Annotated in this window: 34 protein-coding genes (1 of these 34 running past the window's edge); 14 read left to right on the top strand and 20 right to left on the bottom strand. The window is 38.7% G+C overall.

The genetic code is table 11. The annotated features are described in order from the left end of the window. The 4 genes from V6260_RS14100 to V6260_RS14115 all read right to left on the bottom strand — a co-directional run. Positions 1 to 969, bottom strand: partial view of a DASH family cryptochrome gene (locus V6260_RS14100; RefSeq protein WP_341594780.1) — the 5' portion only. The gene continues 339 nt to the left of window position 1, outside the view; the window shows 969 of its 1308 coding nt (coding positions 1–969); it begins with the start codon at positions 967 to 969; the stop codon falls past the left edge of the window. A 115-nt stretch (positions 970 to 1084) separates the two neighbouring features. Further along, positions 1085 to 1423: a transcriptional regulator gene (locus V6260_RS14105; RefSeq protein ID WP_341594782.1), complete on the bottom strand. Its 339-nt coding sequence runs from the start codon at positions 1421 to 1423 to the stop codon at positions 1085 to 1087. A 153-nt stretch (positions 1424 to 1576) separates the two neighbouring features. Continuing rightward, positions 1577 to 2290, bottom strand: a complete 714-nt coding sequence (locus V6260_RS14110; protein WP_341594783.1) for a winged helix-turn-helix domain-containing protein — start codon at positions 2288 to 2290, stop codon at positions 1577 to 1579. Positions 2291 to 2336: 46 nt separating this feature from the next. Further along, positions 2337 to 4064 carry a DUF885 domain-containing protein gene (locus tag V6260_RS14115; protein WP_341594784.1) on the bottom strand — a complete coding sequence of 576 codons (1728 nt, stop codon included), beginning with the start codon at positions 4062 to 4064 and terminating at the stop codon, positions 2337 to 2339. Positions 4065 to 4292: 228 nt separating this feature from the next. Here V6260_RS14115 and V6260_RS14120 point away from each other — a divergent pair, with 228 nt between their 5' ends. The 4 genes from V6260_RS14120 (at position 4293) to V6260_RS14135 (ending at position 7028) form a co-directional block, all read left to right on the top strand. Further along, positions 4293 to 4880 (top strand): DUF4202 domain-containing protein, encoded by a 588-nt coding sequence (locus V6260_RS14120; RefSeq protein ID WP_341594785.1) that lies wholly within the window; start codon positions 4293 to 4295, stop codon positions 4878 to 4880. A 40-nt stretch (positions 4881 to 4920) separates the two neighbouring features. Then, the gene (locus V6260_RS14125; protein WP_341594787.1) at positions 4921 to 5424 is read left to right on the top strand and encodes a zf-TFIIB domain-containing protein; all 504 of its coding nucleotides are present in this window, start codon (positions 4921 to 4923) and stop codon (positions 5422 to 5424) included. Positions 5425 to 5524: 100 nt separating this feature from the next. Further along, complete coding sequence (locus V6260_RS14130; protein WP_341594788.1) at positions 5525 to 6283, top strand: hypothetical protein; 759 nt, start codon at positions 5525 to 5527, stop codon at positions 6281 to 6283. Then, positions 6270 to 7028, top strand: a complete 759-nt coding sequence (locus V6260_RS14135; RefSeq protein ID WP_341594789.1) for a hypothetical protein — start codon at positions 6270 to 6272, stop codon at positions 7026 to 7028. The genes V6260_RS14130 and V6260_RS14135 overlap by 14 nt, the downstream gene beginning before the upstream one ends. Positions 7029 to 7257: 229 nt before the next feature. On the opposite strand, the gene der is transcribed toward V6260_RS14135, so the two are convergent. From der to ndk, 9 genes are all read right to left on the bottom strand, one after another. Then, on the bottom strand, positions 7258 to 8724 hold the full coding sequence (gene der / locus V6260_RS14140; protein ID WP_024597862.1) for a ribosome biogenesis GTPase Der: 1467 nt from the start codon (positions 8722 to 8724) through the stop codon (positions 7258 to 7260). 74 nt (positions 8725 to 8798) lie between these two features. Next, the gene (gene bamB / locus V6260_RS14145; RefSeq protein ID WP_341594790.1) at positions 8799 to 9977 is read right to left on the bottom strand and encodes an outer membrane protein assembly factor BamB; all 1179 of its coding nucleotides are present in this window, start codon (positions 9975 to 9977) and stop codon (positions 8799 to 8801) included. 10 nt (positions 9978 to 9987) lie between these two features. After that, positions 9988 to 10608, bottom strand: coding sequence for a tetratricopeptide repeat protein (locus tag V6260_RS14150; protein WP_341594791.1), 621 nt, complete (start codon positions 10606 to 10608; stop codon positions 9988 to 9990). Between the two features lie 19 nt (positions 10609 to 10627). After that, the gene (hisS, locus tag V6260_RS14155) at positions 10628 to 11908 is read right to left on the bottom strand and encodes a histidine--tRNA ligase (RefSeq protein WP_341594792.1); all 1281 of its coding nucleotides are present in this window, start codon (positions 11906 to 11908) and stop codon (positions 10628 to 10630) included. A 396-nt stretch (positions 11909 to 12304) separates the two neighbouring features. Then, positions 12305 to 13423, bottom strand: coding sequence for a flavodoxin-dependent (E)-4-hydroxy-3-methylbut-2-enyl-diphosphate synthase (gene ispG, locus V6260_RS14160; protein WP_341594793.1), 1119 nt, complete (start codon positions 13421 to 13423; stop codon positions 12305 to 12307). Positions 13424 to 13428: 5 nt separating this feature from the next. Next, positions 13429 to 14298 (bottom strand): RodZ domain-containing protein, encoded by an 870-nt coding sequence (locus V6260_RS14165; protein WP_341594794.1) that lies wholly within the window; start codon positions 14296 to 14298, stop codon positions 13429 to 13431. Next, on the bottom strand, positions 14295 to 16166 hold the full coding sequence (gene pilW / locus V6260_RS14170; RefSeq protein WP_341594795.1) for a type IV pilus biogenesis/stability protein PilW: 1872 nt from the start codon (positions 16164 to 16166) through the stop codon (positions 14295 to 14297). Before pilW ends, V6260_RS14165 begins: the two co-directional genes overlap by 4 nt. A gap of 126 nt (positions 16167 to 16292) precedes the next feature. Beyond that, positions 16293 to 17423 carry a bifunctional tRNA (adenosine(37)-C2)-methyltransferase TrmG/ribosomal RNA large subunit methyltransferase RlmN gene (locus tag V6260_RS14175; RefSeq protein ID WP_058550525.1) on the bottom strand — a complete coding sequence of 377 codons (1131 nt, stop codon included), beginning with the start codon at positions 17421 to 17423 and terminating at the stop codon, positions 16293 to 16295. Positions 17424 to 17593: 170 nt separating this feature from the next. Then, positions 17594 to 18025, bottom strand: coding sequence for a nucleoside-diphosphate kinase (gene ndk, locus V6260_RS14180; protein WP_341594796.1), 432 nt, complete (start codon positions 18023 to 18025; stop codon positions 17594 to 17596). A gap of 217 nt (positions 18026 to 18242) precedes the next feature. On the opposite strand from ndk, the gene yegQ reads away from it, so the two are divergent. Both yegQ and V6260_RS14190 read left to right on the top strand, forming a co-directional pair. Then, complete coding sequence (gene yegQ, locus V6260_RS14185) at positions 18243 to 19628, top strand: tRNA 5-hydroxyuridine modification protein YegQ (protein ID WP_341594797.1); 1386 nt, start codon at positions 18243 to 18245, stop codon at positions 19626 to 19628. Positions 19629 to 19885: 257 nt separating this feature from the next. Next, entirely contained in the window at positions 19886 to 20758 is an 873-nt protein-coding gene (locus tag V6260_RS14190) for a DMT family transporter (RefSeq protein ID WP_341594798.1), read from the top strand. Between the two features lie 44 nt (positions 20759 to 20802). Here V6260_RS14190 and V6260_RS14195 read toward each other — a convergent pair whose 3' ends face one another. The 4 genes from V6260_RS14195 to V6260_RS14210 form a co-directional block, all read right to left on the bottom strand. Continuing rightward, positions 20803 to 21327: a substrate binding domain-containing protein gene (locus V6260_RS14195; protein WP_341594813.1), complete on the bottom strand. Its 525-nt coding sequence runs from the start codon at positions 21325 to 21327 to the stop codon at positions 20803 to 20805. A 9-nt stretch (positions 21328 to 21336) separates the two neighbouring features. Then, the gene (locus tag V6260_RS14200) at positions 21337 to 21696 is read right to left on the bottom strand and encodes a LysR family transcriptional regulator (protein ID WP_341594799.1); all 360 of its coding nucleotides are present in this window, start codon (positions 21694 to 21696) and stop codon (positions 21337 to 21339) included. Between the two features lie 334 nt (positions 21697 to 22030). After that, complete coding sequence (locus V6260_RS14205; RefSeq protein WP_341594800.1) at positions 22031 to 24754, bottom strand: TonB-dependent receptor; 2724 nt, start codon at positions 24752 to 24754, stop codon at positions 22031 to 22033. A gap of 21 nt (positions 24755 to 24775) precedes the next feature. After that, positions 24776 to 25837, bottom strand: coding sequence for a Ca2+-dependent phosphoinositide-specific phospholipase C (locus tag V6260_RS14210; protein ID WP_341594801.1), 1062 nt, complete (start codon positions 25835 to 25837; stop codon positions 24776 to 24778). Between the two features lie 179 nt (positions 25838 to 26016). Here V6260_RS14210 and V6260_RS14215 point away from each other — a divergent pair, with 179 nt between their 5' ends. Beyond that, a complete protein-coding gene (locus V6260_RS14215; RefSeq protein ID WP_341594802.1) occupies positions 26017 to 27804 on the top strand; it encodes a metallophosphoesterase family protein in 1788 nt (595 codons plus the stop codon). Here V6260_RS14215 and V6260_RS14220 read toward each other — a convergent pair. From V6260_RS14220 to V6260_RS14230, 3 genes are all read right to left on the bottom strand, one after another. Then, a complete protein-coding gene (locus V6260_RS14220) occupies positions 27801 to 30656 on the bottom strand; it encodes a TonB-dependent receptor (protein WP_341594803.1) in 2856 nt (951 codons plus the stop codon). The two genes, V6260_RS14215 and V6260_RS14220, sit on opposite strands and share 4 nt — an antisense overlap. A gap of 41 nt (positions 30657 to 30697) precedes the next feature. Further along, a complete protein-coding gene (locus tag V6260_RS14225) occupies positions 30698 to 31675 on the bottom strand; it encodes a FecR family protein (protein ID WP_341594804.1) in 978 nt (325 codons plus the stop codon). Positions 31676 to 31738: 63 nt separating this feature from the next. Continuing rightward, positions 31739 to 32266 (bottom strand): RNA polymerase sigma factor, encoded by a 528-nt coding sequence (locus tag V6260_RS14230; RefSeq protein WP_341594805.1) that lies wholly within the window; start codon positions 32264 to 32266, stop codon positions 31739 to 31741. A 277-nt stretch (positions 32267 to 32543) separates the two neighbouring features. On the opposite strand from V6260_RS14230, the gene V6260_RS14235 reads away from it, so the two are divergent. From V6260_RS14235 to V6260_RS14265, 7 genes are all read left to right on the top strand, one after another. Next, positions 32544 to 33665 (top strand): PD-(D/E)XK nuclease family protein, encoded by a 1122-nt coding sequence (locus tag V6260_RS14235; RefSeq protein ID WP_341594806.1) that lies wholly within the window; start codon positions 32544 to 32546, stop codon positions 33663 to 33665. A 114-nt stretch (positions 33666 to 33779) separates the two neighbouring features. Next, on the top strand, positions 33780 to 34754 hold the full coding sequence (locus tag V6260_RS14240) for a WYL domain-containing protein (protein WP_341594807.1): 975 nt from the start codon (positions 33780 to 33782) through the stop codon (positions 34752 to 34754). 78 nt (positions 34755 to 34832) lie between these two features. Then, positions 34833 to 35924, top strand: a complete 1092-nt coding sequence (locus V6260_RS14245; RefSeq protein ID WP_341594808.1) for a cell division protein FtsZ — start codon at positions 34833 to 34835, stop codon at positions 35922 to 35924. 75 nt (positions 35925 to 35999) lie between these two features. Then, positions 36000 to 36332 (top strand): cyclic-phosphate processing receiver domain-containing protein, encoded by a 333-nt coding sequence (locus tag V6260_RS14250; protein WP_341594809.1) that lies wholly within the window; start codon positions 36000 to 36002, stop codon positions 36330 to 36332. 418 nt (positions 36333 to 36750) lie between these two features. After that, on the top strand, positions 36751 to 36999 hold the full coding sequence (locus tag V6260_RS14255; RefSeq protein WP_341594810.1) for a YfhL family 4Fe-4S dicluster ferredoxin: 249 nt from the start codon (positions 36751 to 36753) through the stop codon (positions 36997 to 36999). 213 nt (positions 37000 to 37212) lie between these two features. Next, positions 37213 to 37923 (top strand): metallophosphoesterase, encoded by a 711-nt coding sequence (locus V6260_RS14260; protein WP_341594811.1) that lies wholly within the window; start codon positions 37213 to 37215, stop codon positions 37921 to 37923. Between the two features lie 148 nt (positions 37924 to 38071). Next, entirely contained in the window at positions 38072 to 40984 is a 2913-nt protein-coding gene (locus tag V6260_RS14265) for a TonB-dependent receptor (protein ID WP_341594812.1), read from the top strand. Positions 40985 to 41431: the final 447 nt, after the last annotated feature.

Below are 41431 nucleotides of genomic sequence, written 5' to 3' on the forward strand. Positions count from 1 at the left end.
AAGTGGGTAAGGCGTTGTGCCATTACACCATGCTGCAAAGCGTGTTGGTATAAAGGTAGTGAGTGGTTTAGTCTGTTTTTGGCCTTTAAAGTTAAACAGGCTGCTACCTGCTTTAAGTGCGTGCCATTTAAAATACTCTCGCCATAGCAATTCAAATTTAATCCAGTAAGTAGACTCGTTTGCCGTGTTGCTTTGCTCGTAATCCTCCACGGCTTTATACACTTGTTTTGCACTTAAACAGCCAAAGGCAAGCCAAGTACTAAATTTGGTCGTGTTGTTAAAGCCATCAAGCTCGTTGCGAGTCGTTTTATAAACGCTAGGCATTGCGCCTGCAAAGTACTGCCTTAAATGTGCTTGCGCACTTTTAAACCCGCCATGCATTACACCATTATTTGTTATACGTTCTAGAGGTTTTTTGGCGCATAACGTTATTGGCTGAGGTAGCAAACCGTTTGGTAAAGTAGAAGGTATAATAGGGCTATTAGCGGCCTCTACCTTTTTACGAAACGGGGTAAAGTGTTTAGGTAATTCGTTTAAATCAAAGGGTAGGTCACTTTGTTTAAAGAGCGTGTCTTGCTGCGTCCCTGTAAATTGTGTATTGGGACAATGTGCTTTGAGTAAGTTTATTTGGCGTTGCTCGTACACGCCAAATTGCTCGCTGTATACCACTTCATCAATATTTTGCTCATTAATACGTGCTTTTAAAAGCGATACGGGTTCGCCTTCAAGTAAATGTAGGGTTTGCCCACGCTCAATAAGTGCTTGTTGAAGCTCGTACAAGCTTTGCATTAAAAACTGTTGTTTATGCACGCCATATGGCTTTTGTTGATAGTTATTATTTTTAAACCAGTGCGGGTTTATAACAAATACAATATCGAGCGCACATTGCTGGGTAGCAAGTTCGCTTAAAATAGTGTTGTCGGTTAGGCGTAAATCGTTTTGTAGCCAATATAAAATGCGTTTGCTCATAGGTTTGCTCAGGTTTTTAAACTCTAAAGCTTTACGAAGCAAAAGCGGGTGAGGATTGATTTTCACTTGTATTTAATTAAGAAAGGATGAGCAAGTGTGACTTGCTCATATAGGTTTACTTAGAAGATTGAGTTGCTTGGCGTATGTTTTCAGATATATAGGCAATTAAATAAACAAAAACAGTTAGTGGTAAACCAAGTATAAATAAGGCAATTTTGTACTTATTAGCAATGGTTGATTTAGGTAATATGATTGCAAAGCAAACGCTCATGGCTAACCAAAAGAAAGCTAAAAGTGGTGATATGTTTGATTGAGAGTTAGATAAATCACAGGTGCCAAATGAAATACTGGCAATAGATGCGTTACCTATTTCTATACACTCGTTGCTGTTGATAAGGCTTAATGTAATTACTGTTATGATTAATACTAGTAATAGAGGTAATAAGTGTTTCATATTTTTTTTCCTTAATTGTTTAATTTTATGGGCTGCTCTACAGCGCCTAAACAAATTAAAACGATTGGCAAAAAATAACGATAACAAAGCCATTAACTAGTTATTATAAAGTTATAATCATGGTATTACCTTGGTTATAACTTTTATAAGTCATTATGATTCAACAAGTTGTGTTTTTACCTCAGCTATAAGCTGATAACCTCGCTTCATTACAGACTTTATATATTTGGGGTTTTTTGTGTCGTTGTCATTGAGGGCCACACGTAGTTTGCTAATAACTCGCCTAACTGCGGTGTCGGTTACTATTTGATTCTCCCATACATTATTGTGTAACTCTTCAAGGCTAACTATTCTTGGTTGTTGCTCTATTAAATAGCTAAGTACCTGCATGCATTTGGGCTCTAATGTGTAGAGGTTATCTTCTTTAATTAAAGACTGCTGCAGACTGTCAAAAGTGTACTCGCCAATTGTTAGTCGATTAACACTCGGCTTTTCAATAACAGGTTCTGTGTAAGCATAGTTAGCTTGGGATTTATCTACTGAGGTATTTGAATATTTTTTATAAATGCGAGATATCATCACTCCGGCTAAATTCATTAAAAGCACTAGCGGGCTGAGTGGGAATGCACAGAGAAAAAGTAAATATTTAAAACCTACGTGTATATTTGGTTTATTAAGAGTCTGTCCGAATAACACGTTTAAAAGCATCCATATAATAAAATAAGGCGTAAGAGAAATTGAATCTGTTTGCTCCCCACAAACGCCATATTTTACGCCCTCTATGTAGTTTGATGCGTCTAAACAAAAAGCATTCGCTTGGCTGCTAAATAAAATGAGTAACATAAAAATAAGTAGTTGTTTCATCATAAAGTCCATTTTTATAAGAGGCGGTAAAGACCGCCTCCTTTAATGTTTAAATAGCTGATTTTTGCTCTGCTATCCAATCGTTTATTACGTCTTCAAGTACTTCCATAGGGAGTGAACCTTGGCCAATAACTGTGTCGTGAAAGCTGCGTATGTCAAATTTAGCGCCTAGTTCTTTTTCGGCTTTTGCACGCAGTTCTCGTATTTTTATTTCGCCCATTTTGTAAGAGAGCGCTTGGCCTGGCCATGAAATATAACGATCTATTTGATCCTCCACCGCGCTTTGTGGCAAAGCGGTGTGGCTTGCTAGGTAATCGATTGCTTTTTGGCGGCTCCAGCCGAACGCATGAATGCCAGTATCAACAACAAGCCTCACGGCACGCCACATTTCGTAACCTAAACGACCAAAGTCGCTGTATGGGCTTTGATAAAATCCGGCTTCTTTACCTAAACGTTCGGTGTAAAGTGCCCAACCTTCGCCAAATGCTGAGTGGCTAAGTGTGCGTCTAAACTGGGGTACATTTAACTCCATTGCAATAGCGTTTTGTAAATGGTGCCCTGGTATTGCCTCGTGCAGGCTTAGCGCTTCTAAATTATACAAAGGCTGTAGCTTAGGTGTTGAGGCTAAAAAATAAGTGCCAGGGGAGCGGTTATCAGCCGGTGGCATATAAAACGCGCCACGACTCGCTGAGCCTTTTATTGTAAAGGTATTACGCGGTAAATGATTAAAGTAGGTTGGTAATTTGCCATACATTTTTTGCGTAATAAAGGCTGTTTTTTCAAGCAGGTCTTGTGCGTCTGTTGCGTAAAATTGCTCATCGGTTGCTAAAAATTCTAAAAAATCGCTGTATGTGCCATCAAAACCTACTTCATCAATAATGTTTTGCATTTGCGCTTTAATACGCGCGACTTCTTTAAGGCCTAGTTCGTGTATTTGTTTAGGTGTGGCGTTTGTTGTGGTGTAGTAATTAACGGTGTATTTGTAGTAATCAAGCCCGCCTTTAACGCTTGCAATACCCGGCTCTGTTCTACAATTAGGCATGTAATCGTTTTCAAAAAAGTCATAAAAATGCTGATAGGCAGGAATTACTTTGTCTTTAATTACTGCTTGTGCTTTTTGTTGTAAGTTTGCTTTTTGCGCTGTATTAAAAGTATTAGGTATACGGGTAAAAGGCTCGTAAAAGGCGCTGTTTTCGGGGTTTTTAACTATATGCGTGCTAATGCTTTGGCTGTAATTTTCAAAGGTTTTGCAGTAATGAGTAAAGCCTGTTTTTACACCTTCTTTCATTAAATCAATATTTTGCTGATTAAAGCGAGGGTAGTCGGCAAGGCTGATTAAAAATGCGTTGTAGTCATCGGGTGTTAAAAATGCCATGTTAGCGGGGGCTTCGGCAAAATAAGTATGCCAGCCACTTAAAAAATTAACCGGAAAATACTTATCTTGATAAAGGTAGCTTTGCTGCTCGGTTTCTCGCTCATATTTAAATAAGCGGTAGTTCATTAGCTGCTCGTTGTTGAGCGTTTTTGGGTCAATGCTGGCTAAGCTTTTTAGCACGCTGTTGTTATAAGCTTGGCGCTTTGCAATGGCTTGCTCGCTCCAATTTGGCAATGTACCGTTCGGCTTCCAGCCGTCTGGGTCGGTACGAAAAAATATTTTTTCAGCTTTGGCGTTTTGCCAGTGGTTATCAATAATGGTTTTTAAATCAGTGTTACTGTCAGCTAGGCTTGGTAGCGATGCAACGGCTAAGCACATAGCTAGAATACTTTTTTTAAACATAATCATCCGTTATTGGCGAGTTAGTTATTATTTATCGCGCTTTTTTTATTTTAATTTGTGCTTAATATAGTACCAAGTTAACTTAATCAATGCGCTTACTTTTATAATCAGTATTAATTGGTTTTATATTTTGATTGAACAAATTTCACTTCATAACTTAGAGCAGCTCTAGTTTATTGTTTTATCAGCGTTTAGAATGATTAAAACTAATTACAATAAAAGACCGTCATGTTTAATAAAGTAATAGCGCTGATTGATGAAGCTAATAACCAAGACCCTAATACTGAGCAGTACAATGGGCAAAGCTTTCCAAAAGAGTATTTATACGCCTCGCGCATGAGCGAAATGTTAACCTGTTTTAAACCTGATGCCGATGAACTCATGCAAATTGCAGTGCGTGGGCAGCATATTCAGCGTTGGAAGTCGCCACGTAGTGATTTTGAAATGAACAAGCAGGGTTATCATCAATGGCGCAGCGCACTTTATATTTTTCATGCGTCACTAGTCGTTGAATTAATGAAACAAGCTGGGTTTAACGATACGGACCAAAACCGTGTTTATAACGCTGTTGCTAAAAAAGATATTAAGCGCAATCCAGATAGCCAATTAGTTGAAGATGTAGCAAGTTTGGTGTTTATTGAACACTACATGCTTGGGTTTGCTAATAGCAAGCCAGATTACAATGAAGAAAAATGGATTGGTATTATTCGCCGCACATGGCAAAAAATGTCAGATGAAGCGCATGAGTTTGTACTTGCAGGTAATATTACGTTACCGGCGCCGCTTGTTGGGCTTATTCACAAAGCACTTGAGTAAAGTAGTGTAATTTAAGTATAAAAATAAAAAGGAATTTTAAATGCATTGCCCACGTACAAATGCCTCTCTTGAGCCGTTATTAATTGGCGGTATTACTGTTTACACTTCAGCGCAAGGCGGCGTATTTTTTGATAACAGCCAAATTTTTAAATTTAGCTCGCCAGAGTTAAAGCATAGTCAGGTATTACTTAAACATTTAAGTAATTATATTCAAGGTGAGGGCGATGTCTCATCGCGAGTAAATTGTCCAAAATGCAAAAGCATTGTAATGATGCGCAGGTATTTTTCGCCAGTTAAGGCCGTCGAAATAGATGAATGCCCCGGCTGTGCAGGAATATGGCTTGATAGCGGTGAACTTGCAAAAATACACGAAAACCATTTATCACCTAAAGAGCGAAAGTTGTTAGCCCATGAAATGGCCACCAATCATGGGTTTATAACTATTAAGCCACCAAAATCAAGATATTACCCCAAAGGGCCTAAAAATGTTCAAGGCACCACAGTTGAACGGCTGGTGCAATTAGCATTACTTAACTTTGAGTAATAAAGTAGTCTTGAACGCTACATTAATTTTAAGCTCGCAAGTGCTGCTAATAAAAGCATGACTTGCCAAGAACAAATTTTAAAACCAAGGGAAGCTGAATATGAAGGATTATAAGCGTAAAACTGCACTGCAATTTTACTGTGTGCTACTGGCGTGTTTTTTGACATCAGGCTGTGATTTTTTATTTGATAAAGCACATGGCTATCGTGGGCCCATCGTTGTGACGATTGAAACAGAAGATGGCTCAGTGCCAGAATTGCCTTTTTTGATAAAGTCGGCCTATTCAGAGTCGTGTGGTCATAGTAGCTGTGGTATTGATTTTGGTTATAAGTATTTTAAAGCTGCCTATGCTAATGAGCCAATTACCTTCCCACGGGAGCGTTTGGATTTATTACAGCCCAACGCCTATGCATCGATTGAGTTTACGGTTACCCATCCTAATTATCACCACCGCGGATTTCCGCGAGGCTTTGCTCCCACCGATGCCGATGACCCCATCCATAGTACATTTACCGTTAAGCCGTTTGCTGAACAAATGAAAAAAGTGGCTGGGTGGGCGACTGGCCCTAAACAAGACATGCAAAACTTTACACCTGAGAGCAGGGAATATAAAAAAGCAGACATCAGGTATCGCCAAGCGCGTTTTAATTTAGGAAAGACGATTAAAAGGCACATTACGGTGATCAAAAATATGTACTTACCTAATTTTTCACCAAGTATGCAACAACGGGTTATTGAAAAATATCAACCGATTTTTAGAGCCTGGTATTACGGCGTACCTGAAACGGATTGTTGGAACAAAATGACTTGCCAAGAACATATTTTAAAGCCAAGGGAAGCTGAATATGAAGGATTATAAGCGTAAAACCGCACTGCAATTTTACTGTGTGCTACTGGCGTGTTTTTTGACAACAAGTTGCACTACGGTATTTGATAAAGCGCATGGTTATCGTGGGCCCATTGTTGTGACAATTGAAACAGAAGATGGCTCAGTGCCAGAATTCCCTTTTTTGATAAAGTCGGCCTATTCAGAGTCGTGTGGTCATAGTAGTTGTGGCATAGACTCCGGTTATAAATATTTTAAAACGGCCTATGCTAATGAGCCAGTCACCTTCCCACGGGAGCGTTTGGATTTATTACAGCCCAACGCCTATGCATCGATTGAGTTTACTGTTACTCATCCTAATTATCACCACCGCGGATTTCCGCGAGGCTTTGGGCCCACTGATGCTGATGACCCCACTCATATCACGTTTACCGTTAAGCCGTTTACTGAACAAATGGAAAAAGTAGCTGGCTGGGCGACTGGCCCTAAGCAAGACATGCAAAACTTTACACCTGATAGCAGGGAATATAAAAAAGCAGACATTCGGTATCGCCAAGCGCGCTTTAATTTAGGGAAGACGATTAAAAGGCACATTACGGTGATCAAAACTTTTTACTTACCTCATTTTTCAAAACGTATGCAACAACGGGTGATTGAAAAGTATCAACCGATTTTTAGAGCCTGGTATTACGGCGTACCTGAAACGGATTGTTGGGATATGGTTGACTGTAGAAAGCAAATTTTAAAACCAAGGGAAGCTGAATATGAAGGATTATAAGCGTACTTATCTGCAATAATACTTAATCATTTTGCGGAGGTAAATGTGTCGCTATCTGCGTTAAAAAATTCTCATTTTGAACCACTAAATAGCGAATTTTTTGCCTAGCTAGCAACACGTTTTTCAAATCTCATAATTGATCACTTAATTAAGCTAATTGGTATAAAGCATAAAAAACGGCGTACTAAAGTACGCCGTTTTTATTGCAATAAACTAATTTTTAACAAATTTATTTATTACGGTTTTCTTTGGCAAACGCACGTATTTTACGTTTTTGCGAAAGCGTTACTTTGTTAGTACGCCCTGCAAATGGGTTATCACCTTCTCTAAATTCAATTTTGATTGGGGTGCCCATAATTTTAAGTGCTTTACGGTAATAGTTCATAAGGTAGCGTTTGTAGCTATCTGGTAAATCGTGAACTTGGTTACCATGAATTACAATACGCGGCGGGTTATAACCACCAGCATGCGCATATTTAAGCTTAACACGACGACCACGAACAAGTGGCGGCTGGTGATCGGCCTGTGCCATGTCCATAATACGGCGAAGCATTGCGGTGCTAATACGCTTAGTTGCTGACTCGTACGCTTCATCAACCGATTCAAATAAGTGGCCAACACCTGTACCATGAAGTGCAGATATAAAGTGTAAGCGTGCAAAGTCAATAAAGCCTAAACGGCGATCAAGCTCTGTTTTAATACGATCTTTAACGTAGTCGTCAAGCCCATCCCATTTGTTTACGGCAATAACCAATGAACGACCTGAGTTAAGCGCAAAACCTAATAAACTTAAGTCTTGATCAGAAATACCATCGCGCGCATCCACAACAAGTAAAACCACGTTACAATCTTCGATTGCTTGTAATGTTTTAATTACTGAGAACTTTTCAACTACGTCACTTACTTTTTTACGCTTACGAACACCTGCGGTGTCAATTAACACATACTCTTTGTCGTTACGCGTCATTGGAATATAAATAGAATCGCGCGTTGTACCTGGCATATCATATACAATTACACGATCTTCACCCAATATACGGTTTGTAAGTGTTGACTTACCAACGTTAGGACGACCAATAATCGCAAGCTTTACAGGTTTGTCTGCAAACGCTTGATGATCGGTATCATCACCTTCGCCTTCTTCGTAAAGGTCGATTAATTCTTCGTCATCACCTGTTACTTCTTCATCTTGAGCAGCTAGTTCAGCAATAAGCGGCTGAAGTGTTTGTTCAAGTAATAGGGTAATACCACGGCCATGTGCAGCTGCAATGTGATGTATTTCACCTAATGATAATTGGTAAAATTCAGCACAGTTTGAATCTGCATCAATGCCGTCGGTTTTGTTGGCAACAACAAAGCACTTTTTCTCTTGTTTACGCAAGTGATTAGCAATGGCTTGGTCAGCTACGGTCATACCTACACGAGCATCTACTAAAAACAGAACAATGTCGGCTTCTTCAATGGCTAGCAGAGATTGATCTGCCATCTCGATTTCGATGCCTTCTTCTGAGCCATCAATACCGCCCGTGTCTACCACGATAAATTCATAGCCATCGTAACTAGCTTGGCCATATTTTCTATCTCGTGTTAAACCTGGAAAATCGGCTACGAGTGCATCACGAGTACGTGTTAAACGGTTAAATAATGTGGACTTGCCCACATTGGGTCGCCCAACTAGAGCGATCACGGGAAGCATAAACTACCTCTTTAAAAAACAACAAAAGGCTTCGCAGTGCGAAGCCTTAAAAAAACCATATGACTATTAGTAACTTAGTTTGGTATTTTTACCATACTAACTTCACCATCACGGGTGTATAAAATTAGCTTATCGTCGGCAACAATTGGCTCAACAAAAAAGCCTGAGCTGTCAAAGTCTTCTCGAGATACTAGCTCGCCAGTTTCTTTATTTAGCCAATGTAGGTTACCTTCTTGGTCGCCTAAAGCTAAGTGGCTACCTGCAACTGCAGGGCCTGTTAGGTACCAACCACGTAGAGCGGGTTGGCTCCAACGTTCAATACCTGAATTTTTATCTAATGCGTAAATAACACCATCGCTATCTACTAAATAAATTGTTTGTGCATCCATCGCAATTTCGCGGTAGCTGCTGTACTCACGTTTCCACACTACGTTGCCAGAGCGAATATCTACAGCAGCTAAGTTGCCGTTGTAAGCTATAGCATAAGCGTATGGACCGCTAATAAGTGGTTGAGTGTCTACGTCAACAAGGCGTTCAAATTCTGATGCGCCTTTAGCAACCGCAATTTCTGCACTCCATGCTGAGTAACCACTGTCTGAAATCAAAACGCTTAGCTTGCCTGTTTCAAGACCTACTAATACACCACCGTTAGCGACAGTTGGAGAGCTTTGCCCGCGTAATGTTAGTGGTGGAACTTCTTGTTCAAAATTCCAGCGCTCTTCGCCCGTATCTGGGTGAAGAGCTAACAATTTACCAGAGCCTAAATTTACAAATATTAAGCCATCGCCTGCCGTTGGTTTAGACAGTGATTCGCCTGGTACATTTTTACGCCAAACTTCTTCACCGGTTTCGCGATCAAGAGCAATAATAAAGCCGTGTTCAGAACCTATATAAATTTTACCATAGGCTTGCAAAATACCACCTGATAATTTTGCAGTGCCGTTATCGGCCCATGGCCAAAACGATAAGTCTTGACGTACATCGGTTTGCCATTTGGTATCGCCGTTAGAAAGCGAAAGCGCTTCTACCTGACCTTCACGGCTGGCAACGTATACTGTGTCTTTATAAACAGCTGGTGATAAGCGAGAAAAATAATGCTCTACACCACTACCAACAGACTCTTGCCAAATTACATCAGTTTCAAACTGGTTTACAATTTCAGGAAGTACTAGTTCATCTTCATCATCACTTGATGAACAACCCATTAGCGTTGCCATACATAGGGCAAGGGCTGCTGTTGTAAATTTTTTCATGCCTAAAACCTTATGCCGCTGGGCTAGTTACTGCTAGGTCATCTAACTTAATTTGTAATAGTGGGTTACTTGTTAATCCACCCGCATCTATTGCTGCTTGGTATGCAGTACGTGCTTGATCTTTGTTACCTTGCTGTGTGTAAATGTCGCCTTTAAGCTCGGCAACGTTTGCATTGAATGCTTCAGGTAATGGTGCATTTAATGTAGTTAATGCATCGTCATATTTAGTTTGTGCAATTTGAATTCGCGCTAAACGTGTAATCGCAATTGCTTTTAATTCTGTATTTTCAGTATTAGACACTATCCAGCTTAGCTTTTCGCTTGCTACGTCTAATTTTTTTGCTTCTACAGCGTCTTTTGCAGCAACAAATGCAGCAAGTGTTGCGTAGTTTGTATCTTTATTTTCGCTAATAAACGTATCAGCTGAAGATAATACATCGTCGCTTTCAACAAGCGTTGTATATGAATCAGACGCCTGCTCAGCGGTAGTAATTTGGTTTTGGTTGTATGCTTTCCAGCCATATAAGCCGCCTAAACCAACAATTACACCTAGCGCAAGTGAAAGGCCGTTTTCACGGAAAAAGCGCTTAATGGCTTCTGCTTGTTGTTCTTCTGTTGAATAAATGTCCATTCTTACCTCTAATGTTCGCTTAGCCGTTAATAAGCTCTGCTAATAGCGCTTTAGCTTGTTCTAATTCTAATGTGACTTGCTCTTTACGCTCGCGTAAATACTTGATGGTCACAACGCCTTTTTCTAATTCATCTTCACCAATAATCACTGCAACAAGTGCATCGCTTTTATCAGCACGTTTTAATTGTTTTTTAAAGTTGCCGCCGCCCGCATGCACCATAACGCGTAAACCTGGTACGTCTTTACGTAGTTGCGCTGCAATTGCAGGAGCTTGAATACTTGCTTTGTCGCCCATTGCTGCTAAATATACATCAGCATTACGACGAATGTCACCTACACACTCAAGCGCTTGTAGTAATAACACTAAGCGCTCTAAGCCCATTGCAAAACCAACTGCTGGCGTTGCTTTGCCGCCAAGCTGTTCAACTAAGCCGTCGTAACGACCACCCGCACATACAGTGCCTTGTGCGCCTAAGCTGTCGGTTACCCATTCAAATACGGTACGGTTGTAGTAGTCTAAACCACGTACTAACTTTTCATTAACCGTATATGAGACGCCAGCAGCGTCTAAACGTTCACATAAATTTTCAAAATGTTCTTTTGATTCAGCGTCTAAGTTTTCAGATAGTTTAGGCGCATCAGTTAAAATTGCTTGTACGTCTGGGTTTTTGCTATCAAGTACGCGTAATGGGTTTGAATACATACGACGTTTTGAATCTTCATCAAGCACATCAATGTGTTGCTCAAGGTAGGCTACTAACGCATCACGGTAATCTGCACGCGCTTCGTTAGACCCTAAAGAATTTAGCTCTAAACGAACGTGATCACTAATACCAAACGCTTCCCATAGTTGCGCTGTTAATAAAATAACTTCTGCGTCTATGTCGGCTGTGGCAATACCAAATGTTTCTAAACCAAATTGGTGAAACTGACGGTAACGACCTTTTTGTGGTCGTTCGTGACGAAACATTGGACCCATGTACCAAAGGCGTTGTTCTTGGTTGTACAGTAAGCCATTTTGGTTGCCAGCACGTACGCATACTGCGGTGCCTTCTGGGCGAAGTGTTAATAAGTCGCCATTGCGATCGGCAAAGGTGTACATTTCTTTTTCTACTATATCGGTAACTTCACCAATAGAGCGTTTAAATAAGTCGGTTGATTCTACAATAGGAAAACGAATTTCTTGATAACCGAACGATGCTACTGTCTCGCGTAAAATGCTTTCTACTTTCTGCCAAACTTGTGTATCGCCCGGCAGACAATCGTTCATACCGCGAACTGCCTGAATTTGTTTTGCCACTGATAAATCCTAATTACTGTTTATGTGTAATAAAAAAATGCTTACACAACAAGAATGCTAAAAATTGACCTGACATTATATACCCAAATGGCCCCATGATGCGAGTTTCAGTTGTAATTAAAAGCGATTTAGGCAAGGCATTGATTGAAAGTAATAGTGGTTCTATTGTTAAAATCAATAACGCAGTATAAATCGCTTTTAAACCAACCCGTTGGGCGGTTCACAGACACTTACTCTCATCGTTGTTACTTTTTAAAAGGGATTGCCATTTTTGCAAAGTAACGCCTTGATATTAAGAGCCTGTGAAACGCTGAATTCTGTATCTTGGGGTCGTTTGGGTACCCATTAGCTATAAAGGTAAACGCCAAACACCGCTGTTTGGCGCTTTATACGGTATTATTCGACTATTTTAACGTCGATAGGTGTTTGCTGCTCTTTTTGAGCAATAAAGTCGCGCACGTAGCCTTCAAGTTGGTCAACAATGTTGTTGTTATCTATACGTGCTTTTTGGCGTTCGCCATTAATATATAAGCCAGAGCGACGATTTGCACCAGCAAGGCCAATATCACTCACAAGGGCTTCGCCTGGGCCGTTTACAACACAGCCAATTACCGAAACCGATACAGGTTCAATTATATCTTCAAGGCGCTCTTCAAGCTGGTTCATGGTGTTCACTACATCAAACTCTTGGCGTGAGCAGCTAGGGCAGGCGATAAAGTTAATCCCGCGTGAGCGTATTCGCAGCGATTTTAGAATATCAAAGCCTACTTTTATTTCTTGTACTGGATCGGCTGCAAGCGATACACGTAGCGTGTCGCCAATGCCTTCAGCAAGTAGCATACCAAGGCCAACAGCTGATTTAACCGAACCTGAGCGCATGCCGCCCGCTTCAGTAATACCTAAATGCAGTGGTTGGTCTATTTCTTTAGCGAGTAAGCGATATGCGCCTACCGCTAAAAATACGTCTGATGCTTTTACCGATATTTTAAACTGGTCAAAATCAAGGCGGCGTAATATATCTACATGGCGCATTGCTGATTCTAATAAGGCTTCAGGTGTAGGTTCACCGTATTTTTCTTGTAAGTCGCGCTCTAATGAGCCGCCATTTACACCAATACGGATAGGAATATTATGCTCGCGAGCAGAATCGACCACAGCTCTAATACGCTCTTCGCTGCCTATATTACCTGGGTTTATACGCAGGCAATCAACGCCGTATTTTGCCACTTTTAAGGCTATACGGTAATCAAAGTGAATATCGGCTACTAGCGGAATAGTCACTTGTTCTTTAATACTTTTAAACGCTTGTGCTGCGTCCATAGTTGGTACTGATACGCGTACTATGTCGGCACCTGCATCTTGTATTGCTTGAATTTGTGCAACGGTGGTATCAACGTCCATAGTGTCGGTGTTGGTCATCGATTGCACGGCAATAGGTGCACCATCCCCAATAGGGACGTTACCTACGTTAATACGGGTTGATTTTCTGCGTTTAATTGGAGATTCTGAAAACATAGCGACTACTCTGCTAATGGTAATTTAAATTTAGCTAAACGATTTTTAGGGAACGCTGAAATATCTACAGGTTTGCCGTTTAGGGTAATACTTACAACGTCATGCTTACCAAGCACAACAGAAAAAGGAGGGGGGCCGCTTACAGTCATTTCGTAGCCTGCTTTTTTAACACCAAATGCTACTTTTTCACCTTCGCCATCGTAAATTTCAACCCAACTTTCATCGTTAAAGTTCATTACAATTGTACTTAGGTTATCTGTACTTTGTTCTTGCTGTGCAGCAGGTATTGCTTCAACAGGCGTTTGTGGCGTGAGTGTTTCGCTAGTTGCAAGTGTACTTTGTGGTGTTAATAACGATTCGTCATCTATTTGGGCTTGCTGCTCTTGCTGTAAAACTGTGGGCTGCGCAGCTTGACGTTCACTCATTTTTGAGTTCTCGACATTTATATTGCTGGTTTGCTCTTCTATTGGGGTCGCGTTTTGCCAAAACCATAAGGCAGATGAGCCAATAACAATCGCCAAAATTAAGTAACTAAATAGCATTAAGCGGCTATCATTTGCTTCTTTTTCTGTGCGACGCGAAAAACTTTGCATGTTTTCTGGTTTAGTTGGTTCTGGCGGCGCAGGCATCATAGCTAATATATTGCTGCTATCTACCTTTAATTCACGGCAATAATTTTTTATGTAACCTTTAACAAAAGTAATAGGTCCTAGTAATGCAAACTCATCATTTTCAAGGCGCTGAACTTGTAATTCAGACAACTTCAATGGTGCTGCAATAGTCGCTATGCTGACGTTTGCTTGTTCACGGTGTTTTTTTAGAATTTGACCAACCGTTGGTTGCTCGCTTTGAGCTTGCGTATTTTCTTCATTCATAATAAGTATGAGTCTGGGTCCACTAGTAAAAGTCTATGTCCTGGTTTTAGTGCTATATCAGGACTTAATTTATTCCATCGCATTAATTCATCAATTAATACATGCCGCTGGGTAGCAATATCGTAAAGGGAATCACCAGCTTTAATTTCGTAATAAATATTAGGATCGTTTAGGTAAATTTTACTTCCGTTCATCACCCGATCCGACTCTTTTAAACCATTCCATTGTAGGAGTTTCTGTAGTTTAACATTGTATCGTACCGAAATGCTAAATAGGTTTTCGCCAGCAGCAATTATATGAAACGGTACTCGCAAAGCGGGCACTTTAGGATTGAGCATTGGTGGCTCTGTTTTTTTCACTGCATCGTACGGTTTAAACTCAATATCTGAGCTATTTTGATAATCGTTATTTGTAAATACATCGGCATCTTTAGTGGTTTCGTAAAATACCACGTCAGCGCCTTCATTTTTTACAGAACTTGCAGGTGCAGACCTGGTGTTATTTGTTGCTTGCGGCGAGTTAAAATTGGCTGTTTTAGGTGCGCCAAATGAAATTATTTTAACTTCATCGTCTGCTGTTATAGGAGCCTGCACCCCGTTAGCAGTAGTTGGCTTAGAAAAACTCGGTTTAGGTGTGCCTTTTTGTTTGCTCTGTGGCTGAGGAACAATGTTATCTGCCGAGTCATGCTCTGTAGTTAGTGCTAGCATAACTGCTGATGTATCCGTTGGTGCACTTGGTGTTAATACTTTTTTACTTGGTGCCGGTTTTGCCGTAGGAGCATTGTTTGTAGCTGCTTGTGCTGCATTTATTAGCTGCTTTGTGCTTTCATTAACTTGGTTGCTAGTTGCTGCTTGTGCTGGCTCTATTTGTGTTTTTCGGGCTATAACTGGGTTTGCGTCTTGTGCTGCTAGTTGTAGTGTTTTTGGTTTGTTGTTTTTAGCAACTAAGCTGACAGAGCTATCTAGCGATGCGCTTTTTTTTCTGACTATTTTCATTTTTGGTTTAGCACCTACTAGAGCGCCATTGTCGTCTTCTTTTAACTCATCTAATTTAGCTTTGCGGTATTTTTTGCGCAGCATTTCAAACTCGTTAAAGCGTATGCGCTTTTCTCTTATTGCGTAAGCTTCGTTGCTACTTGGATAAGTTTGTAAAATAGTAGCGGCTATTTTTTCCGACTCTTCTATTCTGCACATTTTATTTTTTACTAAGTAACTAAGCATTAGGGCGCGAGAAGATACTCGCCCTGTATCATCGTATCGTTTTACAAGTTCGCTGGCTTTGTGTAAATCGCTTTTAGCGTAGTACAGTGCTGCCAAACTTATTAAAGTAGATGTACGTTGTGAGCTATGATTGAGCGCCTGCTTAAAATAACTTTCGGCATTTTCAAAATCATTAAATTCAATAGCACATAAGGCTAAGTTTTCGTAGCTTTCGGCAACTCGAATATAGCTGGGTACTTCAATGGCTTTTAAAAATTGGTCTGTTGCGCGATCGTACTCGTCAATACCACACAAAAATACGCCGTAGTTATTTAGGGTATTAGGATCGTCTGGTTTGATATCAAGTGCTTTTTGATAAGCTTTATCTGCACGAGCGTTTTCGCCAACTTGTTGGTAATAATAAGCAAGAGAGTAGTGAACTTCAGGTAAATCAGGAGCAAATGCTGCTGCGCGTTCTAAGTTATATTTTGCTTGGGAGTTGTTACCCGCTTTTAAGTACTGAAGGGCTAAAGCTATACGTGTGCGTGCTGCGCCAGCATTATTAATTTTATTTTTGACGACGGGTTTGTTACTTCCGTTATAACTACTTTCGCTAACACAGCCACTTAGGGCAAGTGCTGATAGTGTTAAAGCAAGTATAGATCGCATTACCTTGTCTCTTTATTTTTGTCCATAGCGCCTATCTTACCTAAAACCTTTCGTGTTGCATCATTTATTTAAAAATAAACAACTTAACCACCCTACATAGGTAATATACGCAGGGTGGATATAGGGTTAAGCTTGCTGAATATTAACGCTAATGGCGTTATCGTCACGCATTTTCTTTTTCGCCATACGTTTTGTACGGTCAACTACATCACCTGCTAATTGCCCACACGCTGCGTCAATATCATCGCCTCGAGTACGGCGCACAATACATGTAATACCAGCAGCTTGTAAAACCTTAGAGAAACGGTCAATTCGGCTATTGCTAGAGCGCGTGTATTCGTTACCAGGGAACGGGTTAAATGGAATAAGGTTCACTTTACAAGGTGTACCTTTTAACGTTTTAACTAATTCGTGTGCTTGATCAGTGCTGTCGTTAACGCCGTTAAGCATTACGTATTCAATTGTTACATCTTTATTTGCTTTAGAGCCATCAATGTAACGACGACATGCCGCTAAAAACTCTTCAATAGGGTACTTTTTATTAATAGGCACTAAAATATCACGCAGTGCGTTATCTGGTGCGTGAAGTGAAATAGCAAGCGCTACATCAATCTTCTCTTTTAATAAATCAAGTGCCGGTACTACACCTGACGTACTTAATGTTACACGGCGCTTAGATAAGCCAAAGCCCCAGTCGTCCATCATTAATTCCATTGCTGGTACTACGTTTTTAACGTTAAGTAATGGCTCGCCCATACCCATCATTACTACGTTAGTAACAGGGCGTTTTTCGCTATTGCCATCAAGGCCAATATCTTTTGCTACGCGCCATACTTGGCCAATAATTTCTGAGACTTTTAAGTTGCGGTTAAAGCCTTGTTGCGCGGTAGAACAAAAAGTACATTCAAGTGCACAGCCAACTTGTGAAGATACACATAACGTAGCGCGCTCTTTTTCTGGGATCCACACAGCTTCTACTTCTTGGCCGCCTTCAAGTACTAATGCGTATTTGATTGTGCCGTCGCTTGCTTGTTGGCGAACTGATATTTCTGGAGCAACAATTTCGCACTCGTTTTTAAGCTTTTCTTTAAGCTTTTTATTTACATTGCTCATTTCGTCGAAGTTGTCTACGCCAAAATGATAAATCCATTTCATCACCTGGTCGCCACGAAATGGCTTTTCACCGAACGATACAAATAGCTCACGCATTGCATCTCGGTTTAAATCTAATAAGTTAATCTTTTTTTGCTCGGTCATGAAACAACCTCAATCGGTGACGGTGGAGATAAAAATTTACGAGGACGAATTGTACACAATTCACTCACTTTAATCATTAAGTAAAACATCAACAAATATACTGACAAATACTTTACGTAATGACTAAAAAAGGGCCCGAAAGCCCTTTTCATTTTGTTAACGAGTTCGAATTAACGAGTACGTGAACAAAGCTCTTCGTCAGCGAAGAAGTACGCGATTTCGCGAGCAGCAGATTCAACAGCGTCAGAACCGTGAACAGCGTTTTCGTCGATGCTATCAGCGTAGTCTGCACGTAAAGTACCAGCTAGTGCTTCAGCAGGGTTAGTAGCACCCATGATTTCACGGTTTTTAAGAACAGCGTTTTCGCCTTCAAGAACTGTAACCATTACTGGACCAGATGTCATGAAAGATACTAATGCGCCAAAGAAAGGACGCTCGCTGTGCTCTGCGTAGAAACCTTCAGCTTTCTCTTTTGAAAGGTGAACCATTTTAGCTGCAACGATTTTAAGGCCAGCAGTTTCGAAACGGTTGTAGATAGCGCCAATGTGGTTTTTAGCTACTGCATCTGGTTTTACGATTGAGAAAGTACGCTCTAAAGCCATCTTTATGCTCCAATAATTTATAAGTAAAAGTGTGAATATTAACGGGCGCGAATTATACGCGCTTTAGCTGAAAAATCCTAATTTTATTAAAAACCAATTTGATTGCTGTTTTGTGATCTTGATCAAAAGCACAATGCTTGGCGGATTTATAATGCCGCGCTTGTAAATTAATTAATCATGCAACCGACTTATACTCGGTTCGATGTATGGAGCGCACATGCCAACTGTTTCTTCTTTAACTTCTTTTGTACCTGAACTGTTATGCCCTGCAGGGAGCTTAAAAAATATGCGCTATGCCTTTGCTTATGGTGCTGATGCGGTTTATGCGGGGCAGCCTCGTTATAGTTTGCGAGTGCGTAATAATGAGTTTGACCTAGATACTTTGCAAATAGGTATTGATGAAGCGCATGCGCAAAATAAAAAGTTTTATGTGGTGTCTAATATTGCGCCGCATAACGCGAAAGTTAAATCGTATTTACGTGATATTGAACCGGTTATAGCTATGGGGCCCGATGCGCTGATTATGTCAGACCCTGGTTTAATTATGCTTGTTCGTGAAAAGTGGCCGGCTATGCCCATTCACTTATCAGTACAGGCAAACGCAGTTAATTTTGCAAGTGTGCAGTTTTGGGCGAAGCAGGGCATTGAGCGGGTTATTTTATCGCGTGAGCTCTCGCTTGAAGAAATAAAAGAAATACGCACGCTTTGCCCAAATACTGAGCTTGAGGTGTTTGTACATGGCGCACTGTGTATGGCGTATTCTGGGCGCTGTTTACTCTCTGGTTATATAAATAAACGCGACCCAAACCAAGGTACCTGTACAAATGCATGCCGCTGGGATTACGATGTAAAACCAGGCATTGAAAACGAAACGGGTGAAATGGTGCATAAAATTGATCCTAAACAGGTTATTCCTACTCTTGGTGAAGGTGCGCCAAGCAATGATGTATTTATGCTTGAAGAGCAAGGCCGCCCTGGTGAGTATATGCCAGCATTTGAGGATGAACACGGCACGTATATTATGAACTCAAAAGATTTACGCGCCGTGCAATATGTTGAACAGCTAACAAAAATGGGTGTACATAGTTTAAAAATAGAAGGGCGTACTAAGTCGTTTTATTATGTAGCGCGCACCGCGCAAGTGTATCGAAAAGCAATAGACGACGCGGCTTCGGGTAAACCATTTGATACTAATTTATTTAAGACGCTTGAGAACTTAGCACATAGAGGCTACACCGAAGGCTTTTTAAAGCGCCATGCCCATCAAGAATATCAAAACTACGAATACGGTCACTCGGTATCTACTAAGCAACAATTTGTGGGTGAAGTACTTGGCCGCGACGAAAATGGCTTAGTTAACATAGACGTTAAAAATAAATTTTGCATTGGCCACTCACTTGAACTGATGACCCCGCAAGGAAACATTACTTTTGAGCTTGAATATATGCAAAACAAAAAGGGCGAAAGTATTAGCGATGCTAAAGGTTCTGGTCACATTGTAAAAATCCCGCTAGATGAGAGCGTTAACTTAGAACACGCTATTTTAATGCGTAATCTAGATGCGCACCAAGATACCCGAAATCCATTTAAACAAGCTGTCTAGTCTTTTTAGTAACTGCTCAGGCCATTTTGTTATCTAATTTCATTAGTAGGACAAAGTTGAGCAGTTATATTTTCTACACTCTGTTGTTAAAGCAACCAACTTAGTATTTTTAAATACCATTTATGAAACCTATATTGCCAGTAATGCTTATTTATAAAATTTAAAAAGTGAATATACTAGCTCTTTAAATTTAACAGATGTTGTTGAAGCGCTCATCACAGTTACTTTATTGTTGCTTTTAAAGGAATCATTTTTGTATGTGGATAATTTTTGCATTACTCGCGACCATTTTTTTTGGTGCTCGAGGAGTATTATATCAATGGACGTCGCAGAAAAAGATTAACCGTAACTTATTATTATTCGGTGTGTTTTTTGTCGGGTTTATTATTAGTGCGCTAGGTACTGTGGTATTTGGACACACATGGTATGGCTGGGCTGATATTACAGTTGGGCTGGCTTTAGGTTTTGGCTCCTTTGCTGCTAATGGTTTGTTGCATAAGGGGTTTTCGGTTGGTAAAGCGTCTTTAATTAGTATTTTATCTGGATTAACGCCTTTGTTTGTCCTTTTATTTGCCTTTTTATTGTGGCAGGAGACTTTAACAACAATTCAATTAATTGGCTTTTTCATTATTTTTGGTGGCCTTTATATCATTCGTTATTCAAGCGATATTTCGTTGAACAACTTACAAGGTGCACAATGGGGATTACTTGCTGCACTTGCCTTTGCATTTAATGATTTAATGGGTAAGCAATCAACACTTCTTGAGGCAGATACGTTCGCCACTTTAACCTCTATGTTTGGGTTTGGCAGCTTTCTTTTTGCTGTCAGCTGGTTAGTAAAGCGTAAAAATGCACTTACAGCACAAGACAGTTCTGATACGTATTGGTCTGCGAGTAAAACATTTTCGTGCGGATTACTGATTGGATTAACAAACGTGGCAGGTATGGTGGCAATAATATCGGCTTTTGCAATTGGTAATACAGGACTAGTTTCGGCAATTTCAGGGATGAATATTTTAATTATTTTGCTCTACTCACGCATCATTTTAAAAGAGTCGTTTACCCGCCAAGAAGTGATAGGATTAGCAACAGCATTTTTAGGTGTAATCGTACTTAGGCTTAGTTTTTAAAAGTCGAATTAGCTCAATTGTTGCAATGATAAAAACCCATACTGCTACACATTAGTAAAGTGTTGTAGTGTATGCTCTATTAGTAATCGCACTCGATAAGGGATTTGTTTTCTGTCGCGATAAAGTATAGAAAATGGCTGCCCGTTACTTTTCCAGTCAGGAAGAATACGTTTAAGCTTTGTGGCTTCAATAAGAGGCAATGCTATATAATCAGGAATGTAGCTAATGCCTACACCAGACTCAACGGCTTGTTTCATCATTTGAATTTCATCAACTTCTAACCGGACATGCGTGTTTGGATTAAAACTGTATTCTTCGCTTGTTTGCTGGTTTTTTAACTGCCATGGAACTAACCCAAGGCAAGTAACTTTTGGGTGATCTTCTAATTGCTCTGGGTGAGTGATGGTATGATGCTCATAATTGGGGTGAACACACAGCAGATTATGAGTAAGCTTAAGCTCCCTAATAACCCAATTATCAATGACAGGATTTCTTACTCTAAATGCTATATCAATTCCTTCTTTTTCAATATCAATAAGGTTATTTGAAAAGCGTAAATCTAATTGAATATCGGGATATTACAGTAAAAACTCACAAAAAATTGCACTTAAAAAATGTTTACCCATGTAAATGGGTGCAGAGATCCTAATTTTCCCTTTAGGTTGGTCTTTTTCATCACAAAGTGCCTGCTCAATACACTCTACTTCTTTAAATAACTTGCGGTAGCGGTCGTAATATAGCTCCCCAGTATGCGTAAGTGTCACTCTATGGGCATCTCGATTTAGGAGTGTTAATTGCAGAGCTTGCTCTAATAAACGTATTCTACGGCTTAGAGTTGATAGTGGCATATCAAGGCTTGTTGATGCTTTTTTAAAGCTACCTAATTTTACTATGGTGCAAAAGTAACGTAAATCATCGAGAGAATAAATAGCTGCCATCAGAACTACTTTATTATTTAGGTTTTAGGCAATATTAACAGCGACGCTTTAAAATTTCATTAGAGATTAAGGGGTAAGAACTGAAGTTAGGCAATAAAATTTTATATAACTTTGATTTCATAACTCTGCAATAAAGGCACTGGTAAACAACGTAACTCAATCTGTTCAGCAAATAAATTAAAAGTAGTTTTAATTCATGCTCGTTAAAGCCATTGAAAATAGATTTACATCGAGTGCTTTATTTAATTAAGTGAATTTATAAGTCGTCTTTTTTGATGAGTCCTTAAAGAATAACTAGAGACTCCACACAAAAGTGGAGCCTCATTTTTATAACTTAAAAGCGATAACTTGCACCTAAATAAACAGTACGGCCATTTACCGTCGTATTGTATAAACGATCATTAGAGTCTGAATATTGCTCTTCTCGTTCATTAGTCAAATTACTGGCTTCTATAGTGAGCTTTAGTTTTTCATTAACCTGATAAAATGCTGATGCATCTATATAAGTACTGGCATGAAAACCATTTTCGTCTTCATCGCCGTTACCAGCTTGTACCGATGCAATATAGTCACTTCTATAAGCTGCTGCAACGCGTGCGCCCCATGAATCAGAATCGTAATATACTGTAAAGTTACCCGAATGCTCTGACAGGCCAGGGAATGATTTATATTGATCAATACCTGAATTTCCCACATTACGGTACAGTGCTTCACCATCAGCAAATGTATAGTTAGCAATAACACCTAAGTTATTAAATGGGGCTGGTAAAAAGTCGAGGTCTCGTTGAAAAGCGAGCTCCCAGCCACTAATATCACTTTCATCTAAGTTTTGTGGCTGAATAACAGTAAAAACAGTATTTGCTGTTTGCGGATTACCGTTTTCGTCTACGTCGCCTAAAAAGCTAAGAGGATATCCAGTTTGACTGTATGGAATATCATATGTTTCGGTGATAATGAAGTTATCGATAGATTTATGGAAGTAACTTACGGCCGCGTACCCAATGTTTTCAAAATAATACTCGACTGAAAAGTCAAAGTTAACAGATTCGTAAGGTTTAAGGTTTGGGTTTCCTGAACTGATACTGAGGCCATTGGTTGATGTGGCATCATTTTGTACAACACCTGTTGGCACTAATGCACCGAGCGAAGGGCGGGTTAGGTTTTCCCCATAGCTTGCACGCAGTACTAAACTGTTATTACTATCCCAAACTAAATTTATAGCAGGTAATAAACCTGAGTAGGTGTTTTCAACATCAACTACCTCTCCATTTATTAAACCAATGGCATTGGTTTTAGTATCGTAATGACGTACACCAGCATTACCCATTAAGTAACCTGAGCCTAGCTCCCATTCAGCTTCGTATTGCAAATAAGCCCCAAAGGTTTTTTCTTGTACGTTATCGGTAAAATCTGGATTATCTAAATTAGGATCGATATTCATACTTGCTAGCGTGCCTAGTACATCGACACTTACCCATTGCTGTTTATTGTGCGCGGCATTTGTAAATGTCAGGCTTGAGTCGACTGTGTCATTAAGTACGCCATTTTCCCAATCGCTGCGGTTGATGTTATCAGATTTAGTTTCACCGTTTTCACTTTCAAACTTTTTATTAGATACACCGAACTTTATATTTGAAGTACTGTTAAGTGTGTAATTAAAATCTAATTTTATAGAGTCAAATGTATTGGTTATTTCTTCTTCAGATATATCAATTTCGTGATAGCGGAATAAACTACTGTCAGTAGGATCAAACCCATAAGTATTTTCCCCATAATAAGCATCCTCGCGATAATCAATGGTTTCATCGCCAAATGTTTCTAGGTAAACTTTAACACTGCCTGTATTGAACTTGGTTTGTGAACGCCCAACTAAGGCGGTCATATTTAAATCTTCTGTAATTTGCCAATCACTATCTAATACAAACTGACTTATTTGGGTATCAGCATATTGGCTACGGCTTTCTGAATGAATAGCTGCATTTTCAAATACTGAATAAATAGCATCGTTATTTTCGTTTATTTCAAGTGTTGTGAGCTTTGAGCATATTTGCTCGTTATTGTAAGCCGGTCCAGTACAGCCAATAGCTGTTGAACTTGAGCCCCTATTTTGTAGATGATATTCATTACGATCGTTATTAAGTTCGCCATATACCGCGTCAAAGCCGAGTTCAAAATTATTAGTTGGGCGATACTGTAGCGCAAGCGTTGTACCTAAGCGTTCTTGATCATTCTCAAATAACGAATAGCGACTACCGCGTGAAAAGCTCACTTCTTCGTTATTTATTTTGTCTTGTAGTTCACCTGAAAGATTTGAGATATCAGAGCCTGAAGCATTTTTTTTGCGCCAGCGATACGTATTGTAACCTTGCTCATTTACATCACGTTTGCTGTATGCAATTGAAAATAATGCGCCAAACTTATCATCCCAAGTATCTGAGATCAGAGCTGCAAAACGTGGGCTAACATCATCAGTTTGTGAATTGTCACCAAGTTGACCTGATATTGCAGTATTAAAACCATCAAAATCAAATGGTTTTGCTGTATGAAGTCCAACAGTTCCGCCTATACCACCTTCATCCATTTCGGCTGAAAAAGATTTTTTTACGTCAACGCGCTGAAATAGCTCAGAAGCAAATATGTTAAAATCAAAGGCGCGTGATCTGCTGACTGAGCCTCGGCTATCCATTGCCGAAGAAGACGTACCCAAAGCCTCCATACCGTTAAGTTGTACTTGTGTAAAGTTTGGCCCTAAGCCTCGTAATGAAATTTGTCGGCCTTCGCCACCCTCTCGAGTAATCGCAATGCCAGGCACTCGTTGTAGTGAGTCAGCTAGGTTTAGATCTGGAAAATCAGCAATATCCTCAGCGACAATAGAGTCTTGTGCGCCCACAGCATTTCGTTTTAAATCTTTTGCTTTTAACAAACTGTTGCGATAACCCTGTACAACTATTTCTTCTACTTCTGGCTTTACACCTTGCTCTGCATGTAGATAGTTTGAAATACCTAACGTGCTCATTATAGCAGTTGCTAAAAGCGTACGAGATGGTTTGTTTAACATGATGCTTCCTTGGTTTTTAATTTAAAGTTGATTATTAACAAAAGGGTTAGTGCGCACTAAATGACCTTCGTCAAATTGAACCACATAGTTAAAGCGCGCCTGTTGTGGCGAGCCGGGTATAAAATCGGTCGAAATTACTTGAGCACCGCTACTTTTTGCGGCGTTAAATTGAATTGTTCGCTGAGAATTGGTTGCACTTAAAGTTGCATCTGCGCGGGTACGCACCATGTAACCTTTAAGTACAAGTTGCTGAATTTTATAAAAGTTGAGTGTAGGATTGTTCACAACCATAAAAGCAGCTTCGGGCTCGCTTTCATCATAATTGGCAAACATACTAGCCCCTTTTAACGAGGGCCTATTTTGTTTATAAAGGGCTGATTGTTGTGTATTGCCATCAAATAAGAATATGAACTTACCTGCCAAGGCGCGTGTACTTGGCCACCCAAACTTAACGACTGTTTGGTTTAAAGATAACGGTATTTTACGTAAGTTATCAGGTGTAAATAATGAGCTAGGTAACGACTTTCGAATTACTTCATCGAGTAAATAATAATCCTTCGATGTAAACTTAAGTGGATTATTCCCAAGCACTAAATCTGATCGCGTTTCTTTTACATTGAGCATTACAACAATAGGAAAGTGCTGCGGGTTTGCCTCTGACCATGTTTTCAATGTATTCAAACATCCACTAAGCAATACACAATGGCTTTGCACATCAATATCTGGGATGTGCATTACTTTAAATCCGGGAGTAGCTAATTGCTTTTTTTCTAACTCATTAAACAAAGGAGCGGTTGCAAAAGAATTAGCCCAGGGTTTTATGTATAAATCCCCATTAGGGTCCTTTAAAACGTCAATTTCTAAATGGCGAACACCGCTATTTAACTGCTTAGTAATAGGAGAATGACCGTAATCAATACTAGCCATTAGTTTAGAGTTTAAATCATTTAATTTATGTTTAACGCCTACGTTTAATATTTTTTTATAACTGTTATGTGAGCCAATAATTTGCTGTGTGTTTAATGGCTTAGCGTTAACGCTGGTTATATGAACTACAAATATAATAAAAATAACAAGTGGCATAGCATGTCTCAATTGTTGAGTTTGCTATCTAAGAGCGAGCATTTATAAATTAGGGGACATAAAAATATGGATTTAATAAAAGCTTCATAATAGAAAAACACTTTTTTAAAGTTTTTTGTCCCCTTTTATCCTTTATTACTCTCTAGTTAATAAGGTGATTGAAAACTGGATAAACCATAATGATTAAAGTAAAAACTGTGTGGTTAGCACTATGGATTGGGTTATGTATCACATTTAAAGTGAGTGCTATTGAGTACTTCGAGGTTAAAAGTCAGGCGAAGATGGAGACGGTTAAAGTTGCATTTTTAGCCGATATTCATCTACATGATATTTTTGCTAATTTACATAATACAGACAACATAGAGCTACCAAAGGATGTAGGGTCACAGCAACCATTACTGGTGCGCAGTATGTATGCGCAGCTTCACTCAACGCGACTTTTCAATGAAAATTATTTCGTTTTTTTACATGTATTAGATGAGCTGGTAGAAAAAGAAATTAAGCTAGTCGTTTTACCTGGCGATTTTACTGATGACGGCCAACCCATTAATGTAAGGGCTCTGGCACGTATTTTAGGCCATTATGGAAAAAAATATGGGATGCGTTTTTTTGCGATTCCAGGCAATCATGACCCCGTAAAGCCATTTACAACTGTGGCAGGTAAAGCTGACTTCTTAACGGCTCAAGGTAAAGAGTTTGGCGTGTATAGTTATCAACATGAAAAGTGTATGACTAAGCAATCTGTATGTGATGATGGTTTAAAAAACTGGGGATACACTGAAATATTAAGCACACTTAATGACTTTGGATTTAGCAAACATAAAAGTGACGTGCTATATGAAACACCTTATGAAAACCGAGAGTTTGTATGGTGTGACCCTCATGATATGAATCATTGTATTACGATGCCAGATGCGAGCTACTTAGTTGAGCCCATAAAAGATGTTTGGTTAATGGCAATAGATGCCAATGTGTATGCACCACAATGGCAAAATTCGCCACTTACTTTTAAGGGGTCGTCTAGTGCCGGCTATAATGCTTTAATTGATGCAAAGCCCTTACTGTTAAAGTGGATAAAAACGGTTGTAAAAAGGTCAAAAGAGCAAAACAAAACACTGATCGCATTTAGTCACTTTCCAATGGGAGAGTTTTACGATAATGCGAATGATGAATTACATAAAGTGTTTAGTCGTGGCCACTTTTCACTATCTAGAGTGCCTACACCCCTTACAGCACAAATACTTGCAGATACAGGACTAACACTACATTTTGCAGGGCATATGCATCTAAATGATACTGCGCTGGTAACAAGTAATCGGGACTCACAGTTAGTTAATGTACAAGTGCCAAGTTTAGCTGCTTATAAAGCTGCATATAAGGTTGCAGAGCTAAATTTAGCTAAGCAAACCGCATTGGTAAGTACTCATACATTAAACGATGTTCCTGGTTTTAATGATTTATTTGGTTTATATGAAGAGGAATGGTTATATCGTAATCGGCATAACCTTAGTAACTTTGACCGAACTATTTTGAGCTCAAAAAATTATGGTGATTTTACTAAACAGCATTTATTTGGACTTATTAGTCAGCGTTTTTTAAAACGCGATTGGCCAAAAGATTTAGTGACATGGCTAAACGATAATCACTATTTGGCTGATTGGTTAACAAATATGCAGTGTTTAAGTAAGGTCTCGCCTAATTTGTTAATTCAACTTAAAGCTTTATCAACAAAAGAATGGCTTCAAGATTTTTATGTATTAAGAAATGGCGATGTAACTGCAGATATAACGCCTCAAAAGCGTATTACTTATCAACAGCTAAATGATTTTTTAGCTAAATCGACATGTAAAACAGATACGCAAACACAGCAATACTTAGCTTTGTTAATAAAAGTAATGGCAAAATTTAGTAAGCATAGCCAAGGTGAGAATTTTAGGGTTGATCTAAAAACAGGGGAGATTACCTAATAGTGATAACTCAACCCCAAGTAATAAGTGCGACCACTTGTGGTTGAGTTGTAGGCTCTTAGTGTTGAATTACTGTATTGTCGCTCTTGTTCATTGCTGAGATTAAATGCGCTAAATTTAAGTTTCCAATGATTAGAAAAATAATAATTTATGTTTGCATCCCAATAAACAGTTGGCATAAACCCCGTTTCGTTTTCATCGAGCAAAAGACTGCCTGCCCGAACTAAATATTTATCTCTAAAAATAGCGCCTAGTTTAAAATTGAACTTAGGATGATCGTAAAAGATCATACTTGAAGCGGTTATTTTAGATAAAAAAGGTAGGTTTTTTTTAAATAAAGCTGAGCCATTATTTGAGTCGTAATACGTGACTTTGCCTTTATTGTAAGTTGTTTGTAGGTTGATACCCCAGTCAGAATTATGTATTAAATAATTTAAACTTATTTCCGCTCCCCACTGATAAGCTGATTCTGCATTACTTAGCCAAAGGTTATTTATATCGGGGGTTGTAGACTCTAAAGTTTTTGATAAAGGGACTTGTGTGGTAACTATGTAATCATCTAAACCTTTATAAAAGAGTGATATATTAAACGTACTACGACTACTAAAATCTGCCTCTAAGGAAATATCGGTATTATAAGATAAGTAAGGTTTTAGATTTGAGTTAAATGTATATTTTGTACTATTTGGGGTATCGTTTGAACCATCAAAACTTAGTGAGTTCAGTAATGGTTTTGAATAGTTTTTAGAAAGTCCTACACGTAATCGCCATTTATCGTTTATAAAATATGATCCATTAAAAGTTGGAAGCCAAAGGCTATATGAAATAGGAGAGTAAGGGGCTTGAGTGTGAGATGTTATGGATTCTGCTTGGTAACGTAAACCTATATGAGCTTCCCATTGTATCTGCTCTGTGCTTATTAAAGTATAAGCTCCTCTGCTATATTCTTGTATATGCTCGGCTTCAGTGGTGATTGATGAACTATTATTTTGTATGTTGAATGGGTCGATGCCATAAAGTTTAAGTGCCTCATTAGTGTTTATTTTTAACCATTGTAGGCTTTTATGTGCATTTTGCGGTGAAACATACGACGCAGGAAGGTCAGTTAATTGTTGTGGTGCGTTGGTTAATTCATTAAAAAAAATATCGTTTTGCTGTGCGTTATACATTTTATTTTCAAACAGAGTCCAATCAGCTCCAAATTGCAGTTTTATTAAACTATTAATGTCATATTTAAAATCTAATTTTGCGAAGGTGTATTCACTATTTGAATTGTATTGTTCTATATCACCATGATGCATTTGCCACATTGTAGGATTTTTTAAATTTACACTGTAGTTAATATCTGCATAAAATGAAGTTTTACGATAATCAATCGTAACGTCACTTATGCCTTGGGTATAAATCTTATTGCTGTAAGGAATGTCATACTTTGATTGTTCTTTTCCTAGTATGGCGCTTACTTTCCAATTTTTATCCACTTGTTGCGTAAGCGATAGCACACCTTGTTGATATGCAGTACTTATTTCTTGGGTTCTACTCTCGGTTGCGACTCGTGCATTTTCATAACGTGCATACACTAACTCATTATTTTCATTAGCTTGAATGTCTGTAATTGTTGTTAGCCCTTTAATTATAGGCGTAGACTGCTCCCCTCTAGGGTATAAATGGTATTCATACCTACCTCCTTTTAAAAAACCTGAGAGCATATCAAAATCAAAATGGGTGGTTTCATTTTTATACTCTACAGATAGATTTGCCCCAAATCGCTGCTGTGTAGCTTGCCATACCGAGTACCGATTACCGCGAGGAACTATATAATCGCCTTGAGTCAAATGCAGGGCCTGAGATTGGGTTAAAGCCGATAGGTCAGCCTCATCTATTGCGATATTACGCCAGCGAAATGTATTAGCACCTTGCTCTAACGACTCTCTGGTTGTGTATGCAACGCTTGCAAGTATTCCCCAATTATTCCATGTGTTAGAAATTAAGCTTGAATAGCGTTTTGCGCCTGTACCCACATAGTCGTTGTAGCCAACTTCTGGGGTAATAATAAATTTAAATCCCTCATTGTCTAAAGGGTTTATAGTTTGTAATGCCATTGTTCCAGATATTCCACCTGCAATTTTATCGGCGGAATATGCTTTAATTACATGTATTTGTTTAAAAAGTTCGGCAGGTAAAATATTGAAGTCGAAAGAACGATCGCGCTGTTTTTGCACTCGGCTATCCATAGGTGAATCATTATTTGCTAACACGGGCATGCCGTTGAGTGTCACCAAGCTAAAATCAGGATAGTTACCTCGTATTGATACTTGGCGACCTTCGCCTGCTTCGCGAGTAATTGCTACGCCAGGAATATACTGTAAGGCCTCGGCCAAGTTAGTATTGGGAATATCGGTAATATCTTGTGCTGAAATTGCTTCACTAATCGTTTTATTATTGTGTTTTAAATTTCGTGAGCTAGCTAATGAATAGCGAATACCCTTTACTGTTATTTCTTCAAGCACTTCGCTATTGGTTGTTATTTTTTTTTGAAAAATAACAAAACCTTTGTCTTGAATTTTATATGTTAATTCGCTACCTCTTAATAAAAAATCGAGTGCTTGAGCAAGTGTATGATCGCCCACTAAGGTAGACGTAGTTTTGTCGTTGATAAGTGAAGGGTTACTACTAAAAGAGACTGAATATGCATTTGCCACCTCTCTTAAACTATCACTGAGAGAACCCGCTGGTATATAAATAAAGGTATTTATATTTTTTGCCGCACTAGGCAACGTTGTTAAACAACTAACACCAATAAAAAAGAACACTAAAATACTTTTATTTAATGTACGTACCTGTTTTAGCATAATCGTATAATCAAAGTAATACAGTCATATTTTTTACTCATTTAAGGTAACGTTAAATGAAGTACGTTGTTCTTCTTATCTACTTTCCAGTTATAAGTTGATGCAATGAGCATAAGGCTTTGTTGTGGCGTTTCGAGATTAAATCGTCCGCTAATTAGTGTGTTATTTAGTATGTTATCCACTTTAATTACCATAGGGCTGTAACGCTGTAATTGTTTAATAACACTGGTTAGAGGTTCTTTTTCTGCATCAATCCAACCCATTCGCCAAGCAGGGAGCTGTGCTAACTGCTGGCTATAATCTACAGTTATATGGCCATTTTTTATAACAGCTTGTTGAGAGGGAGTTAATATCACTTTATCTAAAGCCGACACCTCTACTTTGCCTTCGTACACAGTTACCACTACTTCATCTTTATTGCGCTCTACATCAAAAGAAGTACCCAGTACTTTAATGCTTGCTTGTCCTGAATTTATTATAAATGGCCGTGTTTTATCTTTGGCTACATCAAAAAAAACCTGTCCTTTTTTTAATTCGATTTGCCTTGAGTGTGGTAGCAAGTGCGCAGTTAACGCACTATCTGCATTTAAGTGCAAATATGAACCGTCATCTAATAACTGCGATACACGTTTACCTAAATGTGCTTCTAAAAGATGAGGCAGGTTAGATTTAACTGCGGTTTTTGCAATAGGTGTTGGTGTAAATGCCTGTTGAGATATAGCAAGCCAGTACACTGCAAAAGCAATAGCGCTAAAACTAGCTGCTAACGCGAGCATAGGTAAGGTCCTAAAACGTTGACTATTAGACGTAATTATTGGAGTCGGTAAACTATTTTGATTAGTGTAAATGTGTAGAGCCTGTTTAACAGCAGGATCGCCAAATACATTGGCTATTTTTTCAAATGCATTCTTATTTTCTGTGCATTTTAACCAAAGCGATAGTTCTTCACGGTCATGATCATTTAAATCATTAATCCGATCTACCCAATCTGCTGCCTGTTCTAAGCGTTGTTCGTTCATTAAAAAACCTAACCTGCGTTTATTAAATATATAGAGCGTAAAAGTGTGATAAAGGGGACATTTTTATTGATTTTTTTCAATGCTAAGCGTTATTTGTATCATTGCGCGCGTAATATGTTTTTTTACAGATTCTTGGCTCATATTTAATTGCAGACTAATTTCTTCGCGACTTAATCCGTCAATACGTCGAAGCTTAAATACTTTTCTTCTTAACGGTGGCAATTCTTCCAACGCACTTTTAACAAGCTCGAGCTTTTGTTCTGTAATAGACTGCGCTTCTGGATCGCTATTATCATTTGTAAAAAGCTCAATATCTTCTGCATTATTTGGTTGGCTTTTATTTTTTTGCCAATCACTATACATAACAGACTTTGCGACTTGATTTATATACGCCTGAAAGTTTTCAATTTCTGATGTGTCATTTCTATTTAATGTTCTTAGTAGAGCTTCTTGCACAAGATCGTCTACGTCATCTGTATTATTGGTCCGACGACTAATGAATTTACGAATATGGCTGATAACGTTTTTTACATCGCTTTGTTCAGAAGAAATATTTAAATTTGATGGCAGGGGGCTTTTAAAAGTCTTCATTACTCAGTCTAGAATTTTGTTTTAAATAAATACTAAGTGAATAATATGACCAATTGATTACAGCCAGGCTGAAGTGTGTTACTGATCAGTTAAGTTAATGGTGATTAAGCAAATTGAAGTGATGATACGAAGAATAAAGTATCATTTTGGGCATCTTGACGCTTTAAGCAGGGTTTAATTAAAGCTGGGAAGTCCAGTTTAATAATTAAGTGAAAATTAGAAAGAATGATATATTTTAATTAGTCTAAATTTTAATTGTATTTATCAGAGAACAGAAATGGAAAGCTTATTAGTAAACTTAAGGAAATACCGTCCCCGTGTCGGTAGTGATCCCCTTGAAAACTTTATAACAGAAGCATTTGCTTGGTTACTGCGCAGTAATCGTGAAGCGTTAAATACTTTACTTGATTGTATTAATGAACATTTAATTTCACCAATAGATATTCCTGAAAGTGACGTCTATATATCTACACAAGAGAATTTTGCTAATAAGTTTCCTGATTTAGTCATCAGCTGGGAAGGGTCTACACTTATCTTTGAGCATAAAGTGCATGCCGATCTTCATAAAAATCAATTACAAAATTATCGCACATATGCATCTACGATTTATGATAATTATAAAGTCATTTTAATAACAGCTACCCCTTTTCAGCACGCTCAAAGTCCTGATGTGGCGTTATGTTGGCAGGATATTTATCATTGTTTTAAAAACTTAGTCGAAAAAATAAGTGATGAGCATGTAAGTTGGGCAATAGAGGATTTTTTATCTTTATTAAAATCAGAAGGGCTTGGACCCAGGAACCCAATGAATCGTTTCTCAATCGCTAATTATTTAGAAGCTGTACAGTTTATTGAGCAGGTAGACTCTGTTTTTAAAACTGCTCAAGAGCGAGAATGGCCATTACAAAATATTGGTATGGAGCCTGTTTTTAAGCGCCAAGGCACAGAGTCTAGGGTTGGATTAGAGTTTTGCCCTATTGTTAAAAAGAAGAGGCAATGGTTGCCTGGTGTTTTCTGTGGAGTATTACTTAGTGGCGCGGACCACGGAGTGAAGGAGTTTATAAATAATGAATTAAAACTTTGTTTAGTATTTGATTTTAATCGCACCGGACAAGCACTAATTAAAAATTCGGCACATTACACTCGCTTTAAAGCTGACTTAAAATTATTAGTTGATGATTGGGAGTTTTTAGACACGGCTTTAGAGCCAAGAGCGAAATATAATAAATGGCATCCAATTGTTATTTTAAAACCCATGTTACCATTTTTTGAACATGCCGAGACCCATGAAAAGCAAGTAGATATAGTGCTAGAAATATTTTCAGAATTGCAGAAACGCTTAACAGAACAACCTAGCTTTATAAAGTTAATGGAAGAGCTTACCACTACAGAGCTTTAGTTATAGTCTTGTTTTATTCCATTTTGATATTATGACCTAAACTTTAAATTAACGTTATTTTATAAATTTAAATGACTTATTTAATGTGCGATTTATAAAGTTAAAAGGTTTTTTATGCTGACTCATCGTCATAACTCAATTTTAGAGTTTGTACCTACAAGTCCATCAAATATTTCAGTGAAACAACTGCAGGATGGCTTATCACAATGCGGTGTAGAACTATCATCGCGCATGCTCCAGCGAGATCTCCAATCACTTTACGATCAAGGTTATTTTGGCCTTGAAAAAGACACGCGCAGTAAACCTTATGGTTGGTCTATTAACGCGCAGTGGCGAGGTGGCAACTCAAAAGTAATGAGCAGCGAAGTGGCAGAGCATTATTTGCTGTTGGAGCAGTTATTACCGCAATCAGTCCCGAGTGACGTTAAGCAGTCAGTGCATATTAAAGCAGAGCAGGCGCTTAAACGTTTTAATGGCCATTTGCCCGATTGGCTTTCAACCCTGCCAAAACCGCCGTTAAAAGTGAATATTGATAGCAAATTAGTTGCGCAAATTGAGCATGCGATTAAGCATAAGCGTGCTGTAAGCGCTGAGCTTTATAGGGTGCTTTATGATGAGGCACATTGGCTAAAATTTGCGGAGTTAAGTTTTTATAACATAGTTGAGCAAGGCGGTGTGTTAATGGCGCAGTTTATGGTGGGGGAGTTTCACGAGAAGTGTTACCAAATGCCGATTTATCGCATTCGCAATGTACACATTTTGCAAAAGACACGACGTGAGCCAAGTGCTGAGCAATTAAAATCGTTACGCAGTGCTATTAATAAAGGCATGAGTCAAAAGTCTATAACGCTTATTGTTAATACCCCCAAACACTCAGCTATTAATCAAGGTTTTATTGAACTTGGTGAGCTGACTGATAAGCAAAGTATTGATGAAAAAAATGTATTACTTACCTACCAAACTATTGATACAGAGCAGCTCACCGATGGGCTATTTAAATGTGCTCATTGGCTTGAAGTCATACAACCTGAGCGCATTAGGAAAAGAATTACCACAAAGCTTAAAGCGGCTACTAGTAACTATCAATAACGCTAATTAACTTGGGTGCGTCAATTTTTGACGCACCTATTTGTTATGCTCCTTTAAAAGTTAAGGAGTGATTAGATTATGTTTCAATTAATTCAGCAAAATGATGGTTTATCAATCGGTGTATTTGGTATTGGTGGGTGCGGTTGTAATACGCTTAACAGTATTTTTGAGCAGCGTGAGTCTGATCAGGCATTCTTATACAGCGTAAATACCGACAAAGTAGTGCTTGAGCATACACAAAGTGATGAAGCAGTGCTTATAGGTGCTGAGCTCACTCATGGATATGGTGCGGGCGCCGATCCTAAAGTTGGGCTGCAAGCAGCAGAGGAAAGTAAAGAGCAGCTTTTAACGCTTATTAATGGTTGCGATATCATACTGTGTGCAACAGGGTTGGGTGGTGGTACTGGAACTGGCGCTAGCCCGTATATTGCAGAGCTTGCTAGTGAGCAAGGTAAGCCCATTATATTTCTTGCTACATTGCCATTTAGTAGTGAAGGTGAGTTTAGAAGCAATATAGCGCAAACAGGTTTAAATGAGCTTAAAGAGCATGCTAATGCTGTTATTACTCTCCCAAACGACCAACTGATAGAAGTCCTTGGTAACGATATTGGTTTATTTGATGCGTTTAAACACTCAAACCAAATACTCCACTCACTCATAAAATCGTTGATAGATATGCTTTGTTTTCAAGGTTTAATAAACGTCGATTTAAACGATTTTGCTAAAATTATGGATTGCCAAGGTGATGCTGTACTTGGAGTAGGCAAATGTAATGAAGAAAGCGAGCTAACTACTGCGCTTGATGGGGCACTCAATAACCCGCTGGTTAATCAAGTGGATATGTCGTCAAGTACGGGTGTAATAATACAAGTAAATTGCAAAGATGAAATCTCACTAGGTAGTTATAACCTCATTACCGATACAGTGCGCCAGCAGGTGAGCCCAAATGCGTTGGTTATTTGTGGTGTTTCAAAAATAGAAAGCCTAGCAACCAATTATGAGCTACTGGTTATTGCTACGGACGCGAGTTCTAAAATGGTTATTGATGACTTGAGTAAAGACAAAAAGCCTGAAGAAAAAAAATCGAATAAAGCTAAATCAGAATCAACTGACATTTTTGACATACCAGCATTTATACGTAATCAAGCTCCAGCACCATGTGGAAAATAACTATTATTATATAGCTTAAAGGGTTGTTAGTTATTGCTTTCAGAGTCTAAATACATTTTTCAGTGATAAAAATCTATGAACGTATATTTAGATGATGAAAGGGAAACACCAGCCGGTTGGTTAAGAGCCTTTTGGCCTGATGAAGTGATTGAACTTTTGAAGACTGGTAAAGTAAAACTGCTCAGCCTTGACCATGATTTAGGAAATGATAATAAAGGCACTGGCTATGACGTTTTACTTTGGATTGAGCAAGCAGTGTTTATTGATGGCTTTGTACCACCAACAATAGCCGTTCACTCAGCTAATAGCTCAGCACGTATTAAAATGGAACGCGCAATTACACAAATTAATTTACTGGCTAGGCATCAATGCTTGATAACACTAAAAATGAGTCAAGTTCTAAAGTAGTCGTCATTAAGTCAAAAGCACCTGATATTTTGGATATTCCCGTTTTTAGAGGGATTGATCTGCACTACCTAGGAAAAGCGCTTTATAGGGTTTGCAAGCAAAGACAGCGGTATATAGTTATGGGTAAGCGCTGCCACAGGACGATATATGTAAAAATTTATTAGCTTTGTTATCACCTTTACAAATAAAGGCCTTGCGGCGATTCTTATTGATTGAGATCAACAAAGCAACAGAGAAAAATAGGCATAATTCGCGGCTGTAATTTATACCTAAAAATAAAATGGTGTGTTATGAATGTGCTACGATTTAATGAAAAACAAAGGTTTTTTATTAAACTAGAGCTACACAAAAGTTAGCCTTCACACACCTGTGTTTTGCTTATTTTTTTTATATGAATTTTAACTGGAAAGGCTTATAAGTGGCTTTACTCATAAATAGTAAGTGCATTAACTGCGATATGTGCGACCCAGAATGCCCAAATGAGGCTATTTATATGGGCGCTAAAATATACCAAATAGATGCAAATAAATGTACTGAATGTGTAGGTCATTACGATAAACCTACCTGTGTAAGTGTTTGCCCTATTGACTGTATAAAGCCCGATCCTAATAAGTGTGAAACCTTGGACGAACTAGCAGAAAAATTTGTGCGGTTAACCGGCAAATAGCTGGTTAGGTATTTTGCTAAGTTGTTTTTACGATAGATTAAAAATATTACTAACATTACTTATTTAACTCGTAGCTAAAGCCCGCTGTAATGTATTTTTAGCTTTAATCAAATCTATTACCTTCATTAATTATCTACTATATTGTGTTACCTTAAGGCTTTATAAACTCAAGTATTAATCTAAGTTTTAGATTGCATTCTATAGGAGTCTATTTTGGATATAGGTATTAACGCTATTCAGGCTGTATCTTCAAAACAAGCCATATTTATTAATGATGAGTGCCGAGTATTTGTAATTGGCGATCTTGATGGTGATTTACCAGCCTTAAAAAACGCACTTAATAACGTAAATTTTAACCCTGGAAGAGATACTTTGTTTTGCCTAGGCGATTTTGTTGATCGCGGGGATAAAACATATGACTTATTTACATATTTACAGGCCATTAAAGCATGTTTGATATTAGGTAATCATGAGCATTTAATGTTGGAATCATTATTAAGTAATGATAAAGCGGCTTTTAAATTATGGACTGACAATGGTGGCAATTGGTACAAGTTTGTATCAAGTGAAAAGCTCAGTGCTATGTGCGATGAGTTACTAACTAAACCGCTTTCAATAGTACTTGAATATCGTGGTTATAAAATAGGGTTGTCTCATACATTTGCACAATCGTGGGATTGGGAAAATTATCCTGATGATAAATCGGTGACCGTACAATCTTTATTGTGGGATCGCGAAGTAGTAAAACAAAATAAGGTAATTAGTAGTCACGGGGTCGACTTTTCAATACATGGGCATAACTCAACTAAAGCTCCTTTTTGGGTGGGGAATAGTTATCATATTGATACTAATTATTTAGGAGGAAAGCCTACACTTTTGGAGCTTTGCGATGTTATTAAGACAATTAACAATAAGGTTATTTAACAAGCCATTTTTATTTTGTTAATGGAGCATTAAGTTTGGCTATGTATGATTTGCAAAAAAATTTACCATTACGTGGCCTATCTGCGTAAAAGGATTAACTATTTGCTTTAATTTTCTTAAAGCAAATTTAAATGGAACAACCTCCTTCATGTTATCAACAAATCATTTTTCTTTTCGTTTTTCAACGCTTTGTGTATCAGTTATTTCTGCTTTTGGTTCTATGTATACTTTTGCTGCGCAAGAAGATAAAAACTCGCAGCATACAAAAAATATAGAAGTTATAGAAGTACGTGGTATTCGCTCAAGTATGGCCGAAAACTTAGATGTAAAACGTATGTCAGGCTCTGTGGTTGATGCAATTACAGCAGAAGATATTGGTAAGTTCCCTGATAAAAACGTTGCCGACTCGCTTCAGCGTGTACCTGGTGTGGTAATTGAGCGTGACGGTGGAGAAGGTTCCTCAGTCAGTATTCGTGGTTTGTCGTCAGAACTTACCTTTACACAGCTTAATGGTAATTTTATAGCGTCTTCGCCGGGTGAGCCCTCGCGTTCTTTTGATTATACATTATTACCCTCCGCTATGATTGAAAGCGTAGAAGTATTTAAATCGCCTGAAGCGCGTTTAGATGAAGGCGGTGTTGGCGGTACTGTATTAATGCAGAGCCGAAAGCCATTAAGTATGGAGGCGAACTCAGGTGTATTTAATGTAGAGAGTACTTACGCTGATGTTACAAAAGAATATGAGCCGCAGTTTACGGGTTTGTATTCATGGAAAAATGACGACGAAAATTTTGGTGTTTTAGTAGGCTATACCTATCAAGAGCGAACAAATAGAACGCTCTCTGGTGGTACCGATGCAAATGTATGGCGCTACACCGGTGATGGCCAACCTACTGATGTTGCTGGCAACTCAGTTGATAACAACAATGGCTGGGATGCTATTAATGATTCTAACGGTAATAGTTACGATGGGGTGTGGTTCCCGCAAGTAGTGCGTGGCTCAGTACTGAACGAAAAGCGTGAACGCGAAGGGATTCAATTTAGTACGCAGTGGCGGCCAACAAATCGTTTAGAGCTAGGTTTTAATTATTTTGGTTTTACACTCGGGCAAGACCGAACTGAGTCTGTAATTGATATACCTGAATGGTCACTCAACCCAGATTTTTTAACGGCGGTTAATCTCGACGAAACAGGCACTATTGCAACAGGTATGCAGTACGATGCAATGGCAAGCGGCGTCGAAAATGATATGCAGTTTCCGTGGATTCGCGGAAGCTATGTGCGTGAAGAGTCAACTTCAGACACGTTTGATTTTAATTTAACCTATGAAGGTGATAATTTTAAAGCGCGTTTTGTAGTGGGTAATACACAATCAGAGGGCGGCCCAGAGGAAAGCTGGGAAGCAGCGTATAAAAGTTCTAACGCGGGCGAAAACGCTGCGACTATTCAAAATGCGGCTCAAACGGCTGGTTGGTCATTAGAGCAAGATAATGTATCACTTAATATTGATCCAAATACACTCGCTAACTTACAAAATGGCATTGGTGGTGGGCGTGATGCTGGTTCATCAAACTCAAGCTTTGTACGCAGTGAGCTAGAAGAAGACTACTATCAAGCAGATGTTGATTTTTATATTGACTGGGGTTTTTTAAAAACAATTAGAACCGGTGTTAAATACCGCAACTCAACTCTTCACCGTGAAACCGGCAACACCTTCTTTTTAGATCCAAATTTTGATATAGCTGCAGGGGAAGCTAGTGAGCAAGGTATTACCCGTTTTGATAGCTACCAGTGGAATGGTGGAATGCCATTAGCTCAAAATGTATTTACTAGTGAGAATAATATTGCTGGTGGTTTTGATATAAACCAAATGCCAAGTATCGACTGGAATAAATACCGCGATATGGTTACTGCTAATTATGTACCTTATACGCGAATTGAAGATAACTTTGTTTACGATATAGAAGAAAAAATATCGGCTTTTTATATACAAGGTGATTTTGAATTTAGTGAAGTAAGAGGTAATTTGGGTGTGCGTGTTGTGCAAACAAAAACACTTACTTCATCTACTGACTTATATACCTACCAATTAGATCACACCAATGACGAGACAGGCGAGCCAGTAACAGGTGACGCTCGTTTTGTAGAAGACTATCAATTAGTCACTCAGCAGAATAAAGACACTCAAGTTTTGCCAAGTTTTAATATAGCCTGGGATGCAACCGATGATTTAGTTATTCGCGGGGCAATAGCTAAAGTAATGTCTCGTCCTGACTATAGCGATTTAGGTGCGCAGCAACGCATTACATTTGTGTCAGATGAATGGGCAGATGATAGAGCTGCATTTAACGAGCTTTCTGGCTTTAGTGGCAGCGGCGGTAATAAAAACTTAAAGCCGTTTGAGTCAGTACAAAGTGATTTATCTATTGAGTATTATTACAGCGAAGGCTCAGCAGCTGGTTTAGCACTGTTTTACAAAAAGGTCGATAACTTTGTCGTCCCGCTTGTAATAGATGCACAGCAAAGCTTTGTAGGAAAAACCAATATAGTAGAAAGTGGTACTATTACTATTGCACCCTATAGCACTGTAGGTAATGGCACCGATGCAGTATCAAAAGGCGCGGAGGTATTTATTCAGCATGCATTTGATAATGGCTTCGGGTTTTACGCAAACTATACCTACAACAAAACTAATAAAGCAGACGTTACTATAAATGGCGAAGCGTTCGGTCAATCACCATTAATTGGCAGCGCTAAATATCAGTACAATACATCTGTTTATTACGAAGCTGATTATTTTAATGTACGTGCTTCTTATAATAAGCGAGGCGAAACAGTACTCGGTTTAAATAGCGGGTTAAATGTATACCAAGACCCTTACGAACAACTCGATGTAAATGCATCTGTAAATTTATACGATGGGCTTAGCCTTACCGCAGCGGTTATTAATTTAACTAAATCTGAATCAGTAACACGTTTAGGAAATGACACCGATGAACGATTACTCAATACTAGCTACTCAGGCCGTCGTTATTACGCTGGCTTTAACTATAGCTTTTAGATATACGGCCTAGTAGCAGAACAATAGACATTATTATTTGATAGCGCAGGCTATAACAAACACTTTAAAAGGTATTAAATGTTAAAAAAGTGCTAGTTATGTTGTGTTTTTAGCGTATTTAGCTCAAATATTCATCGAACAGTCATTTATTTCACGTTTTCTTCAAAAAAGGGTTGATCTGTTTTTGGATCTCCCTATAATGCGACCCCACTGAGACGGCAGAGCGCAACGCATAGCGAGGCATGAGCTACTTAGTGAGTCGAGTAAAACTTAGTGTTGAAAACTTTCAAGTTTAACAAAGTTAAGTATTGACAAAAAAATAGGAAAGCGTAATATGCGCAGCCCTAGCGAGATAAAGTTTAACACTTTAATCGCAACGTTCTTTAACAATGTAAAGCAATCATCTGTGTGGGCACTCGTACAGATTGAGTTCTAACAGCCAAGCTA

The organism is Pseudoalteromonas aliena, assembly GCF_038155085.1.
Lineage (GTDB): Bacteria > Pseudomonadota > Gammaproteobacteria > Enterobacterales > Alteromonadaceae > Pseudoalteromonas > Pseudoalteromonas aliena_A.

Excerpts from the sequence above, each read along its gene's own strand:
- V6260_RS14240 (WP_341594807.1), top strand. The coding sequence starts at position 33,780 with ATGCTGACTCATCGTCATAACTCAATTTTAGAGTTTGTACCTACAAGT.
- V6260_RS14235 (WP_341594806.1), top strand. The coding sequence starts at position 32,544 with ATGGAAAGCTTATTAGTAAACTTAAGGAAATACCGTCCCCGTGTCGGT.
- V6260_RS14225 (WP_341594804.1), bottom strand. The coding sequence starts at position 31,675 with ATGAACGAACAACGCTTAGAACAGGCAGCAGATTGGGTAGATCGGATT.
- V6260_RS14125 (WP_341594787.1), top strand. The coding sequence starts at position 4,921 with ATGCATTGCCCACGTACAAATGCCTCTCTTGAGCCGTTATTAATTGGC.
- V6260_RS14190 (WP_341594798.1), top strand. The coding sequence starts at position 19,886 with ATGTGGATAATTTTTGCATTACTCGCGACCATTTTTTTTGGTGCTCGA.
- V6260_RS14110 (WP_341594783.1), bottom strand. The coding sequence starts at position 2,290 with ATGATGAAACAACTACTTATTTTTATGTTACTCATTTTATTTAGCAGC.
- V6260_RS14115 (WP_341594784.1), bottom strand. The coding sequence starts at position 4,064 with ATGTTTAAAAAAAGTATTCTAGCTATGTGCTTAGCCGTTGCATCGCTA.
- V6260_RS14135 (WP_341594789.1), top strand. The coding sequence starts at position 6,270 with ATGAAGGATTATAAGCGTAAAACCGCACTGCAATTTTACTGTGTGCTA.
- V6260_RS14175 (WP_058550525.1), bottom strand. The coding sequence starts at position 17,423 with ATGACCGAGCAAAAAAAGATTAACTTATTAGATTTAAACCGAGATGCA.
- V6260_RS14265 (WP_341594812.1), top strand. The coding sequence starts at position 38,072 with ATGTTATCAACAAATCATTTTTCTTTTCGTTTTTCAACGCTTTGTGTA.
- V6260_RS14210 (WP_341594801.1), bottom strand. The coding sequence starts at position 25,837 with ATGCCACTTGTTATTTTTATTATATTTGTAGTTCATATAACCAGCGTT.
- V6260_RS14130 (WP_341594788.1), top strand. The coding sequence starts at position 5,525 with ATGAAGGATTATAAGCGTAAAACTGCACTGCAATTTTACTGTGTGCTA.
- V6260_RS14150 (WP_341594791.1), bottom strand. The coding sequence starts at position 10,608 with ATGGACATTTATTCAACAGAAGAACAACAAGCAGAAGCCATTAAGCGC.
- ndk (WP_341594796.1), bottom strand. The coding sequence starts at position 18,025 with ATGGCTTTAGAGCGTACTTTCTCAATCGTAAAACCAGATGCAGTAGCT.
- V6260_RS14205 (WP_341594800.1), bottom strand. The coding sequence starts at position 24,754 with ATGTTAAACAAACCATCTCGTACGCTTTTAGCAACTGCTATAATGAGC.
- V6260_RS14200 (WP_341594799.1), bottom strand. The coding sequence starts at position 21,696 with ATGGCAGCTATTTATTCTCTCGATGATTTACGTTACTTTTGCACCATA.
- bamB (WP_341594790.1), bottom strand. The coding sequence starts at position 9,977 with ATGAAAAAATTTACAACAGCAGCCCTTGCCCTATGTATGGCAACGCTA.
- V6260_RS14105 (WP_341594782.1), bottom strand. The coding sequence starts at position 1,423 with ATGAAACACTTATTACCTCTATTACTAGTATTAATCATAACAGTAATT.
- pilW (WP_341594795.1), bottom strand. The coding sequence starts at position 16,166 with ATGCGATCTATACTTGCTTTAACACTATCAGCACTTGCCCTAAGTGGC.
- V6260_RS14245 (WP_341594808.1), top strand. The coding sequence starts at position 34,833 with ATGTTTCAATTAATTCAGCAAAATGATGGTTTATCAATCGGTGTATTT.
- V6260_RS14230 (WP_341594805.1), bottom strand. The coding sequence starts at position 32,266 with ATGAAGACTTTTAAAAGCCCCCTGCCATCAAATTTAAATATTTCTTCT.
- ispG (WP_341594793.1), bottom strand. The coding sequence starts at position 13,423 with ATGTTTTCAGAATCTCCAATTAAACGCAGAAAATCAACCCGTATTAAC.
- V6260_RS14250 (WP_341594809.1), top strand. The coding sequence starts at position 36,000 with ATGAACGTATATTTAGATGATGAAAGGGAAACACCAGCCGGTTGGTTA.
- der (WP_024597862.1), bottom strand. The coding sequence starts at position 8,724 with ATGCTTCCCGTGATCGCTCTAGTTGGGCGACCCAATGTGGGCAAGTCC.
- yegQ (WP_341594797.1), top strand. The coding sequence starts at position 18,243 with ATGCCAACTGTTTCTTCTTTAACTTCTTTTGTACCTGAACTGTTATGC.
- V6260_RS14220 (WP_341594803.1), bottom strand. The coding sequence starts at position 30,656 with ATGCTAAAACAGGTACGTACATTAAATAAAAGTATTTTAGTGTTCTTT.
- V6260_RS14215 (WP_341594802.1), top strand. The coding sequence starts at position 26,017 with ATGATTAAAGTAAAAACTGTGTGGTTAGCACTATGGATTGGGTTATGT.
- V6260_RS14165 (WP_341594794.1), bottom strand. The coding sequence starts at position 14,298 with ATGAATGAAGAAAATACGCAAGCTCAAAGCGAGCAACCAACGGTTGGT.
- V6260_RS14120 (WP_341594785.1), top strand. The coding sequence starts at position 4,293 with ATGTTTAATAAAGTAATAGCGCTGATTGATGAAGCTAATAACCAAGAC.